Source organism: Ruegeria sp. HKCCA4633 (assembly GCF_013034605.1).
GTDB lineage: Bacteria > Pseudomonadota > Alphaproteobacteria > Rhodobacterales > Rhodobacteraceae > Ruegeria.
On sequence record NZ_WQGJ01000012.1, the window covers coordinates 1 to 57,671 of the forward strand.

Genomic DNA, 57,671 nt, shown 5'->3' on the forward strand with positions numbered 1-57,671 from the left:
TATAGTTGCTGCCCGACCCGGACAATGTCGCTGTAGCGTTGGTCAAAGCCAGATCACCCACCGAGAAATCGGTGCTGGGCTCGCTAAGAGTGATCGACGCTTGAAACGTACCGTTTCCGGTGGCTGTCAGTGCACCGATTGTGGCCGTCGGTTGGGTTGTGTCCACAAGCGTCCGTGTGTTGATAACCTGAGTGGTCGTGACACCCGACAGCGCGATCTCATAGCGGTACAGCGGTCCACCAACGGTTTCCTGAGCTGTGAAAACCACGCCAAGATACCCATCAATTGCGTAAGTCGAGTCCGCGCCGTTTTGGTTGATGTTGGTTGCGTTGAGGTACCCCAAAGTCGCCAAACCACCTGGTGTAATCGCGCTTGCCGGGATGGTACCGAAATTGAAATAGAAAGATCCTCCGGGAACTTCTGCCGAGCCACCCAAGGATATGAAGGCGGTTTCACTACCTTGGAGATTGCTTAGGAAAATCTGCCCACCATTTGGGGTCGTAATGATCTGAGCAGGAAATGAAGGTCCGCCAAGTGCATGGCTTTCCTTGGCGTTTGTGAGGATAAGCATCGAAACCAGAAGCACGAGGCTCAAAAACCTCAACATAGAAGACCTTACCATTTTACCTCCTACAGCATTCCTTGGGCGCCAAACAAAGAGTGGCTTGAGTCAAAACAGCAACCCAAGCGTGTCACCTCTTGTTCCAACAAGTAGAGACATCCCCAAAAAACCGGCCCCATAAGCCGATTATCAAAACGTTAAAACAATTCTTATAAGTTGTATAGAATTTGAAGTCGCTCGACTGAACACTTAGTGCAGCGAATGTGTTTTGCTTGTTTTGCAGTACACAAGCGCCACGCAATACAAATGGCCATAATTGAGTGATTTGGGCTTAAAACCACCGCGTAGCAACGTACACAGAAGCGGCTACAAAAGTACAATCGAACCCGCCAAAAACTAGCAAAATTGCAACAGTTGAAGGGATTGCGTCAGTCTTTGTCCGATCAGGAAACACGCGTGTTCATGCCAACTACTAGCTGAGAACCACGCGCTTCCTGGCTTTAGACGACTCAATCAAAAGAAGAGTTCCACAGTGCAGCTGCCCGGAAATGAAAAACCGTGGCAACATCTGCGGCTTTACTTTAGTCAGCAGTGCGGCCTTCGGTGTCTGACATGTCGAAGTTCAGATATTTTGCCACGGTCTGAACGTCCTTGTCGCCCCGCCCGCACATGTTCATGCAGATCAGGTGATCCTTGGGCAGATCGGGCGCAATCTTCATCACATGGGCCAGCGCGTGGCTGGGCTCCAGCGCGGGGATGATGCCTTCAGTCGCACAACACAGTTGGAACGCCTCAAGCGCCTCTTTGTCGGTGATCGAGACATAATTGGCGCGGCCAATGTCATTCAACCAGGAATGCTCGGGCCCGATTCCCGGATAATCCAGACCAGCTGAAATCGAATAGCCCTCAAGTATCTGACCATCATCATCCTGCAGCAGATAGGTGCGGTTACCGTGCAGCACGCCCGGACGGCCTCCGGTCAGCGAAGCGCAATGCTCCATCTTCTCGTTCACGCCTTTACCACCGGCCTCGACGCCGATGATGTTGACGTCCTTGTCGTCGAGGAAGGGGTAGAACAGGCCCATCGCATTCGACCCACCACCGATGGCAGCGATGATCGTATCGGGCAGACGGCCTTCGGCCTTCATCATCTGCTCTTTCGCTTCTTTACCGATGACCGACTGGAAATCGCGAACCATCGCCGGATAGGGATGCGGACCGGCCACGGTGCCGATGCAGTAGAACGTGTCACGCACATTGGTCACCCAATCGCGCAGCGCGTCGTTCATCGCATCTTTCAAAGTGCCCCGACCAGATGTGACCGGGATCACTTCGGCACCCAACAAGCGCATGCGGAACACGTTCGGGGCCTGACGCTGAACGTCATGCGCACCCATGTACACGATGCATTTCAGACCAAACTTGGCGCAAACGGTTGCAGTTGCCACGCCGTGCTGCCCTGCCCCAGTTTCAGCTATGATCCGGGTTTTGCCCATGCGCCGCGCCAGAATGATCTGGCCCAACACGTTGTTGATCTTGTGCGCGCCGGTATGGTTCAGCTCGTCACGCTTCAGGTAGATCTTTGCACCACCAAGATGCTCGGTCAGGCGTTCCGCAAAATACAGCGGCGAAGGGCGACCCACGTAATTCGCCCAAAGATCATCCATCTCGGCCCAGAAGGTGGGATCATCCTTGGCCTTGTTATATTCCTCTTCCAGCGACAGGATCAGCGGCATCAGCGTTTCGCTGACAAATCGCCCGCCGAAGATGCCAAAGCGGCCTTGCTCGTCAGGGCCGGACATGAAGGAATTGAAAAGATCGTTGGCCATGGGTGTCTCCACTCGTCGTACCCGTTGTTCATAGGTTGTGGCGACAAGATTTGCCATGGGCAAAACGCATCATTCCGCAACCCGTATGTTTTGTCGCCAGACCTGAATTGCCAGTTCCGCAGAGGGCACACCGATGCACGGAAAGTGGTAGAACCGGTTCACATCCGCCAGCCGATCGGCTGCCAGCATGACACGACGATGAGGACCCGATTGTGCAAACGTCAGCATCGCCTCGATATCGTGCCACACGCTGAGTGAAAAATAGAGCCCATCCTGCCGGAACACATCTGCGTGCAGACACAAGGGGTCGCCTTTTGCTTGCCTGTACGCCTGACCCGCGCGCCAGAAAAATTCGGGCGCGTTGTACCAGTGCCTCAGGGAAACACCACCTATTGCCGCCAACATACTGTCTTCCTCCCCAAACCGGGATACGCGGCAACTAAAGGATCAGATCACTGCAAAGCGGCTGCAAATTCGCCGATCAGGGTTGCGTCCTTTACACCCGGCGCGCTTTCCACGCCCGAAGAGACATCGACCTGCCGGGCGCCGGTCATCCTTGCAGCTTCAGCAACGTTCTGCGGCGTCAGACCACCGGCTAGCATCCAAGGACGCCGCCAGTATTTCCGACCGGCCAGCAAGCGCCAGTCAAACGCCAGCCCATTGCCTCCGGGCAGTTCCGCGCCCCGAGGCGGCTTTGCGTCGATCAACAATTGATCGGCCACTTCGGAATACAGATCTATTGCGTCCAGATCCTTGGCCTCGGCAACACCTATCGCCTTCATCACAGGCAAACCGAACCGGTCCCGGACCTCAGAAACCCGTTCAGGACTCTCTTTACCGTGTAACTGCAGCATATCCAGCGGAACCGCAGACACGATGCTGTCCAGCTCTTCGTCAGTGGCGTTTACCACCAATGCCACCTTGGCGACGCCGGGCGGAACCATTTGGGCCAGTTCCGCAGCCTGCGAAACGTCCAGATGGCGAGGTGATTTCGGAAAGAAAACAAAACCGACATAGCCTGCCCCGGCCTCAACGGCTGCACGCACGTGATCAGATGCGGTCAAGCCGCAGATTTTGAACCTAACATCGGACATGGGGCTTGGGCTCAGCTTGCCTCATCCAGAAGGGCCAGAACGTCATCCTTGCCCTCGTTTTGCTTTTTCTTGAGCTTATTGACCTCTCGCTCAAGCTTGCGCACTTCGCTTTTCTTCGCGGTCGCGTCACGGCGATGCTTGTGTTCACGCATCCATTCCCAAATGAAGCCAATGATCAGACCGGCCACAACACCACCCAGAACCACCAGGAACAACGGAAGCGAAGCGGTCAGATTGAATCTCAACAACTCAGCCAGCGGATCCGGCATCAGCTTGAGTTCAACCGACTCAACATTGGCCAGAGACACCGAAATCAGGATGATCCCAAGCGTCCCAAGAAAAGCATATCGAATGTAGCGCATCATACGGTCAGGCTTTACCGTTCAATCGGTCCCTAAGCAACTTACCAGTTTTGAAAAACGGTACACATTTTTCCTCGACCTGCACCGTCTCTCCTGTGCGTGGGTTACGCCCCACACGCGCATCGCGCTTTTTGACCGAAAACGCGCCGAAACCACGCAGTTCAACACGATCGCCGCGGGCCATGGCGTCGGTGACTTCTTCGAACACGGTATTCACAATCCGCTCGACATCACGCTGATAGAGATGTGGGTTTTCGTCAGCGATTTTCTGAATCAATTCTGAACGGATCATGCGTGATACCCTCCCAGGCAGCCGGTGTGTCAGGTCTACTGATTTGACAGTATAGGAAAAAATCCGGTTTGGGGGAACGCATACTCTGCGCGCTGAGGCTTTATTTTGCCATATTCTCACGCGAATTTTTGCCGGACAGGGGTTTTTCCGCACTTAAAGCGCAAACATTACCGAAATTAACACGGCCGATTGGAACACATTGATTCGCAACAAAAACGGCCCCGCGCTGAAGCGCGAGGCCGAAAAGCTTGTTTGGGATGTGTCCCGGAATTAGTCGCCCGACTTCAGCGCTGCACCCAGGATATCGCCCAGCGACGCGCCCGAATCGGAAGAACCGTACTGTTCCACGGCCTCTTTCTCTTCGGCGATCTCGCGTGCCTTGATCGACAGGCCCAGACGGCGGGTCTTGCTGTCAACGTTGGTGACGCGGACGTCGACCTTGTCACCGACCGAGAAACGCTCGGGGCGCTGTTCGGCACGGTCACGCGACAGGTCGGAACGACGGATGAACGACTTCATGCCTTCGTACTCGACCTCGATGCCGCCATCTTCGATTGCGGTCACTTCGACAGTGATAACCGAGCCACGTTTCACGCCGCCCACGGCTTCGGCGAACTTGTCACCGCCCAGGGCTTTGATCGACAGCGAAATACGCTCTTTCTCGACATCCACTTCCGAGACAACCGCCTGAACGACGTCGCCTTTGCGGTAGTTCTGGATCGCATCCTCGCCACGCTCGTCCCAGGACAGATCCGACAGGTGAACCATGCCGTCGATGTCGCCTTCGAGGCCAATGAACAGACCGAATTCGGTGATGTTCTTGACTTCGCCTTCGACCTCGGTGCCCTCGGGGTGAGTTTCTGCAAACACTTCCCATGGGTTGCGCTGAGTCTGCTTCAGGCCCAGAGACACGCGACGCTTGGCGCCGTCGATTTCCAGAACCATGACGTCGACTTCCTGGCTGGTCGAAACGATCTTGCCGGGGTGGACGTTTTTCTTGGTCCAGGACATCTCGGAGACGTGCACCAGACCTTCGACACCGGCTTCCAGCTCGACGAACGCTCCGTAGTCGGTGATGTTGGTGACGCGACCCTGATGAACAGAGCCCAGCGGGTATTTCGCAGCAACCAGATCCCACGGATCTTCCTGCAACTGCTTCATGCCCAGGCTGATGCGGTGGGTTTCTTTGTTGATCTTGATAACCTGAACCTTGATGGTTTCGCCGATCGTCAGGATCTCGGACGGGTGGTTCACACGACGCCATGCCATGTCGGTGACGTGCAGCAGGCCGTCAACGCCGCCCAGGTCAACGAATGCACCGTATTCGGTGATGTTCTTGACAACACCCTCGACGGTCTGACCTTCGGACAGGTTGCCGATGACTTCGGCGCGCTGTTCGGCACGCGATTCTTCCAGGATTGCGCGGCGCGAAACAACGATGTTGCCACGGCGGCGGTCCATTTTCAGAATCTGGAACGGCTGCTTCAGACCCATCAGCGGGCCAGCATCGCGCACAGGGCGAACGTCAACCTGCGAACCGGGCAGGAACGCAACTGCGCCACCCAGATCGACAGTGAAGCCACCTTTGACGCGGCCAAAGATCGCACCTTCGACGCGCTGGTCGTCGGCATATGCTTTTTCCAGACGGTCCCATGCCTCTTCACGGCGGGCCATCTCGCGCGAGATGACGGCTTCGCCACGGGCGTTTTCTGCGGCGCGCAGGTAGACTTCGACCTCGTCACCAACAGCGATTTCAGGGGCTTCGCCGGGATTTGCGAATTCTTTCAGATCAACGCGGCCTTCCATTTTGTAGCCTACGTCGATGATGGCCTGGCCGGCTTCGATCGCCAGAACCTTGCCTTTGACAACAGAACCCTCTTCGGGTGTGTCCATTTCGAAGCTTTCGTTAAGGAGGGCTTCGAATTCCTCCATGGATGCGTTAGCCATGTGGCGTTGTTTTCCTTTACACTACGTTTTTGCTGGCCGAGCGGTTGTCTCCGCCGGTCTTGTTTCATGATGCCGTCTGGCGTGACCCGGTGCGCCCCTGAGCAAACAAACACAAAGGGCCGAGGTAACCCGGCCCTGCTCAGAAACGTCATCCGGACGTTGACCGCCCTTGTATCGACAGCGCGCGTATAGGCGGATTCCTCGACATGTGCAAGGGTAAAGCCCATGTTTTCAAGGTTCGGCAGGTCTTTGCAGAGGGCTGTTTAGCGTTTGGCGCTCCAAACCCCGGCATCGCGCTGCAACATCGCCTGTTCTATCTCATCCAAGCGCATCAACGCGGCAGACGGATCGCGTGCACCTCCGGCCCGGTTCCATATTTTCTGAGCGGACACCGGGCTCCACGGCAAACTGGCAGCAGCCAACCATTGCCGCAAGCCCGGCGGCAGCGAGTCATAAACCTGCATCGGTGCAGTTTCTCTTTGCCGACGTTTGAGGCCGCTCCGCAGATTTCGGCGGAATTTGCAGCCGTGATCTGACTGTCTTTGCAATGCACATATCCTTCGCATCCATTATGTAATTACATAACGATAATAGGCTGCGCAAGTGCCTACTAGGCTGCTTTTTCGCCCACCCAAGACGAGCCTGAGGCAGGGGCGTTCACCCCAACCTTCATTTTTGCAAAAGTGGGTTCTGCCCCGAGCTCACAGGGCCTCTAGAACAACTGCAGATCTTTTGCACCGCTTTGGATTTCTGCAAAGTTCGGCATGTTCTGAATCCTAACAGGCGCTGGCGTGGTGCCGGGCATCGCAACAGTCGGTTGCGCTACCTTCGCCTTGCCAAAGGCAGGGCGCTCCAGCTCGCCGCGGATATCGCGCAGCAGCGTTTTGTGGTCAGGCATTGATCTGATGATCTGAGCAAGATCTTCCTTCGCGCGCTGCATACCCTGATACCAGATCACCTTCTTCAATGGTCGCACTCGATCCCGGATGCCTGGCCCATACCCCGTATCATAGACCTGCTTGCCCAACAGAACCGTCTGATACACGCGGTGGTCAAAAAGCGTGGCGAATTCCACATCGTGATCCATTGGCAGGCGGTGCTGCCATAGCTCCAAATTCTCGGCCAACCGGTCCGGCACCTTCATCTGTGTCCGCGCATCGATCCAATAGGGATCGTCCGTGCGATTGCCCAAACGGTAGTGCAGGCAGATAAACTCCAGCACCTCGTTGTACATCTTGTCCATCTGCCGATTGTATCTTGCCCGCAGCGATGGCTCGATGGCGCGCGTTGGCAAATGCTCGGCGAACCAGCGCACCGCATGATCAATCATGTGGATCGCGGTACTTTCCAGCGGTTCGATGAAGCCGCCAGACAGACCAATAGCGACACAGTTCTTGACCCAGGCATTGCGCACACGTCCAACGCGCATCGGAATGACACGCGGCGTCAAACCCTTGCCGCTGTCCCCAAGCCATTCGAGGTACTCATCCGCCGCCTGATCATCGGTTCGATGCGCCGATGAGAACACATACCCCGTGCCCACACGGTTGTAGAGCGGCACCCGCCATGTCCAGCCCGCGCCAAGTGCGGTGGATCGTGTCAGGCTCTCGATCTTTTTCGGATTCGGATGCTCGATCTGCAACGCCATGGCGCGATCATTGGGCAGGTAATCCGAGTAATCCAAAAACGGCTCGCCCAGCGCCTTGTTGATGATCAATCCGCGGAAACCGGTGCAGTCAATAACCATCTCGATGTCATGGCGACCCCTACGCTCGAGCGTCAGATGGCTGACATTGCCCTGTTCATCCAGTTCAACTGATTGCACCTCATCCCGGATATGTTCAACACCTCGATCTGTGCAGACCTTGGTCAGCATCCCGGCAAATTTCACTGCATCCAGATGGTAAGCGTAACCAAACCGCTGCTCAAACTCAGGCTGGCCCAACTGTCGTGCGCCCTTGCACAGCCGACCCAGATCGTCATGCGGCGAGATTGACTGGGTAAAGTCCCGATCCCCATTGCCGAACCGCAGGAAATACTCGGCAGCATCCAAACCTTCCAACATCTGGCCGTGTGCAAAGGGATTCACATAGTCGATACGATTACCCTTGCGGTCCTTATTCCAATTACAGAACTTCACGCCCAGTTTGAAGGATGCGTTGGTTTCGCGGAAAAAATCCCGCTCTGTAATGCCTGCCTGGCGCAGCGTAACCGGCATGCGGGGCACCGTGGCCTCGCCCACCCCGACGGTCGATATATTGGGGCTTTCAATCAGGCAGATCCGTGGGCGATCTTTTTGCGACGACGTTCGGGAAAACACCATGTCCAGGATCAGCGCGGTCATCCATCCCGCCGTGCCGCCGCCCACGATGGTGATTTGGTTCAGACGATTATTCATGTGGTTTTGTCCCTGTTGGCTCGGGGGATTTTGCAGCTGCTTCCCCCTTTTTTGGGGTTATTTGGCAGCTTTCCCTTTTTTGCTTGAGGGAAACTATAACAGCTTTCCAGCGTCCATCTAGGGCTTATCGCGGCATATTGCGCACGCATATGCGACCGGCTTGAACCGTATCTGCGGGTAAGCGACTTTTCTTGGCGGGCACGACGCGATCTGTGGCATGTGGAATCTTTCCTGGCCGCGCAAATAACGCAGCAGAGCGGTACGAATGAAGCGGATTAAGATAAGGACATGCGCTGGGTTCAGGCGCCGGTTAGATTTCTTCACCCTTCTTCAAAAGCTCTTCGATCAGGGCACGTTGCAGATCCGTACTGTCACCCCCACCAAATTCCGCAGCCCCGCCGGAATAAAGCGTGCCATACGTCTTCGCGATATTCACCGTCTGCGCCAACCCCGAGATTAGCTGATCCTTTTCCAGCAACGACAAAGGGTGGATAAACGCAGCCCACAATATGCCATTTGCAATCGCATAACGCGCGTCCAGAGTGCTGTCGAAATTGGCCTGCATCACCCGGATCAAGTCTTCTTCGGACAGATCTGCGGCATTGCCGACCGCAACCATGGCTCGCATCCGATCTGCATTGATGTCAGTGATGACCAAAACCTGAACACCGGCCACTGTCATCTGAAATCCAGGCCCATGGGGCTGTGCTTCGGGGTCCAGTGCAAAAAGGATATTACCCAGCCGCTCGTATGTCATTGGAGGCTCGGCATTTAGGCCATCAGGCGAGGCTTCGGGCGCGACCTCCTGCGCAGCAAGGCTTCCGGCGGCGAAAATCAGAAAGATGGCTATGCGAAACATGAGGTCACTCCTGCAGACATGCTTTGACAATAAGTAGTGAAGCTCAAACTGGCCAAACAAAGCTTAGTGATCTGCGAAGCCCAATAATTCTGTCAATTGTACGATCTGCAAAATAACGCGTTCTTTCTGAGATTACACGTTCAGAAGCTTAACCTTAACTGTTTTTCATCGGTCGACACACCGGTCGGTCCGAAACTGAAATCAAAAGGAAAACCACTATGAAATCGCTCATCCTGCCCGTTCTTGCGGCTGCTGTCGCCCTATCCACACCGGCCTTTGCCGCTGACGAGATCAACGTCTCCAACGGCATCTCGGCCGCAGGTGCGCCGCTGGCCGCGCACGGCGTTGATCTGGTTGCACTGGTCAATGACGGCAATCCCGTGGAAGGCTTCGCAACCCACTCAGCAACTTATGACGGTGCTTCTTACTACTTCACGACCGCAGCTAACCGGGAAGCGTTTGAGGCGAACCCGGCGGCTTTCTTGCCGCAGCATGGCGGCTTCTGCTCGTTCGGCGTATCAGTTGGTAAGAAATTTGACGGCGATCCGGATCAGTACCTGGTGGCAGACGGCAAACTGTACCTTTTCCTGAATGCTGAAACCCGCGCAGCCTTTCTGAAAGACGTTGTCAATACGGCAAAAACTGCTGACGATCAGTGGGCAAACATCAAAAGCGTTGCCGTGGGCGAGCTGTAAGCTCTGTCCCCTTTGCCTGCGGTGTTAACGCGCCGCAGGCAGTTTAGCGTTGATGACCTCAAGCGCTTTTGCCAATGCCGCGTCGATGCTCAGTTCGGTTGTGTCCAAGTGAACCGCATCTTCCGCAGGTTTCATCGGAGCAGTGCTGCGCTCAGCATCGCGCGCGTCGCGTTCTTTGACATCTGCCAGAACCCGTCCGCGCGTCACGTCAGCACCCTTGGCGCTGAGCTCAAGATACCGGCGTTCGGCACGCACTTCGGCGCTGGCCGTCACAAACAACTTCACCTCGGCATTAGGACAAATCACCGTCCCGATATCACGCCCATCCAAAACAGCCCCCCCAGCCCTACGGGCAAAGGCGCGTTGAAAATCCACCAACGCGGCGCGGACCTCGGGAATGACTGCCACTTTGGACGCGGCTTGTGCGATTTCGGCAGTGCGAAGATCGCCTTGCGACAATTCTTCGGCGGTCAAAGCCTTTGCCGCGTCGACAGGATCGACACCCTTCAAAACGCGTCGACCCACCGCACGATAGAGCAGCCCTGTGTCCAGATGGGCAAACCCAAAATGCGCTGCAACGGCCTTTGAGATTGTGCCCTTGCCCGCTGCCGCAGGCCCGTCAATCGCGACTGTGAAGCTCACGAGCGTTCGACCTTAGCACCCAGCGATGCCATCAACGGTTCAAAAATCGGGAAAGACGTTGCAATCGGGCCGCCATCGTCCACGCTAACTGGCTTCTGCGCGCCCATGCCCATCACCATGAAAGACATGGCAATGCGGTGATCCAGAAAGCTTTCGCAGGTGCCGGCCCCGGGAACGTTGCCGATACCCAGCCCTTCGACCGACCACCAATCGTCACCCTCATTGACCGTCACACCGTTTGCGCGCAGGCCACGCGCCATGGCGTCGATGCGGTCGCTTTCCTTGACGCGCAGCTCTTTTACACCGCCCATCATCGTGGTGCCGGTTGCGTTGGCCGCAACCACGGAAAGAACCGGGTATTCATCGATCATCGAAGCCGCGCGTTCCGGCGGCACGGTGATCCCCTTCATGTTCGGCGAATATTTTGCACGCAGATCGGCAACAGGCTCGCCACCCTCCTCGCGCTCATTCTCGTAAGTCAGGTCTGCACCCATCTCACGCAATGTGGTGAACAAACCAGCGCGGGTCGGGTTCAGGCCAATGCCGGGCACCAGCACATCCGAGCCGGGTGTGATCAGCGCAGCGCACACTGGGAAGGCCGCGCTGGACGGATCACGCGGCACGGCGATAACCTGCGGCTTCAATTCAGGACGTCCTGTCAGGGTAATGACACGACCTTCATCGGTATCTTCAACCGTGATCTCAGCGCCGAAGCCAGCCAGCATACGCTCAGAATGGTCGCGGGTCGCTTCTTTCTCGATCACAACGGTTTTGCCGGGGGCATTCAATCCCGCCAGCAACACAGCAGATTTGACCTGGGCCGAGGGTACGGGCACTTCGTAGCGAACCGGCACGGGGTCTGCCGCGCCCACGATGGTCATTGGCAGACGCCCCCCGGACCGACCAACCGATTGCGCACCAAACAGGGCCAGAGGGTCAGTCACCCGCGCCATTGGGCGTTTGTTCAGGCTGGCATCGCCCGTAAAGGTCGCCGTGATCGGAGAGGTTGCCATAGCGCCCATGATCAGTCGCACGCCGGTGCCTGAGTTGCCGCAATCGATCACCTGATCCGGTTCGGCAAATCCGCCAACGCCCACGCCATGCACGGTCCATTCCCCGCCACCGTGATCCGTAACCTCAGCCCCAAAGGCCCGCATCGCCTTGGCCGTGTCCAAAACGTCTTCGCCCTCCAGCAGGCCCGAGATCCTGGTCTCACCCACAGCCATCGCGCCAAGGATCAGCGACCGGTGCGAGATCGACTTGTCACCCGGCACCTCGGCCGTGCCGGTCAGCGGGCCGCAGGGATGCGAAGTCATCGGGATGGGCGTGCCGTGTCCGGACATGGGGGCTCCTTTTGCGCTATCAGTTCAAGGCGGATTAGCGAATTGGAGCGGCTTGGTCCAGCGGCAATGAGCGCAAAGCGGTCTCTCAGGCTTCACCCAGCCATTTCGCTGGGTTTTCTTCGGCGATCTGCCGGAAAATCTCCTCGCCCAAGATGTTGCGCAGCCGGAAACAGACCGCCTTTTCTGACAGCGCTTCTTGCCGGGTCATGTAGTAATCTGATCCAAACAGGACACGCGACCTGAGGCGCTCACCTTCTTCATCCTCGCCGGTTAGAAAAATGCGCAAGAAGGGGGCGTAATCCTCGAACTGGAACAATGTGTAAGAGATATCCGTCCAGAGGCCCGGGTAATTTCCGCTGCCGATCATCTGCCGGATCGCCACTTGCCAGTTCCTGTTGAAGGCGTCGTCCAGCGGGTTCTTGCGATCTGGATTGACATAGGCGTCCCAGTCCCGCTGCCCGCCAAAATGCGCCAGGCAAATCCGTAGCTTGGGATGAGCACGCATTACGGGAATAAACGCCTCTGGCTCGGTATAGCGGTCGGCCCAATAGTTCGAAAGATAGCGCCCCTGAACGCCGCCGCGTGAGCAATGCGACATGACCGGCAGGTTCAACTCTTCTAACCGTGGGTAAACATGCTGCATTAGAACCGGATCGTCCGGTGCGAATCCAAGACGCGGATAGAGTTTTAGGCCGCGAAACTTCAAACCATCGATGGCCCGCCAGAGTTCTGTGGCCTGTGGGTCCGCCCGCGGGTCAATCGTTGCAAAGGGTATCACTGATCGGCCGACCTCGGGGTCGCCAGACAGCTTCGCCAACTCGTCATGTTGCGCGCTCAAGGAAACCTCTGGCGTCCCAAAGCCAAAGGCTGACATCTCCATTGGCAGGACGACAAAGCGGGTATCGCTCGGATAGTGTCGCCTCAGGTTGTCCAGAATATCTCGCTGGCTGCCCGCGTCCGTTTCCTGCTGAAAGCGATAGAGCCTGTCCAGTTTCTCGGCGGCTGTATGCTGACCAACCACACGGGCACCAAATGCCAGGGCTTTGATCAGCCAAGGCATCTTCTTGAATGGCCTGAGCGCCGGATAAGGGTAATCCTCGGGCACATGGCGCGTGTGAAACAGGTGCGTGTGGCAGTTCGTGATCCGTATGTCAGACATGGCAATCCTGGAAAAAACAATGCTGAAATGCGTGCTCCGCACACAGACTAACATAGTGTTCAGGATTACAGAAATTTGAAACTGATCAGGGTTCAATCCGACGGAAGGTCAGGTAATGTGGCACCCGCCCTTCCCGCAGGGCTTTTTGTTCGTATCGGGTTGAAATCCAGTCATTCCAGGGCTGACGCCAATCCGCTGGGCGTTCCGCCAGCCATTCGAATTCCGCGCGTGGAACTTCTTCCAGCGTTTGGCGCACATAGTCGGGAATGTCGGTGGCAACGCGAAAGATCGCACCCGGCTTCAACACCTTTGCCAATGGCTCCAGATGTTCAGGCGTCACAAAACGGCGGCGATGATGGCGGGTCTTTGGCCAAGGGTCCGGATAGAGCAGGAAGGCGCGCGAGATGCTGGCTTCGGGCAACACATCGAACAGATCGCGCGCATCGCCGGGATGTACAGCCAGGTTCTCGACCCCCGCTTGCCGGATTTTACCCAGCAGCATCGCAACACCGTTGATATAAGGTTCTGCCCCGATGATGCCGATATCCGGGTTGCTTTGCGCCTGATGCACCAGATGTTCACCGCCGCCAAAGCCAATTTCAAGCCAAACAGGCTTGCCTCCGAACAGCCCATCCAAGTCCAATGGGTTGCGTTCGGGGTTGGTTTCCCAATCCACGGCACCTGGCGACAGCGCGGCCAAGTCTTCATTCAGATAAGTCTTTTGGCTGGGCTTCAGGGTCTTACCCTTGAAGCGGCCATAGAAATTTCTGCGCGGGCGTTGTGGGGTCTCGGTGCTCATGGCGGTGGCCATACTGCGCGGGCCTTGGCGTTGCAAGTGCGCGACGTGCCCGCAACAAAAAAGCGCGCCCGACAGGCGCGCTTTCTTTCTGTTTGGATCAGACTGCGGCTTTCAGCGCGTCAACCAGATCAGTGCGTTCCCAGCTAAAGCCGCCATCTGCATCAGGTTCACGCCCAAAATGGCCGTAAGCTGCAGTGCGTTGATAGATCGGCTTGTTCATTTGCAGATGCTCACGAATGCCGCGCGGTGTCAGATCCATGACCTGCCCAACGGCCTTTTCGATAACTTCATCTGAAACGTGACCTGTTCCATACGTGTCAGCATAAATCGATAGCGGCTTGGAAACGCCAATCGCATAGCTCAGCTGGATCGTGCAACGCTCTGCCATGCCAGCAGCGACAACGTTCTTAGCCAGGTAACGTGCGGCATAAGCAGCGGAACGGTCCACCTTGGTCGGGTCTTTGCCCGAGAACGCGCCGCCGCCATGCGGGGCCGCGCCACCATATGTGTCAACAATGATCTTGCGACCGGTCAAACCTGCGTCGCCATCCGGGCCACCAATCACGAACTTGCCCGTCGGATTCACATGCCATTCAGTATCAGCAGACAACCAGCCTTCGGGCAGAGTTTCGCGAATATAGGGTTCAACGATTTCGCGGATGTCATCGGATGTCAGCGCTTCATCCAGATGCTGCGTCGACAAAACGACCGAGCTTACGCCGACCGGCTTGCCATCATTATAGATGACGGACAATTGTGACTTGGCATCGGGGCCCAGCGCAGGTTCGGCACCGCTTTTGCGCACTTCGGCCAGACGACGCAGGATAGCGTGCGAGTACTGGATCGGTGCGGGCATAAGCGCGGGGGTTTCGGTTGTGGCGTAACCAAACATGATGCCCTGGTCGCCTGCACCTTCGTCTTTGTTATCCGCAGCATCAACACCTTGTGCAATGTGAGCGGATTGTTCGTGCAGCAGGTTTGTTACCTCGACGGTTTCGTGGTGAAACTTGTCCTGCTCATAGCCAATGTCTTTGATACAATCGCGGGCAATCTCTTCAATACGACCCATGTAGTCGTGCAGCTTGTCTTTATCCGACAGGCCGACTTCGCCGCCAATAACGACACGGTTGGTCGTGGCAAAGGTCTCGCAGGCCACACGTGCTTCGGGTTCTTCATTCAGAAATGCGTCAAGGACGGCATCCGAAATGCGGTCACAGACCTTGTCAGGGTGCCCTTCGGAAACGGACTCCGAAGTAAAAGTATAGTTCTGTCGGGACATAAATGTGCTCCATTAGGGTTTCTCTGCCACGCCAGGAAGCCGTTGTGACAGGTCAAAGACGCATACGCCCACGTGCAGGTGCGGTCAATCTCTAATAGTTCTCGCGCAAGCGAGCACTGAATAGGATGATGGCGCCAAGAAACAAAAGGATCACAAGAACGGCACTGTCTCCTGTCCGCGAATAAATAGTCGACTGTTGCGGCAATGGAAGGACGGCATCGAGATATCCGGCCTCGCCCAAAGACAAAGAGGCCGTGACACGGCCCAGAGGGTCGATCATGGCCGATATACCAGTATTCGCTGAACGGATCATCGGCAGGCCCTGTTCGATCGCCCTCATCCGAGCTTGAACCATATGCTGATACGGGCCAGATCGGGTTCCGAACCAGGCATCATTGGTGATCTGCAAAAGGAAATCCGCCCGCCCCGATGCACCGTTTACATCTTGTGGAAAAACGGCTTCGTAGCAGATCAGCGGCAGAGCATTCCCCAGCTCTCCCATATCCATCAATTCGGGGCCAGGGCCCGCGCTGAATCCATGGCCTGTCGTTGCTGCCATTCCGTGAATGCCAAAACGCCCCAACAGGTCGCCGAAAGGAACATATTCTCCGAAAGGGGCCAGATGGTGTTTGTCATAAAGCCCTGCCTGCTGCCCGTTGGCATCAAGTTGGATCATCGAGTTGAAAATCCTCGGCCCGTCTCCGCGCTGTATGCCCAGTACAACCGGGGTTCCCTGCGCGGCATCTGCAATCGCGGCTAAAAACGGTTGTGCACTGCCAAGCCAAGCGGGCACAGCAGTTTCAGGCCAAACGATCAGATCAGGCTCTGGTCGGGCGGCGGTGTACTCAATCTGCCTTGAAAAGAACAAAGGGGCGTATGCCGGATCCCATTTTTGATGCTGAGGCGCATTTGGTTGCACCACCCGAACGACGTGCGGTCCGTCGTGAACCGTTGGCCGTATCGCGGCATAGCTTAACGCGACGACGGCCAATCCGGCTGTAAATACCAGTGACTGCACCAGCCCTCGAAAAGGTCTGGGGTGCATCATTGCCGAACCGATTGGGAAGGTCGCGGCGAACGTCAGGGCGTTTAACCCAAACGGCCCGAACAAAGACAACAATTGCGCTACTGGTGTATCGATCCAGACCTGCGAAACCCCTGCCCAAGGGAAACCGGTTAGCACGTAGCCTCGGGCCAGTTCAGCCAAGGACAGGGTAACGATCAAGAGCAAGCTTTGGTGAAAAGGTGACGCGCCCGGGCGGCGAGACATCCAAAAAGAAACGGCCCAGAACAGGGCGAGGCCCCCTGCCATAAACAACAGCGCAAACGGTGCCATCCAGGCGTGGCGTTCCGCGTCCACCTGAAACGGCTCGATGATCCAACTAAGCGCATGCGCGAAATAGCCCGTCGCAAAGACCCAACCTATCCAGCCAGCCCGCGCGCGGGTTTCACTAGCCAGAAAAATCGGTACGATCAGGATCAGAGACAGGATAGTAAGTGCCCAATAGCCATAAGGCGCCAAACCAAACCCCGCCACTCCGCCCAGCATGGCGACGGCCAGTAACCTCAGCGGGAAAGGCCAGCCCCGCGTGGGGGTCATGCAGCGATATCCGGCAGCATGACGCGAAGCCTTTTTATACGTCGCGGATCGGCGTCGATGACTTCAAATTCCGGTCCTTCAGGGTGGATCACAACCTCTCCCCGTGCGGGCACACGGCCCGACAGCATGAACACCAAGCCGCCCAGAGTATCGATTTCTTCTTCATCCACGTCTTCATGGCTGGTCAACGAGCGGCCAATCTCGGCCTCGAAATCCTCAAGAGGGACACGGGCCTGAACGACATAACAACCGGGCTTCTCTTGCACCCAAAGCTGATCTTCATCTGCATCATGTTCGTCTGCGATTTCACCTACGACCTGCTCGATCAGGTCCTCGATGGTCAACAGGCCATCAACGCCACCGTACTCATCGATCACCAACGCCATATGGCGTCGCTCCGTCTGCATTTTGGTCAGCAGGACGCCGATCGGCATTGAAGGCGGCACGAAAAGCAGCGTGCGCAGCATCGAAACGAGATCAAAGTTGCTACCTCCGCCATTGAACCCATGAGTCAAGGCAAAGTCTTTGAGGTGGACGAACCCCAGCGGCGTATCCAGGGTACCTTCATAGACCGGGATTCTGGAAAGCCCGCTTTCGCGAAAGACATCCGCCAGCTCGTCCTTGGAGATCGTCGAAGGGACGGAAATGATTTCTGCCGTAGGAATGGCGACATCTTCCACGCGCATCCGACGCAGGTTAATCATCCCTCGGGATTGGGGTACCGTTGCATCCTGCCCGTTCAACACCGGTTGCGGTTGGGACTCATCACCCGAAAACGCATCTATGATCCTTGAAAAGAAACCGCTTTTCTCTTCGGTCGCATTGCTGCTGTCCTGTGGTTGCGCGCTGTGCGCCGCCCTAGAACTGCCGTCTGTCTCGCCCATTATCCTGTTCCAACTGATCGGGTCATCTGACCCCTTCATACCTTATATGGGTCATCGATACCTAATTTGCCAAGTATCTCGACCTCAATCCCTTCCATCAGGGTGGCATCAGGATCACGAATGTGATCATACCCCAGTAAATGCAACGTTCCGTGAACAAGCAAATGGATCACGTGATCGTCCATCGCCTTCCCAGCCTCCGCCGCCTCACGCGCGCAGGTGTCGAAAGAAATCGCGATATCACCTAAGGGGATTTCACCTGTAAAGTCCGGCTCCGGTGAAACCGGCTCCTGACCCGGCTCTTCCGGGGCCAGATCCTCGGCTGGCCAACTCAGAACATTGGTGGCACTTGGCTTGCCGCGAAACTCTGTATTCAGGTCTGCGATCCGCGCATCGTCGCAGCCCAGAACGCTAACTTCACAGACCTCAGAGTCCAGCTCGACAAACGTCAAAACAGCAGAAATCGCCTTATGCGACAAAGCCTCAAGACCTTGCCACCGATTGTCTTCGACAGTGAGTTCCAGCTTCATCTTACCGCACATCAGCCCTTGCAAAGGGCCTTGCACTCAACTGGTATCGCGGCCCGCATCGGCCTCATACGCTTCGATGATGGCGGCGACAAGCGGGTGACGAACGACGTCTTTTGAGGTGAAGTAGTTGAAGCTGATATTTGGTATCGTTTTCAACAACCTTTCAGCATCCGCCAAGCCTGACTGCACCCCGCGCGGCAGATCAACTTGCGACCTGTCGCCGGTAATCACCATACGACTACCCTCACCCAAACGGGTCAGGAACATCTTCATCTGCATGGTCGTCGCATTCTGCGCCTCGTCCAGAACCACAAAGGCGTTCGCCAGCGTTCGACCGCGCATGAATGCCAGCGGAGCGATTTCGATTCGTTTTTCCTCAATCAGCTTGGCCAGTTGCTTGCCCGGCAAGAAGTCGTTCAGCGCATCATAGAGCGGCTGCATATACGGATCGACCTTGTCCTTCATGTCACCGGGCAAGTAGCCCAGCTTTTCACCCGCTTCGACGGCTGGGCGGCTCAGGATGATTCGATCCACGTGGCCGCCGATGAACATCGAAACACCCACAGCCACCGCCAGATACGTTTTCCCCGTTCCCGCAGGACCAATGCCAAAGGCCAACTCGTTCTGGAAGAGCGACTGAACATAGGCCTTTTGGGCATCCGTGCGCGGTTCAACCAGTTTCTTGCGGGTCTTGATCTCGACCGATCCGCCCTTGAACATTTCAAGCTGATCGCCGTCGCGGGAGCCAGTGCCTTGTTCCGAGGCCCCCATGCGGAGCTCGCGATCTACATCCGCAGCCTCTACCTCGCGCCCACCTTCCAGGCGAGTATAGAGCGACTGCAGAACCTCCACGGCGTGTTTCTGAGCATCTTCATCCCCCATGACAACAAGCTGATTGCCACGACGTACAATCTGGACGGAAAGCTTGCTTTCAATATCCGTCAGATTGCGGTCATATTCACCACACAGGTCAATCAACAATCGGTTGTCGGGAAATTCTACAAACGCCTCGCGCTGGGGCATTTCATCTTGCGGTGGGGTCAGGGCACCGATGGCCAATCCGTTCTCCTGTCTTGGCTGTTCACCCTGAGCGTAGACAACAAAACTCGGTGGGCGCAAGCCACAGTTTCAAAAATTAGTGCTTGGATGACAAAACAGCCGAAATATGCCGTTCGGGTCTACATCAAAAGGTGTAGTTCAGCCCAAATCTCAGGCCGCCATATTTAGGTGTCGACTTAGTGGAAAACCCCGAGCTGAACGCAATGGTTTTCGAGTCGAATTGGACGTATTCGTATTCACCGGTAATCGACCAGCTGTCGCTCAGTTTATGTTCGGCCCCGATGCTGGCCGAGTATCCGTTCCGCCGATCAGTAACCGCGAAATTCTGCGTCGAACTGCCTGATGTGATGCTGTTGGTCGTGTCAACGTCACCCCACAAATAGCCGATGCTGACAAAGTACAGGATTCGTCCGCTGCGGTTGGTCAGACCATTTCTAAACCGGATCGCCAGCACATCTGACACCTCGGTCCCACCCTGAACATCGAAACCTCCAATCCGGGCACCGACACTGTCATCGAAGGATCCGAGCTGATACCCGATTTCAAAGCCATATACGTAATCACGGCCACCTCTGGCGGGCAGGATGCCGCGCCAGCCTCCACGAATCTCTCCGTAAGAGCCGGACAAATCCTGTTCGCCGATATCGAACAATCCGGCGGGTGTCCTGAGGCCGAAACGATCATCGCCACCCGCGCCATACCCACCGGCCAAACCCAGATAGAATGCGCTGACGTCGCTGCCGAATCTGGACGGGCTGATCACTTCGGGTTCCGTCACAGTTTCCTTCAGATCACCTGCTATTGTCGCACTGGCAAGAAGAGTGGCAACCGATGCCGCAGGCAATGTTCTGCCAAGTTTTGAAATCCTGAAGTTCGTAAGGGTCGTCACTCGTGCCTCCATAACTCCGGCCGCAAGATTGGCCTAAAACCGTTTTTTGCACGCAAAACTTCACGCCCGGAAAAACTTGGCCCTTCTCCGAACATAGTTCACAGCGATAAATCAAGGGTAAATTTTGGAAACAAACACCAATTATGGTGGCTGGTTGGTGGATATTTGACGATCTACAGCAACTCACCTGCCAGTGAATTTGCACCCGACTTGGTGATCCGAACTTCTTTCAAATCTCCAATCGCGATCTCGGGACCTTTTACGTGAACCGAATGAAGATACTCGGATTTTCCGACCATCTGTCCGGGCAGGCGGCCCGGCTTTTCGAACAGAACACGCACAGTACGGCCCACCATGGCATCCTGAATTTCCCGCTGATGCCGAGTGATCAGTGCTTGAAGCCTTTGCAACCGTTCATCCGCCGCCGCGGGGTCCACTTGCGACCGTTCGGCCGCTGGCGTTCCGGGGCGGGTCGAGTATTTGAACGAATATGCGTAGCCGTATTTGACCGCTTCGACCAAATCCATAGTCGCCTGGAAGTCCTCTTCCGTCTCTTCGGGGAAACCGACGATAAAGTCGCCGGACATCACAATATCCGGGCGCGCCGCGCGAATTCTTTCGATCAGACGCAGATAGCTTTCGGCTGTATGGCTGCGATTCATCCGCTTGAGAATGCGGTCCGAGCCCGACTGCACCGGCAAGTGCAGGTAAGGCATCAGCTTGTCGCAGGTGCCATGTGCCTCGATCAGATCATCGGCCATGTCGTTGGGGTGTGAGGTAGTAAAGCGAATCCTCTCTAACCCGTCGACCTTGTTCAACTCCCAGATCAGACCGGCCAAAGTCATGTCCCCGTTCGGGCCCGCGCCGTGATAGGCATTCACATTCTGCCCCAGCAGAGTGATCTCGCGCACGCCGCGCTCGACCAGATCATGCGCTTCGCGAATAATGCGATCAGCCGGGCGGCTGACCTCAGCACCACGTGTATAGGGCACGACGCAGAAGGCGCAGAACTTGTCACAGCCTTCCTGAACAGTCAGAAACGCCGTCGGGCCTCGCTTGGCCTTGGGGCGGTTCTTTAGCTTCTCGAACTTGTCCTCTTCGGGAAAATCCGTATCCAGCGCCTTTTCGCCGGCGCGTGTCTTGGCCTCCATCTCTGGCAAGCGATGATAGCTTTGCGGGCCAACGACCAGATCGACCAGAGGCTGGCGGCGCAAGATCTCTTCACCCTCGGCCTGCGCGACACAACCCGCAACGCCGATTTTCAGATCCGGCTTCTCGGCCTTCAGACCCTTGAACCGACCCAGTTCGGAATACACCTTTTCCGCGGCCTTTTCGCGAATGTGGCAGGTATTCAGCAGGATCATGTCCGCATCATCGGGCGTTTTGGTTTCAACATAGCCCTGCCCGCCCAAAGCCTCGGACATGCGTTCGCTGTCATAGACATTCATCTGACAGCCATAGGTCTTGATAAACAGCTTCTTCGGTTCAGACATGGATCGGGCCTTTGCATTCGCGGGACCGGCGTCATCTATATGCTTCGAACGCCGCTTGCAATGCGGGCGCAATTACCCGAATTTGGCGGGACTTTCCAGCAAGGCAAAACCGAAAACACGCGATGAAGTACGAATCCCCGGACCATTTTCTGAAATCGGGTCAGACTGCATTGGCCATAGGGCCCATCGCATTGATTTTTGCCGAAGACGAAGTCGAGCTGGACAGCACCGTGCGGCATCACCTGAGGTTGGGGTTCAAGTCAGTGCTTGTGTTTATGCCTCAGAACCTCGCTCTCGACCCGGAACTGGCCGATCACGTGCATCGGATCACGCTGAAATGCACGCCCCGTACCGTGGTGTTTGACACCATAAACAGGATTATACAGGCCGCGCCCGGCCTTTGGATGTATTACTGTTACAACGCCGAATACTTATTCTTTCCCTTCTGCGAAACACGTAGCGTCGGCGAAATGCTGGTCTTTCACAGCGAAGAACGGCGCCATGCCATGCTCAGCTATGTCATCGACCTTTATGCTGATGATCTGAGCGCTTTTCCCAACGGAGTCGCTCCCGATCAGGCACTGTTCGACAGCACGGGCTATTATGCCCATACCCGCCACGACCCAAGCGGCCAACCGTTGGATCGCCAGGTGGATATCTCGGGCGGTTTGCGCTGGCGCTTTGAAGAGTACATTCCATACGAGCGCCGCCGTATCGATCGGATTGCCCTGTTCAAATCGAAAAAAGGTTTGGTGCTACAGCCTGACCACACGTTCAATGAACCGGAATACAACACCTATTCCTGCCCCTGGCATCACAACATGACTGCGGCCATATGCTCTTTTCGAGCGGCAAAAGCCTTGAAGAAAAATGCAGGCTCCACATTCGATATTCCCAGTTTTCGCTGGCGAAACTCGGTGCCGTTTAAATGGCAGTCCCGCCAGCTCCTGGATTTGGGTTTGATCGAATCAGGTCAGTGGTTCTGAGGCTCTTCAGCGTTGCAACAGCATAGGGAACCAATCCTCGCGCAGGCGCTGACCCGGCGTCATGTCGTGACCGGGGAACGGGGGCGAGGTCCGGCCCGGGCGTTCAACGTAACGCGCGTCATCCCCGACTAGGCGCAGCGAGAATGCACGGCGACGGCTGTCCGACTGGTTGCCTCGCGCGCCGTGCAACGTGCGATAGTTGAACGCCACGGCATCACCAGGCTCCATTTCGAATTCAACAACCCTCATGCCTTCGGCATCTGGGTCCGGGACGGGAATGTACTGGCCTTCATCCGGGAAGAACCCCTCCTCTGACACCCAACGGGTCGGTAGAACTTCTTTCTCCCATTGATGCGATCCGGCGACACAGCGCAGCGTTGCCTGCCGCACCGTGTCCAGTGGAGACCAGAAGCTGATGGTTTGCTGACCTTCGACGAAGTAATACGGCCCGTCCTGATGCCAGGGGGTGGCCATCGATGTGCCTGGCTCTTTGACCAGCACGTGATCGTGGAACATCTGAACGCTTTGCGATTGCATCAGATCAGCTGCGACCTCGGCGGCGGGCGACTTTTCGATGACCTCACGGAACTGGGGAATCCGGGTCCAATTGCAATAATCATCAAAGAAACGCCCTGTTTCGCCGGACTTCTTGTTTTCAGACGCATAAGGGCCGGGCTCAGCCATATTTGCCGCCACGCCGTCGCGCAGTTGATCGACATAATCAGCGAACAATCCCTTGATCAGGACAACGCCATCTTGCTGATAGGTATCGATCATCGCTTGAGAAACAAGTGGGTGAGGCATCCGGGTCTCCTTTGGCTATGTCCCGGTTTTGATCCGAACATGCATTCTGTTCAAATCATATCTTTCGAAGTTATAAATAACTTCATGTTATATATTTCACTTCGCCAATACGAATACGTCTGCGCTATCGGGCGCCATGGCAGCCTCTCGGCGGCGGCGCAGCACCTGAATGTGTCGCAACCCGCCCTGTCTACTGCGCTGACACGTGTTGAAGAACATATTGGCCATCCGCTGTTCTCCCGCCGCCGGGGTGCAGCCATGGCTCTGACCCCACAGGGGCGCAGGTTTATCGAACAGGCCGAGGCATTGTTGAATGACGCAGCCCGAATCGAAACGTCTGAAACCCCCACACCGGGGATGACTCAATTGCGGTTGGGGTGTTTCACGGATCTCGCCCCGTTTCTGCTGGCCCCAGCCCTGCATCAATTGCGCGTTGCTTTTCCAAATCTCGCGATCAGCTATGTCGCCGCGTCCTTCCAAGGGTTGTTGAATGGCATGATCGCCGGACAGATCGACATTTCGGTCACATATGATCTGACCATGGATGCCGGGTTCGCCCGTGCAAAACTATTTGACAGCAGACCAAAAGCTTTGATGTCCCCGGACTATCCGTTGGCATCAACGAATGGTGTTACCCTGGCAGACGTCGCGACCCACCCCTTGATCCTGTCAACCGAAGGGCTTTCGGCGCAACATATCCTCGGCCTGTTTCGTCGCAAAGGTCTGCGCCCAACAGTCGCGCACCGTGCAGCGTCACTTGAAATTCAGCGCAGCCTTGCTGCTCATGGAGAAGGAATCGGAATCAGCTATGCCAGCCCGCCTAGTCCTGTCAGCTATGACAACCGGCATCTAATCGGTATTCCAATCACCGACCCGGATGCCGCAGAGTCTGTTGTATTGGCGCGCCACGGCACAGGACCCGCCGACCCGGTTATTGATCAGGCCGAACACGTTCTAACAAATCGTTTGAAGCAGGATTGAAGCCCTATTTCTTGCGCAGTCGGATCACTACGTCGACTGACGCGATCTCGACCCCTTCGGGCGCCTCGGGCAAGCGATGAATCACCAGCTGATCCGAGGGCGCATCACTCAGACGGGCCTCGTCTTCCCAAAAAAAATGGGGGTGATCGTAGGTATTGGTGTCGAAATAGCTTTTCGATCCATCCACGGTAATTTCCTGCAGAACACCTGCATCGCAAAAGGCACGAAGGGTGTTGTAGACCGTTGCAAGGGAAACGGCATCACCGTTTGCTTTAGCGGATTCAAACAGGCTTTCTGCAGTCACATGGCGATGACGGCCATCGCCCACCAAAAGCTCAGCAAGCGCCACACGCTGACGCGTCGGCCGCAAGCCGGCATTCACCAGCCAACCCGTTGCTATTTCCTGGCTCTGAGGTGTCATCTGTCCGATACCCATAGTTGCTGCTTTTATATATAGGGGCGCATAGTTGGGAATTTCAAATGAAATTCATTCGCAAAGATGGGTATACGCACAATATGATGTGGCGCACCACTCTTGCAGGACCTTGCAAACGGGTGATAGACGAGGCCAGATATAAAGACAGACCCTCGGCAGGAAAGGCGGCAGAATGGCCCAGTTCCCTAGCAGTTTTGACAAAGATGATCTGCTGAAATGCGCCCGCGGCGAATTATTCGGCCCCGGCAACGCACAATTACCCGCCCCGCCGATGCTGATGATGGATCGGATCACCGACATCTCGGGCGATGGTGGCGCGCATGGCAAAGGCCATGTGGTGGCCGAGTTTGATATTACGCCGGATCTTTGGTTCTTTGACTGTCACTTCCCCGGCAACCCGATCATGCCGGGCTGTCTGGGTCTGGACGGCCTGTGGCAGCTCACCGGTTTCAATCTGGGGTGGCGCGGCTGGCAAGGACGTGGGTATGCGCTGGGCGTAGGCGAAGTTAAATTGACCGGAATGGTCCGCCCCGACCGCAAAATGCTGACATATTACGTCGACTTCACCAAAGCCGTTCAGACCCGCCGTCTGACCATGGGTGTGGCGGATGGCCGGGTCGAAGCCGATGGCGAAGTGATTTATCAGGTTAAAGACATGAAGGTTGCACTGTCGGAAAGCTGACCCCAGCTCTCGGACACGTCACAGAAAACGAAATACAGGAGTACGCTTATGCGTCGCGTCGTCGTCACCGGTCTGGGGGTTGTCTCCTCCATCGGGAACAATGCCGAAGAGGTTCTGGCCTCGCTTAAATCAGGCAAATCCGGGATCGAGGCCAACGAGCAGATGGTCGAACATGGTTTTCGCAGCCAGATCGCCGGGACGCTCAAAATCGACGTGGCCGAGCATGTAGACAAACGCACCCTGCGCTTTATGGGCCCCGGCGCGGCCTATGCCCATATCGCCATGAGCCAGGCGATTGCTGATTCCGGCCTGGGTGAAGATCAGGTGGTGAACCCACGCACCGGTCTGGTGGCGGGCTCTGGCGGGCCATCCACCAGCGCCATGCTGACGGCACATCAGACGGTTCTGAAAAACGGCGCGACCAAGAGGATCGGGCCGTTTGCCGTGCCGAAATGCATGTGCTCGACAATATCAGCAAACTTGGCAACGGCGTTCAAGATCAAGGGCATCAACTACTCGATCACATCCGCCTGCTCGACCTCGCTGCATTGCATCGGCAACGCTGCAGAACAAATCATGCTTGGCAAACAAGACGTGATGTTTGCAGGCGGCGGCGAGGAACTGGACTGGACGCTCTCCTGCCTGTTCGACGCCATGGGCGCAATGTCCTCGAAATACAATGACACGCCCGAGAAAGCCTCGCGCGCGTTTGACGAAAACCGCGACGGTTTCGTGATTTCCGGCGGCGGCGGCATCGTTGTTCTGGAAGAGCTGGAGCATGCACTGGCACGCGGCGCAAAGATCTATGCCGAAGTCACCGGATACGCGGCCACTTCGGATGGCCATGACATGGTGGCTCCGTCCGGCGAAGGCGGCGAACGCGCCATGCGACTGGCTCTGGGCACCCTTCCCGAGGGCCGCAAAGTGGACTACATCAACGCCCATGGCACCTCGACCCCAGTTGGTGATGTGGGTGAGGTTGAGGCCGTGCGCCGTATCTTTGGCGAAGGCAACGTGCCACCGATTTCGTCGACCAAGTCGATGACCGGGCACGCCCAAGGTGCAGCAGGCGCTCTTGAAGCGATCTTCTGCCTGCTGATGCTGGACAATGATTTCATAACGCCGTCGATCAACGTCGACACGCTTGCCGAGGGCATCCTGCCCGGTGAAATTGCGACCGAAGTGGTTGAAAACGCAGGATTGGACAGTGTCATGACCAACAGCTTCGGCTTTGGCGGCACCAACGGGTCCATGATTCTGTCAAAGTATAATGGGTGAAAGTGATGTCGGATCTTCTAAAAGGTAAACGCGGCCTGATCATGGGCGTGGCCAATGACCGCTCAATCGCGTGGGGCATTGCCAAAGCCATGCACGAGGCTGGTGCCGAACTGGCATTCACCTACCAGGGCGAAGCGTTCGGCAAGCGGCTGGAGCCCTTAGCCCAAAGCCTCGGCAGCGATTTTATGGTCGATGCGGATGTTACCGATGACGAATCGCTGGACCGCGCATTTGATGAACTGGCCCAGCGCTGGCCAACCATCGACTTTGTCGTCCACGCCATCGCCTATTCGGACAAATCCGAACTGACGGGCCGTTTCCTGAACACCACGCGGGCAAATTTCAAACACTCAATGGATGTGTCGGCCTATTCCTTCATCGAAGTGGCGCGGCGCGCCTACCCGCTGATGAAGGACAATGGCGGTTCACTTTTGACCCTGACCTATCAGGGATCAAACCGTGTTGTTCCGAATTACAACGTCATGGGTGTAGCCAAGGCGGCTCTGGAATCAGCAACCCGCTATCTGGCCAATGACCTTGGGCCAGACGGCATTCGCGTGAACGCGATTTCACCTGGGCCGATGAAAACCCTCGCCGGTGCGGCCATCGGCGGCGCGCGCAAGACCTACAAGTTCTGCGACCAAAACGCTCCGATGCGGGCAAATGCAACGCTTGAGGCTGTGGGTGGAACCGCTGTCTACCTGACTTCGGATGCAGGGTCCTGCACCTCGGGCGAGATTATCCGCGTTGATGGTGGCTTCCACGTTCTGGGCATGCCGCAGCCTGACTTTATGTGACTATATCTTTCCCTGCCGCCGCCAAGTTTTCACCATCTTTGGGCGGCAGGAAACTGATATGAGCAAGCTAGATCAAATCATTGCGAACAATGCGCGCACAACAGCCGGTCGAAGAAAGCCCGGTTTCCTCAGCCAAAGGGCCCGAGTCCTTTTGTTGACGCTGACATGTATGCTGTTGGCGTTTATCTTCTTTACTCAACCGCAAGTCCGTACGGCGATCGAAACGTTGATCGGGTAAATCCCGGGCCGGAAAACCAGCCCGAACTGAACATCAGTTGATCGAGACGACCTCAATTTCAAAAACCAGATCCTGACCCGCCAATGGATGGTTAGCGTCCAACGTCACGGTCGCCTCGTCTGCGCCCACCACTGTCACCTGCACGGCCTGGCCATCCGGAGCCTGCATTTGCAACTGCGTTCCGGGCTCAAGCGGGATGTCATCGGGAATGCCTTCGCGCGGAATTTCCTGACGCATCGCCGGATTAATGGGGCCATAGGCATCCACGCAAGCAATCTCGACCCGTTTTTTGTCCCCTAAGGACAGGCCGGGCATGGCGCTGTCCAAGCCGGGAATTATCTGGCCAGATCCGACCACAAACTCCAACGGATCGCGCCCCTCTGAGCTGTCAAAGGTTTGGCCGTCCAGCAGCGTCCCGGTGTAGTGGATGCGAACCGTGTCGCCTTTTTTGATTTCGGTCATCGTGGCCTCCGGCCGTTTTACAGGATTGAGCGGCCAACCCTAGGGCCTGATACGATCTTGTAAACCCTTGGCTCTTTCACCCCCCTCATTGTTGTGCCAACCTGCGCGCGATCAGAGGAGGATCATATGCCGATCACCACCTGTGTCTTCGACGCTTACGGAACACTTTTTGACGTTGCAGCAGCAGCCCGCCAAGCTGCGGACGAACCGGGATTTGAGGCCCTCAAAGACAAATGGCCCACGGTTGCGGGTCATTGGCGTCTCAAGCAATTGCAGTACACATGGCTGCGCGCCGTAGCCAATGCACATGCCGATTTCTGGGACGTGACACAGGACGGGTTGGATTGGGCGTTAGACGCCACTGACCTGCAAGGCGACCCAAGGCTGCGCCAACGCCTGCTTGATTTGTATTGGGAGTTACAGGCCTATCCCGAAGTGCCCGACATGTTGAAGGCCCTCAAGGAGGGCGGGATGCAAACGGCAATCCTGTCAAACGGATCGCCGCCAATGCTGAATGGCGCGGTGCAATCTGCCGGAATCGGCGATGTGCTGGACGATGTTCTGTCGGTAGAAAGCGTTGGTGTTTTCAAACCTCATGCCCGGGTCTACGATCTGGTACCGGAACGGTTCAACTGCGCGCCTGATGAGGTGTTGTTCGTCAGTTCAAACGGTTGGGACGCCGCCGGCGCCAGCGGGTACGGCTTTGTCACCGCCTGGGTCAATCGGGCTGGCGAACCGATGGACCGCCTGCCGTGGACACCTGCGCATGTGCTGTCCGATTTGACTTCGATCCCAAAACTGGCGGGGCTTTGATGTCAGACTTCACAACCACTGACGGCATGCGCATCTATTTCGAAGACACCGGCACGGGCACGCCGCTTTTGTGTTTGGCTGGCCTGACCCGAAATAGCCGCGACTTTTCGTTTTTTGCGCCCCATGCGGCTGACTTGCGCATGATCGCAATGGATTACAGGGGGCGTGGTCGTTCGGACTATGATCCCGACTTCATGAACTACAACATCTTTCGTGAATCGCATGACGCGATCGAACTGCTGGATGTACTGGGGATCGAGAAGACTTTTGTTCTGGGCACCTCGCGGGGCGGTCTGATCGCCATGGCCCTGGCCGCAAGCCATCCCGAGCGGCTAGCCGGGGTGATCCTGAATGATGTTGGACCTGTCGTTGAAACGTCTGGTATCGCCAAGATCATGGCCTATGTGGGGGCACAGCCGACTGCGCAAACCTATGATGAGGCCGCTTTGACTCTGCAAAAGGTAATGGAACCTCAATTCCCCGGCGTTTCCCTGGAAACCTGGCGCATGCAGGCCGAAATTCAGTACGAAAAACGCGACGATGGGTTGGCGCTACGCTACGATCCCGCACTACGCAAGGCGCTGATCGAACAGGCTGCAAGCGGCGCCACACCTGATCTGTGGATGTTCTTTGAAGCCCTGCGCGAGATTCCGACAGGTGTAATACGGGGGGCAAATTCCGACGTTCTGAGTGCCGACACAGTTGCCGAAATGCACGACCGCCATCCGGGCCTAATCTCAACCGAAGTTCCTGATCGTGGGCATGTTCCGTTTCTGAACGAACCCCAATCCTTGGATCTCATACAAAAGGTATTGAAGAGCGCCGCATGAGCACAATTGAGATGATCGAGGCCGCAGCAGAACGGCTAAACGGACACATCCGAAAAACACCGATCCTGTCTTCGCCCTTTCTCGACAAGCTTGCCGGTCGTCGGGTTTTGGTCAAACCAGAATGTTTGCAACATACCGGCAGCTTCAAGTTTCGCGGGGCTTGGTCGGCCATTTCGGCACTGAAAGAGGCCGAACGCCAGCGCGGTGTGATTGCGTATTCCTCGGGCAACCACGCACAAGGCGTTGCAATGGCGGCATCAAAGCACGGCATTTCTTCGGTTATCGTTATGCCGTCGGACGCCCCACAGTTGAAGATCGAAAACACCCGCGCGCTTGGGGCCGAAGTTGTTCTTTATGACCGTGCGAATGAAAAGCGAGAAGAAATTGGCGAAGCCATCGCGGCGGAGCGCGGACTGACCCTGATCCGACCTTATGACGAACCGCTGGTTATCGCAGGCCAAGGCACCACCGGCCTTGAAATCGCCGGTCAGGCCGCGGATTTAGGTATCACTCAGGCAGACGTACTGGTCTGTTGCGGCGGGGGCGGCCTGACCTCGGGCATCGCCCTGGCCCTAGAGAAACATGCGCCGAACCTGCGCGCGCGCCCTTGTGAGCCAGAGGGGTTCGATGACGTCAAACGCTCGCTGGCCTCAGGACGGATTGAAAAAAACAACGCAGCTTCGGGTAACATCTGCGACGCCATTCTGACGCCACAACCCGGAGACATCACGTTTCCGATTCTCAACCGCCTGTGCGGTCCGGGCCTATCCGTCACCGAAGAAGAAGCTTTGCGCGCCATGGCCCTGGCCTTTCTGCGCCTCAAGATCGTTCTGGAACCCGGCGGCGCGGTGGCTCTGGCCTCGGCCCTGTTCCGAGGCGACCAGATCGAAGGCGATGACGTGATCGTTGTTGCATCTGGCGGCAATGTCGATCCGGCAGTATTTTCCAGGGCGTTGGAATTCCTGACCTGACAGGGCTGCACAAGATGTGCATGTTGCACCCCAAAAGGTCATGGCGACAAGGAAGCCAGTCATGAAGATCGCTGATCTGGGCGACGTGAAATTGAATTACCGCATCGACGGCCCAACAGACGGTGCGCCGTTAGTCTTTGCCAATTCCCTAGGAACCAACCTGCACTTGTGGTACGCTGTACTGCCACATCTGCCAGCAGAGCTGCGCATCATCCGATACGACAAACGTGGTCACGGGCGGTCCTCGGTGCCGCCTGCGCCGTATTCGATGGGCGCATTGATACGCGATGCAGAGGCATTGCTGGATCACCTGCAGGTCCGCGATTGCGTCTTCGTTGGTCTGTCCATTGGCGGGATGATTGCACAAGGGCTTGCCGTCAAACGCATGGACCAGATTCGTGGTCTGGTTCTATCAAACACTGCCGCCAAAATTGCCACCCCTTCGGTCTGGCAGGATCGGATCAAGGCCGTGCGCAAGGACGGGATCGAAGCATTGGCCGACGCAACGATGGAACGTTGGTTTTCGCGTGATTTCCGCGCCGCACAAAACCACCTGCCTTGGCGCGACATGATGGTGGGCCAACCGGCTGAAGGGTATCTGGGCTGCTGCTCGGCCATTGCAGGCACCGATTTCTATACCCCAACGAGTGGGCTGCGCCTCCCGACCTTGGGCATTGCAGGCAGCGAAGACGGATCGACGCCCCCCGATCTGGTGCGAGAGACCGTCGATCTGATCCCGGGATCCCGGTTCCGGCTGATCCGCCGGGCAGGGCATTTGCCCTGCGTTGAAAAGCCAGCGGAATATGCAGAGATCCTGACTGATTTTCTGACCGAAATCGGACATATCTGAAGGAGAACGGCAATGGCGTCTTTCCTGTTGGTCCACGGCTCTTGCCACGGTGCATGGTGCTGGCGCGACCTGATACCCGCGCTTGAAACTCTGGGGCATTCTGCCAAAGCCATCGACATGCCCAGCCATGGTGCGGACCCCACGCCCGTAGCCGAGGTCACGCTGGACAGTTGCCGCGACGCCGTGCTGCATGCCAGCACATCAGATACAATCCTCGTTGGCCATTCCTGGGGCGGCTACCCGATCAGCGCCGCCGCCGAAGCGCAACCCGATGCCATGCGCGCGCTGATCTATCTGTGCGCCTATGTGCCCAAAGACGGCCTGACCATGGCAGATATGCGCAGGCTTGGCCCAAGGCAGACCATCGCCCATGCGGTCGAAAAATCCACCGACGGGCTGTCATACACTGTATCTGCCGAGGCTATTCCCCAGCTGTTCTACCATGATTGCCCCGACGACATCCTGCCTTACGCCTATGCGCGCCTTTGCCCTCAGGCCATTCGTCCACAAGAAACGCCCCTTCCGACCGGTGCGAATTTCGACAATGTGCCCAAGGCGTATATCCGCACCACGGACGATCACACTATACCACCCGAATACCAAGCAACTATGAGCGCCCTTATCCCCGAAGATATGCGCCGCACCATCGACAGTTCGCATTCCCCGTTCTTCTCGCACCCGCGCGAGCTTGCGCAAATCCTGTCAGAACTGGCAGACAAACTGCCCTGACCTGTCGCAACGGCAATTCGACCCGCAATCAACTCTCGCTTTTCTCGGTTATCATCTGTGCTTAGGGTGCGTTGAACAGATCACTTGCCGGGTCCTATGCGTCTGCCGTTTTTCTTCATCCTCAGCATTGTCATGATCGACGCCATGGGCATCGGTCTGGTGATGCCGATCATGCCGGAACTGATCGTCGAGGTTCAGGGCGGCTCGCTCGCCAATGCAGCGATCTGGGGCGGCGTGCTGAGCACAGCCTTTGCCGCGATGCAGTTTATCTTTGGGCCCATACTTGGAAACCTGTCAGACGCGTACGGACGCAGAACCGTCCTTCTGGTGTCCCTGTTTGTTATGGCGCTGGACTATGTCGTGATGGCTGTTGCGGGCAGCATTTGGCTGTTGCTGATCGGTCGGATCGTAGGCGGTATAACTGCTGCCACGCATGCCACCGCTGCGGCGTTTATGGCGGATGTGTCCGAGCCCAAGGATAAGGCTGCAAACTTTGGCCTGCTGGGTGCCGCTTTTGGCATGGGCTTCGTCCTTGGGCCCGTCATTGGCGGATTGCTCAGTGAATACGGCACGCGCGCGCCGTTTTGGGCCGCTGCCGGTTTGGCGGCGTTGACCTTTTGCATCGGTTTCTTCGTGATGCCCGAGACCGTAACCGACAAGACCCGACGCGCCTTCAGCCTGAAACGCGCAAACCCTCTCAATTCGCTGAACGCCATCGCTTCTTTGCCCGGTATCCGGCCGCTGCTTTGGGTGTATTTCCTGTATTCAGTATCCATCTACGTCTACCCCGCTATCTGGTCCTATTTCACGACCGAGCGATTCGGATGGTCGCCACAGATGATTGGCCTGTCCCTGGGTGTCTACGGTATAGGCATGGCCATTGTGCAGGGCGGATTGATCCGGCCTGCCATCCGGTTTCTGGGCGAGAGGGGCACAATCATCTACGGAATGGGTTTTGAGATCATTAGCTTCGCATTTCTGGCCTTCCTCACCAACGGCCTCATCGCGCTGCTTCTCATTCCAATAACTGCCATCGGGGCGGTCATCACACCTGCTCTTCAGGCCATGATGTCCAAGGCCACGCCCGATTCGCAGCAAGGCGAATTGCAGGGCGTTCTGACGGCGCTGCACGCGCTGTCGATGGTGATCTCGCCTTTGCTTATGACTTCGATTTTCGCGCAGTTCATCCGGCCCGACACGCCACTCTACCTGCCCGGCGCACCGTTTCTATTAGCGCTGGTACTAATGCTGGCAGGTTTCTTGTTGTTTCGCCGGTCCCGCCCTGTCGTTGCGTAACAACGACATCCTAATGGCGGTTTCCGCCTTGCGAGACGTCATTTCCCGCGCCACCGTGAACCCAACGGGAGAGAGTGACAACATGCAAACAATCAAAGCCGCAGTCTGCCGAGCTTTTGGCGAACCCTTGGTGATCGAAGAAGTTCAACTTGCGCCCCCCGGCACGGGCGAAGTCGAGGTAACACTAGACGCCGTGGCCATCTGCCATTCGGACATATCCTACGCCGAAGGGGCATGGGGTGGGTTCCTGCCAGCCGTTTATGGCCACGAAGCCGCAGGCGTTATCAGCGCCGTTGGTGAAGCCGCCGGGGATTTCAAAATCGGCGACCCTGTGGTTGTAACGCTGATCCGTGCCTGTGGAACGTGCCCCAGCTGTGCGGGCGGAAAACCGACAATCTGCGAAACACCATACGATACGGTCAAAGGTCCGTTGAAGACCGGTGATGGCGGTCCACTCGAACAGGCCATGGCCTGTGGTGCCTTTGCCGAAAAGGTTGTGGTGAGCCACCGTCAGATCGTCAAAATTCCAGAAACTCTGCCCAAGGATCTGGCCAGCCTGCTCTCATGCGGGGTCATCACCGGGGTTGGAGCTGCTGTGAACGCAGCTGATTTGCGCCCCGGTCGGGATGTCGTGGTGATCGGCGCAGGCGGCGTTGGTCTGAACGCCATTCAGGGCGCGCGGATTGCAGGCGCGCGGCGAATCGTGGCCGTGGATATGACCGAAGAAAAGCTTGAGATCGCCAAGGAATTCGGCGCAACCCACGGCGTGTTGGCCAGTTTGGACCAGCCGTGGAAGGCCGCTTACAAGGCGTTAGGCGGGCGTGGTGCGGATGCGGTTCTGATCACGGTTGGTGCGATTCCCGCCTATGATCAGGCACCGCGCTATCTTGGACGTGGTGGCAAGGCGATCATGATCGGAATGCCGCATTCGGGTGACATGGCCAGTTATGAGCCCGTCGTTCTGGCGGCTCTGGGTCAGGGCGTTGTTGGGTCGAAGATGGGCGACGTGGTGATCCAGCGCGATATTCCGTGGATGGTGGATCTGTACGAACAAGGGCGGCTGAAGCTGGACGAGTTGATCTCGGGTCGTTGGTCCCTTGATCAGATCAACGAAGCCATCGCCGACACCAAAACCGGATCAGCCAAGCGCAATGTGATCCTGTTCGACAGGACCTGACCCACCGAGAGGATTTGGGATGAAACTGCAGGATCTCGACATTATCGTCACCGCCCCACCGGCGCCGGGTTGGGGTGGGCGATATTGGGTATTGGTTAAGGTGACGACCGATACTGGCATCACCGGCTGGGGCGAATGCTATGCCTCCTCCGTCGGGCCAGAGGCGATGCGCCATGTCATTCAGGACGTGTTCGAACGGCATATGCAGGGTGAAAACCCCGAAAACATCGAGCTGATGTTCCGCCGTGCATATTCCAGCGGCTTCACCCAGCGACCAGACCTGACCGTAATGGGCGCGTTTTCAGGGTTGGAGATCGCCTGCTGGGATATTCTGGGCAAGGATCGCGACCGCCCCGTCTATGCTTTGCTGGGTGGAAAAATGAACGCCCGAATCCGTGCCTATACGTATCTTTATCCCCTGCCCCAGCATAATCTGACTGATTTCTGGACTTCTCCTGAACAGGCCGGCGAAACGGCTGCTGCAATGGTGCAGCGTGGCTATACTGCCGTCAAATTCGACCCGGCAGGCCCTTATACGATCCGGGGAGGCCACATGCCCGCCATGAGCGACATTTCCATGTCGGTCGCTTTCTGCAAGGCGATCCGCGAAGCCGTGGGCGACAAGGCCGATCTGCTATTCGGCACGCATGGTCAATTCAACACCGCCGGGGCCATTCGGCTGGGGCAAGCGTTGGAACCTTATCATCCGCTTTGGTTCGAAGAACCCACGCCGCCGGACATGATCGAAGACATGGCTCGCGTCGCCCGCAATGTCCGCATACCCGTCGCCACCGGAGAACGCATGACAACCAAGGCCGAATTCGGTGCCGTTTTGCGCGCCGGGGCCGCGGAAATCCTGCAACCGGCGTTGGGACGCGCGGGCGGGATCTGGGAGATGAAGAAAGTTGCCGCAATGGCTGAGGTCTTCAACGCTCAGATGGCACCGCATCTCTATGCAGGGCCGGTGGAATGGGCGGCTAATATCCATCTGGCTGCGTCGATCCCTAATTTGCTGTTGCTGGAAAGCATCGAAACACCGTTCCATGACCAACTGATCAAAGGGTCTGTTCGGGTCGAGGACGGGTTCGTAACCGCGCCAACAGCGCCTGGCCTTGGGATCGACGTTGACGAAGCCCTGGCCCGCGCGCATCCCTATGAGGGCCGCGACCTGCACTTGCAAATGCAGGAGGACCCCTGCGATTACGCCAACGGCAACGCTTTTCAAGGCGGCGCACCGGCAACCGAGGGGTGACAACACCAGTGTGTTTAGGGCATATTGTTCCGATAAAAAGCGGAACAACGGTCACAACGTGGAACTCAAAGAAACCGATCCTCAGGCGCGCAGCACGGACACTCTGCCGGACATGAAAGACAATGCCGCCCGCGCGGCTGCCTACCTTAAAACACTGGCCCATGAGGGACGGCTGATGATCCTGTGCCACCTTGGGGACGGAGAGAAATCCGTGGGTCAGCTTGAGAATCTGCTTGAGCTGCGTCAAGCCGCTGTTAGCCAGATGCTGGCCCGCCTGCGTGAAGAAGGGCTTGTCTCAACCCGCAGAGAGGGCAAGACGGTCTACTATTCCTTGCGTGATGGGAACACGGAACAAGTGATCGGCCTGCTCTACAAACTGTTCTGCGCAGAAGACACCTGATCCCCTAGCTTGAAACGTAGCCTGCAATCACCTGAAGCAGCTTGAAGGCGGTTGCAGCGTCATTCTCGACGACGGCAAGGAATTCCTCTTCGCCAATCCGCAGACAAGACAGCTGAGTTTCTGCCACCATACTCAACGCGCGCGGCTCTTTGCGGATCAGGCCCAGCTCTCCGACCAAAGCGCCCGGTCCAACGGTGGTGATCAACTGATCCGGCCCTTGATCCTGCGGCAGGTACAATCCGGCCTCACCCTCAAGCACAACATAGGCACCATCGGTTGGCTGGTCGTCTTTTAGGAAAACCACTTGCCCGGGCTCGGCGTCAAACCAGCGAGCACCAAAGGCCAACAGGCGCAACTGACGTCGGTCCAGACCAGAGAACAACGGGGTCTGTTCCAGAGCACGCAATTTCCGCGCCAGATCTGCCGATGCTGCGCTGTCTTCCTCCACGTCTACCGGCCCTCCGTCCGAGACCACACGACCTTGCCTGATTTCAACGAACATGTCGAATACATCGGGGTTTTCAAACTGATCGTTCAAGTAGATGACAGTAGTCTCCGGCAGCAACTCACGCAGCTTTTTGTAGACGGCCACCTGCGTTTTCATGTCGTAACTGGCCAAGGCGTTTTCCAAGATCAGGACGTCCGGTTTCTTGATCGTTGCGCGCGTAAACGCAAGTGGCTCTGCAAACACCGCGGGCAGGTTCTGACCACCCAAGGCCACCGGCACGTCATAAATCAGTTCCGTCACCAATGGCCGCGCACCGTTTTCGGCCAACACATCGACAATCAGCTTGCGCGCCTCATCGGAACGGGCCCCGCCAATCTGACTGACTTTACCAAAAAGCGCGTTTTCCATGACTGTCAGACCGGGTGCGTATACCTCCGGGTCCAGCGGAACAAAAACATCCTTCAGACGTTCCATCAGCTTCTCAGAGTGGCTGTGTCGAAGTTCGAGAATCCGGTCCTTCAGCTCATCGGTGAAAGCTGGGCCGATCTGTTCCGCCGAAATAACAAACGGCACAGCCAGCATATTTGCCAACTGTGCATCGTCCAACCCGGCCGAGCCTTCTTTGCGGGTCTGCTCAACCAGTTCGACCGCAGCCTCATAGGTCTTTGCATCCAACCCGAGCTTGCGGAACAACGGGTGATCCGTACCGTCCAAACCAAAAATCTGGCGCAACATCTCGATCACGTCGCGGGTCAATGCGATCAGCGTTTCATCCAGCCCCAACTCTCGCAGCTGGCCCAGAAAGACCGTCTGTTCTACCAGCAAAGCGTGTGTCACCGGAACGCAGGGCGTGGCAAACAGAAGATTCTCGGCAACAGGCAGGGCGGGGTTGTACAGATTGCGGTCGAAGATCAACGCCTGTTGTTCCAGACCCGCGTCCTGAACGGCTTTGCGCACAATTGGACGCAACTCGACCAGTTTCTGAGCCAGTTCGCAATGCTCAGCGGCGTTAAAGCTTTGTTCTGCACCACGCTGGAACAGGGCCGCACCAGACCCCATCCCGTCGATCAGCTGCAACCACCAATCGCGCAAGGCCGCCGCGTCCGGAAGCCCTGCCAAAGACGGATCAAGCCAATCCACCTTGAACGGGTCGGAACTGTTTCCTGCCCGCAGGGTTTCGCGAAAATCGGGGTCATCTGCGCTCTCTGACAACGGTCTGAACCGCATAGGCATCATTACGTTGTCGCCCAAAGTGCCCTGAAACATCACAGGGCGGGACGTAGCATAACCTATACGTGAGGCCACAACGCCCTGATGCAGTTCGGCCAGGTTCACATCCCCGATACGCACCTTGCCACCACTGGGCAAGATTTCACGCGTCAAAAGTTCGGCGATGGCACGGCGGTCTTCCTCGCTGGGGGCGGAAATGCCGATCGTCTTGCCGCCCGGAAAGCTGAGGTTCAGATCGTCCAACACCTGATTGCCGTCCATGTCCCGAACCGAAACATGATCCAGCACAATATCATCGTTCAGATTGGGGCGTGCGTCAGCTTCGCCCTCAAACAAGGCTTCGTCCTGCATTCCGCTGGGCGCAAAGCGGTCAATCACCACGTCCCAACGCAAAGACATGTCCTGTGTCTGGTTGTAGTAGGTCAAAAGCTCTTTCCAAGGTGAGCTCAGATCTTTGTAGGCCGCAAGCGCTGCAACCAGCGCCCCCAGCGAGACCGAGCCTTGCAGCACCAGCAGACCGCCGATCAGATAGAACATGAATGGCGTCAATTGAGAGATGAAGTTGTTTATGAATTTCATAAAAAACTTCTTCTGGTAGATCTCGAACCGGATGCCGAACAACCGCCCCAACTGATCAGAGATCATCGCCCGGCGATAACGCCAGCCACCATTGGCGCGCAGCGTCGAAGCCCCTGCAGCGTTTTCACCGATTTGGGCCGCAAGCACCCGCACTTCTTGAATACGCTTTTTGTTCAGCAGGTTGATTTGGCGTTGCAGTTTGGGGATCAGCCAGGCTTGTACCGGAATCAGTGCCACCGCGGCCAAGCCGAACCAAAAGCTTTGCAGGAACAAAAAGGCAAGGATCGTGATCATCTGACCCGCCTGCAATACAGGCTGGCTGATCGCATCCCCCATCAACCCGCCCATCGGCTCGCTTTCGGCGGTGATCATCGACACCATCTCGCCCTGGCTGACGCGTTCGAAATAGGGTTGTGGAAATCGCAACGCACGGCTGATCAACTGATACCGAAAGCGCCGCAGCATCCGCTCGCTCAGCACACCTTTCATGGTGTTGATGCGCATTTTCATCAGGCCATGCCCCAATACGGCCGCTAAAAACGCAAAGCATAGAATAACCAGAAAATTCGTCTGCGACATCGTATAGCCCCAGATGGTTACTTCTGGGTTGGGTGCACCAATCGCATCATTGATAATGCGCTTAGGCAGTTCCAACGTTAGGTAAAGCAGCGGGAACAATGTCGCTGTCACAGCCAACAAGATCAGCTGGTCGCGTTTGGAGTACTTCCAGATAAAGCGGAAAATCGTGCGTTCTATGGAACCTGCCCCTGCTGCTGACCGACGACGCGGTTCAGATGTTATCCACGCAAATTCAACAGCATGACTCTAATGCCATCCAGACATAATTGGCAATTTTTTTCCCGATTGTGCGAATTCTTAAGCTTATGTGAACTAGTTCATTTACGTATGCCCATCTAATTGCCTAGAGTGGTCAGCAGGACGAGATCGGGAGGGTTCTTTTGGCTGCCAGTTTTGGCGCAGTGTTCGCTATGCTTTGCTTATTGCTTGTAAAGCACATGTTCGCTGACTTTTACCTCCAGACACCGAAAATGCTCTCTGGACGCGGTGAGTATTTTCATTGGGGACGTGCACAGCATGCAGCAGTACATGTTGCAGGCTCTATTATTGTGTTCTTGGTTTTTGGCGCACCTTTGGCGTTTATTCTGATTGTCGCAGCGCTTGAATGGATAATCCACTTCAACATCGATTTCGTCAAAGCCAGCTATTCTGACAAAAACCAGCTGGAACCTTCGCAAGCCGCCTTTTGGCGCGCGGCCGGGTTGGATCAGTTGATGCACAACCTGACATATGTGGCGATGGTCTGGGCGTGGGTTAGCTTTGCAGCAGCCTGAATAGGTTACGCCGCCTCTTTCAACGCACCCATTCTGTACGCCCGAAGCCACATTCGATCCAATGCGTCGATCTTTTCGGGATCGAATCTTTCTTCGACCTCCCAATACCGACCTGAGTCGACGTAATAGCCCAGATCGTGTTCTATTTGGCGTGCTGGACCCATTCCTAATGTGTCAATAAGTGGTGACGCGGACAGATTAGACCGGCTGGTTGAGGAAAAGACCAATCGGCTGGGCCCGTTGGACAACCGAACTGCTCTGCACCCCTGTTTGGCTGCAAAAAGAGCCAGACGCGCAGATTTAGCTTCGAGCGATCGCAGAGTCACATCGTCCCGCAACGGGTCCGCGGCCCCGGTTCCGTAAAAATGGGTCTTGCCAGAACCCGAATACATCATGTCGCATCCAAAAAACGCCAATACATCCGGATTCAGAGCCGCCAGCGCCCAATACCCGGCTGTAAAAGCCATCGTGCCGCCCGCGTAGACGAACCCGCCATATTCGTTCTGCTTGGGCACATAGTCTTGCGCAGTGACGATGCTTTGCGCTTTGGTAACGTCCTTCGGACATCTGTCAGTCGGAAAATCTTCGGGATGGATTAAGTAGTCCCAGTCCTCTCGAATGCGCCACGCGTTGTTGATGGCGACAATATGCGTGAAGGGCTGGCGCGACCAAGCCCTCGCTTCTAAGGCCGAAGGAGCACTGCCCAGAATCAGAACTTTGGTTTGTCGGTCGGTCATAGCGGGGCCACCCTCTTTGCCAGCCCCGCAAGACGTAGATCGTTTACAGGCCGTGACTAGCCCAGCACCGAGAAACTACTTTCTTCGTTGATCGGACGTTTGCGCGAATAAAAGCCGACATCGATGCTCCGCTTGATATAGGGCAGTTCGAACTGCAACGGTTCTGCGTCATGGTCGGCACCACCCTCGCAATACGAGATCAGAGCCGTCATCATCTTACCCGCAATCGGCGCGTTTTTGTATTGGTTCCCGCTGGAACCGCAGGCCATGTAGAACCCCGGCAGGCTGGATTTGTCATAGATCGGAATCCAGTCGGTGGACGCATCATACAGGTCAACAACGCCCCGCGTTTTCGACGGGATGCCAAGACTGGGGACACGTTGCGCATAGCGCATCGCCTGCGTGGTCCATTGGTCAGTGAACTCACGGTTATAGTTCACATCGTCCTCGCACCACTGATGCGGATCACATTCCGGGTCTTCTGATCCGACAAGGATATGGTTTCCATGTTCCGGGCGACAATAACAGGCGATGTCGCTGTCCGAGACGATGGTTCCGTCATTTTCAAAGTCGAACCCTTCTGGTGCCGGAACATGTACCACCTCTTGCCGCAAGGGTCGGGTTTTGATGGTCATGTCGTCCAGAACACCGGCCATCTCGTTGATGATCGCCGAACCCGGCCCCGCAACGTTGACGACGACCTTGGCGTGGATTTCCTCGCCCGAGGCCAGTTTGACGCCGGAAACGCGCCCGCCCTCGGTCAGGATTTCAGCAACTTCAGCGCCGGTGCGCATCTCGGCCCCATGCTGCTTCGCGGCATCCATCAGGTTCTGCGCAGACAAGGCCGGGTCGGTGACATACCCCGCTTGCGGCCAATATACACCCCCGGTCATCTTCCGCCCGTTGGACTGGCCAAACTCGGGATCATCCATACGGCGCGCCGGGGCAAAACTGTCCAGCGAATAAACCGGCAGGCGCTCCACCACTTTCTCAGCCGACCATTCCTCGAAGGGGCAGTCCAAATCCGACGAATTGCGCATGTGCTTTTCCAACATACCGTTCGCCTCGGTCTTCATGACCAGACAACCGGTTTCCCGGAACTGGGCCAGATTGGCATCTTCGGGCAGACCCAAATAGTCGGCCCAGTCGCGCCAGTAATGGTAGCCTTCCCAGGCAAAGGCCGTTCCGTCAAAGGTCGAATAATGCATTCGGATTATTGCACAAGACCCGGCGGTTGAGCCGTGACCAACCTGAGAATTGCGGTCTAAAGACAGGGTTTTCCACCCCGCCTTCGACATCTCGAACGCAATGGCCGCGCCGATCACACCCGTGCCAATGATGATTGCGTCTGGTTGACTCATTTCAAGTCTCCTTTCCAATAACGCATTGTATATGCGCTGAATTCTTCAACTTCTTCTGGCTTTGGCTCAACGCCGGTAAACGTGTAGAGGTAGTGCGCCAATAGCGAGATCCGCATCTCAATTGGTTCGTTCATTTGTGCCAGGTCATAGCCAATCTGCATGTAATACAGTACCCGCGCTCGAGTTTCGGCCTCGATCTCGGAATAGCCGTAGCGGGCAAACATTGCGTGCAGTGCCGCAAGGCGACGCGCGTCGGATTGGTCCAGCGCACGCCGCACCTTGCCGGATTTACGCGCCCAGTCACGTACAGCAAAGTCCAGCGCAGTGTCGAACAACTCGCTGTTTACCACACAACGATGCACGTTGCAGACAGCTGCTGTGATTGTCTCAGCCGGGGCCTCCGCCTGCTTGATCAATGCTGCCGTATTGGTGGCTTGCCAGCGGGCAAGCAGCGCATCCATCAGTTCTTGCCGAGATTTGAAGTACCAATAAAAGGATGAGCGCGATACAGCCATCCGCTCAGCAAGATTCAGAACCTTAATTTGATCTATCCCGTCCGAAATCAGCACGTCCATTGCCACATTCAACCAATCGTCACGCGTGACCTTGACGTTGCCGATCAAGGGTTCAGCCTTGGGATCATCGCGGTGAAGGACAGGTTTTGTATTCATTCAACTCTCCGGCGGCGCGCCGCCCTCGGCAGTCCGACGCGCAATAAAGTCGTGCATGGCACCCAAACGGTCACTGTCAGTACTTGGTGCTTTGAAGTCGCTCAGGATGCCTTTCCAAACGTCAGTAGCCCGATTATTCGCATCAACCGCCCCACGTTCGGTCCAGGTGCCAAAGTTGGCATAGTCATGAAGATGAGGTTGATAGAACTCGGTATTGTACCGCTCCATCGTCTGGCTTGAGGCAAAGAAATGTCCACTGGGTTCGACCTCACGCAAGGCCGTATCATATCCGATCTCTGCCGCGCCTGCCTGTGCACCCGCGCAAAGTTCGGCCACCATGTTCAGGACCTCGGCATCGCAGACCAGTTTTTCGAAGGATACGGTCAGGCCACCCTCCAGCCAACCTGCGGAATGGATGATCACGGTTGCCCCGGCCATCAGGCAGCCCCAAAGGCCAAACTGGTTCTCGTTCGCGGCCTGCACATCGTTGATGTTTGACGCTGATCCTGCTGCCGACCGCCAAGGCAACCCCAGGTGCCGCGCCAATTGACCCGCAGCCAGAGACGCCTGGAAATGCGAAGGCGTCCCGAATGCAGGGGCACCAGATTTCATATCCACGTTGCTTGTAAACGTTCCATAACAGACCGGAGCACCGGGCTTGGCAAGCTGGGTCAGGGTCAAAGCGGCAAGCGCTTCGGCATGGGACAAGGTGATCGCCCCGGCCACAGTAATCGGAGCCATCGCGCCCATCAGGGTAAACGGCGTGATGATCGACATCTGACCATGCCGCGCGAAGTCGATCAGACCTTGCGCCATCGGAATATCCAAAGTGCGCGGGCTATTGGTGTTGATGATCGTGTAACAATGCGCATTGCCCTGGAATTCATCACTCGAAAGGCCACGGGCCGTGGACAGCATCTCAAAGCAATCCATCACCTGCGGCGTGCCGCGCGAGAAAAAGAACGGGAACTTGTCTGTAAGCTCCATCTGCGCTTGCGTGGTAAAATAGTGGCGCAAATGGGTTGGTACGTCCTGCGGCTCGACCTGAGGCGAGATCATCTGGAATACATCGAAATGGTGCGTGAGCTTCAGAAACTCCAGATAATCCTGCCCTGTCGCGGGGCGACGTCCACGTTCAAGGTCGGTCGCATTCGGAGCCCCGGCACCGGGTTGAAAGACCAAAGTGCCCAGTTCAAGCGTGAAATCCCGCCGCCGCGCTCCGGCTCGGCAATCAATAGATTTGGGGGCCGAGGCCACAGCGGCCCCAACCATCTCGCGCCCGATGAAGACCATTTCACTGTCTTCGTCCACGCGCGCACCACCTTGTTTGAAAAGCTTGCGCGCCTCGGGTAGCAGACATTTTACGCCCAATTCTTCCAACGTACGCAACGCAGTCTCATGCATGTCGGCGATCTGATCCGCCGGAAACACCTCCATTTGCGGGAAAGGGTTCTTGAGCTGGCGATAGTTCACATCGCGACTGGGTTGCGGGGCGGCTTCGGCCCCCCGCCCGCGCCGCCTGCGTCCTCGGTCCTGAGCGGTCATGACCAGCCTCGCATCGCTTTGCCTTGCGGGTCATAAGGCGACGGCGCAACCACGCGTGCCGACCGTTCCACGCCAACCACATGGACGGACAGTTCAGTACCCGGTTCAGCTTTGTCGCGGTCAATCAGCGCCATCGCTAGCGATTTGCCGGTGTAATGCCCATAGCCACCCGAGGTTACGAAACCAACGCGTTCACCATTGGCCCAGATCGGCTCGTACCCGCTGGCATCCGCGTCCACAGCATCGATTTCCAACGTCGCCTGTACCTGTGCCGGACCATTGCCATTGCGTTCGGCAAGCGCGGCCTCTTTGCCGACAAACTCTTTTTCCCAATCGATCCAGCGATCCATGCCAGTCATGCCGGGTGTATAGGCTTGCGTGAACTCCGCTGACCAAATGCCAAAGCTCTTTTCCAACCGGGTCGACCCCATGGCGTTGAAACCAACCTCGCGAAGGCCTTCTTCGGCACCGGCCTCCAACAAGATACGGCGCAGTTTGATGTGGTCGCCATAGCGGCAGTTGATCTCGTACCCCTTTTCGCCGGTCACGGACATGCGCGCCACGCGAGCACGAACAAGGCCGATGTCGAAATCGCCGCAGCCCATGAATTTCAAGCCCGAGATATCCTGCTCCGCCAGCTTTTCGACCACAGCCTGCGATTTCGGCCCAACCACGGCAAAGCCGCAATATTCCTCACCCAGATCACGCAGTTCGACACCGTCAATCATATGATCGTCAAACCAGCGCTTGTGCCAGGCACGCAGATAGTAGCTGCCCATGATCCACCAGGTGCCGTCGCCCCAGTTCAAAACGGTCAAATCGCCCTTAAGCCGCCCATCCTTGCCCAGCATCGGGGCCAGTTTCGCGCGCCCCGGGGCAGGCAGTTTCGAGGCCATCACCCTGTCGAGCCACGCTTCGGCATTCGGACCGGTCACTTCAAACCGAGAAAAGCCCGAGATATCCATCAGGCCCACGCCTTCACGGATGGCCTTGCATTCTTCAGTCACGATGTCATGTGCATTGGACCGCTTAAGCGTTGGTGTTTCCTCGAAACCCTTTGGTGCGAAATACAGCGGCACCTCCAGATCCCAGCTGACGCCCCATTTGCAGCCAGCCTCGGTCATCGCGTCATGCGCAGGAGCCATCTTCAGCGGACGGCCTGCAGGCAGTTGTTCGTTTGGATAGGTCATCACAAAACGGCGGGAATAGAACTGACCCGTGGTCTCGCGGATGTAGCGCTTGTTCTGCGCATAGTCGCCGTAGCGGGCCACATCCATTGACCAGGCATCAGCCTCGGGCTCGCCATGGATCATCCATTCGGCCAAGGTCTTACCCACGCCTCCACCTTGAAGGAAGCCCGCCATCACCGCACAGGCAGACCAATAGCCACGTTTGCCCGGCACCGGACCGACCAAAGGGTTACCGTCGGGCGAAAAGGTAAATGCGCCGTTCACCCATGTCTTGATGCCGACATTCTGAATCGAAGGATAACGTTCAAAGCCCAGCGTCAATTCGTTCTCGATCCGGTCAAGCTGTTCCTGAAACAGCTCTTCGCCATAGTTCCACGGCGCGCCGTCCATGGCCCAATGCTCGTGATCTACTTCATAAATGCCGACCAGAACGCCCTTTTGGTCCTGCCGCATATAGGTGAATCCTTCCAGGTCCACGGTCATCGGCATCTCAAAATCGGCGGCTGCGACTTCGGGCACTGTGTCAGTGATCAGATAGTGGTGCTTAAGCGGTGATACCGGCAATTCGACGCCAGCCATGCGCCCGACCTGCTTGGCCCACAGGCCCGCCGCATTGACCACATGTTCGCAAGTAATCGTGCCCTTGTCGGTCACAACCTTCCAACCTTCATCGCTTTGAATCAGTTCCTCGACTTTGGTTTCTTCGTAATACTCAGCACCGCGTTTTCGGGCCGCTGTTGCATAAGCCTGCACTGTTCCGGTTGTGTCGATATACCCTTCACGATCCGCCCACATAGCACCCAGCACGCCCTCGGTGGACATGATCGGACAACGTTTCTGGGCCTCTTGCTGGGTCAGCAACTCGCAATCGTCAATCCCGATGGACTGGAAAATTCGGTAGTTGGCCTGCAACCACTCCCACCGTTCGGGCGTTCCGGCAAGAGTCAGACCGCCGGTCATGTGCAAACCGATATTCTGACCCGATTCCTTTTCGATTTCACTGAGCAGGTCGATGGTATACGCCTGCAGTGACGCCATATTCGGGTCGGCATTCAACGCGTGGATACCGCCAGCCGCGTGCCACGAAGAGCCCGACGCAAGCCGCCGCCGTTCAAGCATCACGACATCCGACCAGCCAAACTTGGCCAGATGATACAGAACCGAGGCCCCGACGACCCCGCCCCCAATGACAACAACGCGATACTGAGATTTCATCTGAACCTCCCCAAAACAAAATCTGGGAAAACGCTAGTGGCACTGTTCATTTCTGTCTAGACATTTCTGTACAGTGCAGGCCAGCAGGGATGGGCGCCTTGGAACGGTGGTCGCTAAAGCTTGGCGCTAGGACGCGACTGGATGCTTTCAAACCATGCGATCGTCGCAGTATTGCCTTCAGGGATTCGCGTTTTAATCACACGCGCGAAATCGACAAAAACAAAGGTCGAGATGTCAGCTAGAGTGAAGTCGTCACCCGCGATGAATGCGCTTTCGGTCAACCGCGCCTCGAGCAGATCAAAAAACTGAATCACACGGTCTTTTCCGCGCTGCGCCAGTTCCGGGATTTGGGCATAGTTGGACGGACCAGGAATAGCGCGGTCTCGAAAAGCCGGATGACTGTTGCGCAGCGTTTCGGCGATGGGCAAACCACCCTGCTGTTCGGCGATCGCATTCCACATCAGAACCAGACCTTTTTCATCGGGGGTCCGACCCATCAAAGGCGGTTCGGGAAAACGTGCCTCAAGATAAGCGGCAATACCCATGTTCTCGGTGAGAACTGTACCATCATCGGTTACCAGGACAGGCACGGTGGCGCGCGGATTGACGGCGCGGAATTTATCGCTCAGTTGCGCGCCTTCGGCGATCGAGACTTCTCGGGTCTCGATCTCAAGCCCTTTTTCCGCAATGAACATGCGGGCTCGCCTGGGGTTGGGGGCTGTTGAGCAGTCGTAGAAAATCATGCTGGTGCCCCTTTCAGATCAACGGCGGTAAATGAAACAGCGCCCTTCAACGGCACCTTCGGGCAGCGGCATTTCTGTCAGCCCGTCGAAATACATGCGATCACTGGACACCATCAGACCGCCCTGCGCCAGCAAAGGTTCAATCAGCGGCGAGACGAACCGAGCAAATTTATCGTTCTTCTCACGGTTATGCCCGCCCAAGTCTGCGTGGATAAGGCTCGCTGTTGCGCCAAACCGGTCAACGGATGCAGGCAACGTATCGCGCACATCCCCCAGAATCACCCGATCCTCGGGTGGGGTTGAGTCTGGGTGAGAAGCCACCGCGCGTTCGAACACATAAACCGGGCGGTCATCCATATGCTGCACAAGATGGTGATAGGTACGGCCATTGCCCAAACCCAACTCGAAAACCGGGCCTTTCATGCCCGCCGTATGCGCAATCGCAAAATCCAGACACGCGCGTTGCGACACCATGCGGTCGATGAACAGATCCAGGCGGCTTTGATTCTCGGACACCAGCACATATCTCCTTGATACTATTCGGAAGCATAGATGCGCCCGATGCGGCCCTAGATGACAAATTCTCAAGACTTTGTGTAGCGATGAAGCCCAAAGTTTCACAATTCCGCGACATTTCAGCCCAAGAACGGGTTTGACTAGTCGGGCGGAACCGCGCGACACTAAGCAAAAAATCACGGGGAGTTGAATTAACCGATGTCACCTTTTGGTCAAACGGGTAGAAAACCCGCATGAACGCGTTGTTGTCCGTCAGAAACCTGAGCATTGGCTTTGGTACGGGCAATTCCGTGGTCACGGATGTGAACTTCGACGTCGAGGCCGGTCAGACGCTTGCACTAGTGGGTGAATCCGGATCGGGCAAAACAATCACATGTCGGGCCGCTTTGCGTATTCTACCCCGCTCTGCACAGATCCGCAGCGGCACAATTACGCTGAACGATTCCAAAGGTACGTGCGAGCTTACATCGGTCTCGGAACGCGAGATGCGCAACATACGCGGCAACCGGGTTTCGATGATCTTTCAAGAACCTATGCGTTCACTGTCGCCCCTGCACAAGATCGGCAATCAAGTCAGCGAAGTCTTGTGGCTGCATCGTGGTCTTTCAGAAGCCGAGGCCCGCAAAGAAGTTCTGAGGCAGTTTGATCGCGTGGGTTTCCCCGACCCCCAGCGCGCTTATGACTCGTACCCGTTTGAATTGTCCGGCGGGATGCGTCAGCGCGCTATGATCGCAATGGCGATGGTATCCAAGCCCGAACTGCTGATAGCGGACGAACCAACCACTGCGCTGGATGTGACCACACAGGCGCAGGTGCTGGGGCTGATCAAGGAATTGCAGCGCGAGACCGGCATGGCGTTGATCCTTGTCACCCATGACCTGGGTGTCGTCGCCAATATGGCCGAACAGGTCGTGGTCATGCACAAGGGTCGCATCATGGAGTCGGGCCCGGCCGCGCCAATCCTGACCGCTCCGGCTCATCCTTATACGAAACAGTTGTTCGATGCCGCGCCGGAAATTCCGGATCAGGATGCCGTAGGTATTCCGATGCCAGACGAAGATCTGATTCTTCAGATGAAGGACGTGTCCAAGACCTACACCATGCGGTCCAGCAAGGGGTGGCAAGCCGACACCGCAATCTATGCCTGTCGCGGCGTCGACCTGAACCTTGCACGCGGCAAAACGCTGGCCATTGTTGGCGAAAGCGGATCGGGAAAGACGACAGCAGCCCGGATCGCATTGGGTGCCGAATTGCCCGACCCTGGTGGCGAAGTTCTGTTCCGCACTGCACCTGACGTCGACCCAATCACGGTGCACAGCATGACGCGCGCCCAGCGCACGGCGTTTCAGCGAAAGGCACAAATGGTCTTTCAGGACCCCTATAGCTCGCTCAGTCCGCGTATGCGCATTCAGGACGCGATGACCGAACCGTTGGAAATCCACAAGATCGGCACCGCAGCGGAACAGCGCGACAAAGCAGCCGAGATGCTGCAACGTGTCGGTTTGACAGAAGACATGCTGAAACGCTATCCCCACGCTTTCTCCGGCGGGCAGCGGCAGCGCCTTTCTGTGGCCCGTGCCATGATGTTGGACCCGCAACTGATTGTCTGTGACGAACCCACATCGGCTCTGGATGTCTCGGTTCAGGAACAAATCCTGACCTTGCTGGAGAACCTTCAGGACAGCCTGAACCTGTCCTATCTGTTTATCTCGCACGATCTGGCCGTTGTCGCCCGGATTGCCGACGAAGTTGCCGTTATGCGGCGCGGCCTGATTGTCGAACAGGCACCGCCCGAAACGCTTTTCTACAATCCGCGTCACCCTTACACCAAGGCGCTGATTGCCGCTCAACCCGAACCCGACATCAACCGTCCAATTGACCTGCAAATGGTTTCATTGGGCGCCGGCGCACCGGACAGTTGGGAAGAAGCCTTCCGTTTCTCGGACACCGTGATACCTTCATTGGTGGAATTGGAACCGGGCCATAAGGTACGTTGCCATGTTTAAGACCACTCGCCCCCTGATCCTGGCCGCAATGCTGGCCCTGACGGGGATGCTGCCCGCCACGGCAGAAACCTTTCCTACTCCTCAGGAAAGCGCCTTCTGGAGCGCTGAAGTAGAAGCAGGCAACCTTCCGCCGATCGAAGAACGTCTTCCCAAGGAACCGCTGGTTGTTGATCTGACCGCCAAAGGCCGCGAATTCGGAACCCAAGGCGGTACGCTGCGTACGATGGTGACACGGTCGAAAGATATCCGCCAAATGGTCGTCTACGGCTATGCCCGCCTTGTTGGGTTTAACCAGGACTATGAAATTGTGCCCGATCTGCTGGCCTCGTTCGAGAACGAAGACAATCGCAAGTTCACGCTGAAACTGCGGGAAGGGCACAAATGGTCAGACGGCTCGCCCTTCACCTCGGAAGATTTCCGCTATTGGTGGGAAGAGGTTGCCAATAACGAACTGCTCAGCCCTTCAGGTCCGCTTGAGTTTCTGATCGTCGAAGGCAAATCACCAACGGTTACATTTCCTGATGAAACCACGGTGATCTTCGAATGGGAGGATCCAAACCCGGACTTCCTGCAAACGCTTGCCAATGCGCGACCGCCATTTATTTACCGTCCGTCCGCCTTCCTCAAACAGTATCACGAAAAATACGCCGATCCCGAGGAGCTGGCCTTTCTTGTTGAAGATGCAAGGGTCAAAAGCTGGGCCGCGTTGCACAACAAGCTGGACAACCTTTACAAGTTCGACAACCACGAACTGCCGACTTTGCAACCTTGGCTAAACGCAAGCTCGGGCAAGAAGATCAGGCATAACTTTGTGCGCAACCCCTACTACCACCGTATCGACAGCAACGGGGTACAGTTGCCCTATATCGACGTGGTTGAGATGGAGATTGTTGCCCCCGGCCTTGTCGCCGCCAAGACCAACGCAGGTGAAAGCGATCTGCAAGGTCGCGGATTGGCCTTCCGGGACGCGTCGATCCTTAAAAAAGGTGAGGCCCAAGGCGGCTACAAAACGCTGCTGTGGAAAACCGGCGTAGCGTCCCAGGTTGCGATCTATCCGAACCTTAACTTTGCGGATGACGTCTGGCGCGACGTGTTGCGCGACGTTCGTGTGCGACGTGCCTTGTCGCTGAGTATCGACCGCAAGACCATCAATCAGGCTCTGTATTTCAAACTGGCGCGCCCCGCAGCGATGTCAGTGCTGCCCGCTTCGCCGTTCTACAATGAAGAGAACGCCGAGGCCTGGGCGCAATACGATATTGATCAGGCCAATGCCCTGCTGGACGAAGCCGGTCTGACGCAGCGCGATAAAAACGGCATCCGTTTGCTGCCCGATGGCCGCCCGATGGAGTTGATCATCGAAACCGCAGGTGAACGGCAAGAGGTCGAGAATGCCCTGCAAATCGTCACCGACAACTGGCGCGAGATCGGGGTCAAACTGGTGATGCGTCCACTGGACCGCGACATTCTGCGCAACCGGGTGTTTGCGGGCAACTCGATGGCTTCAGTTTGGTTTGGATGGGATGACGGAATCCCGCAGGCTCACACTTCACCAGCTTATCTGGCACCCACTGATCAAGTGTTCCTCGCTTGGCCCAAATGGGGTCAATATTACCAGACAAAGGGTGAAGTTGGAGAAGCCCCTGACATGCCCGAAGCCGAACGTCTGATGGAACTGGCCCATGATTGGGAAATCGCCACAAGCGATGAAGAACGCACGGCAGCCTGGACAGAAATGCTGAAAATTCATGCGGACCAACTGTATGCAATTGGCATCCTGAACGGCGCGCCGCAGCCGGTGGTTGTCTCGAATCGTCTGCGCAACGTACCGGAACAGGCTATGTGGGCATGGGAACCAGGCGCGCATTTCGGCATCCATCGCCCGGATGAGTTCTTTTTCGCTGACTGAGCAGGAGCAGCAAAATGGTCATGCTGCGCTATGCGGTCTATCGGTTCTTTACGATGCTGCTGACTTTGTTGGTAGTTTCGGTCCTGATTTTCACAATCATCAACCTGCCGCCCGGTGATTACCTGAGCAACCAGATCGCCGAGCTTCAGGCCTCGGGGCAATCTGCCGGTGTCGCCAAGGCCGAGTTTCTGCGCACGGAATACGCTTTGGATCGTCCCATCTGGGAGCAATACCTGATCTGGATGGGGTTCTGGCCCGGACCGCACGGGTTTTCCGGTCTAATTCAAGGAAACTATGGCTGGTCTTTTGAATTTGACCGTCCCGTATCAGAAATTGTTGGCGATACGCTTTGGTTGACTGTGGTCGTCAATCTGGCTGCGATCTTGTTTGTCTATGCCGTAGCTTTGCCCCTTGGTGTTATCGCCGCGGCGCGGTCGCGAACGTGGATCGACTATACCTCGGCTTTTGTTGGATATTTGGGCCTGGCCACACCGAACTTCCTTTTGGCTCTGATCTTGTTCTACTACGGACACCAGTATTTCAACCTGCCCATTGGTGGCCTTATGGATCCCAAGTTCGAAGGCGAGCCGATGAGTTGGGACAAGCTGAAATCCATCCTCATTCATTTGATCGTGCCAACCTTCGTGATCGGCACCTCTGGGGCCTCGGCCATGATGCAGCGCCTGCGGGCAAATATGCTGGATGAGCTTGGCAAGCCTTATGTCGAAACTGCGATTGCCAAAGGTATGGCCCCGTCGCGGATGCTGACCAAATACCCACTGCGTGTGGCCTTTAACCCTTTCGTGGCCGATATCGGCAACCTGCTTCCGTCAATGGTATCAGGCTCAGTTCTGGTTTCCGTCGTTCTGGGCCTGCAAACAATTGGCCCGACCCTGCTGACGGCTTTGAAAACGCAGGATCAGTTTCTGTCGGCCTTCATCCTGATGTTCGTCGCTTTGCTCACGCTGATCGGAACGATGATCTCGGATATTCTGCTGGTGATGCTGGATCCGCGCATCCGTTATGAGGGGCGCGAAGCATGACTGATCGTCCCGATGACCGCTTTGTCGATGACGCGCCATTTGATCCGCAAGCGTCTGTTCAGCAGCTCGAACGCGCCGATCTGGACGCGCCAAATTGGGTGCTGGTCTGGCGCAAGTTCCGCACTCACAAGCTTGGCCTGATCTCTGGCATTTTCTTGCTGTTTTGTTATCTGATGTTGCCCTTTGCCGGGTTTATCGCACCCTATGGGCCGAACGAGCGAAATGGCGAACACCTCTATGCCCCGCCGCAATCTGTAAATTGGTTCCATGAGGGTGAGTTCATCGGGCCCCATGTGTATCCGATCGTCGCCGAAGCGGATCTTGAGACATTCCAGTGGAAATTTGTGCCCGACACAGACGACCCTCGTCCCATCAGGTTCTTTTGCGAAGGGTCAGAGTACCGTTTGGCCGGGTTCATACCGTCCGACACTCATCTGTTCTGCGCCCCCGAAGGCGCCACCCTGTTCCTGTGGGGATCTGATCGACTGGGGCGCGACATCTTCAGTCGTATCCTTTATGGCGCTCAGCTTTCGTTGACGGTGGGCCTGATCGGTATCTCTGTGTCGTTCTTTCTGGGCATCTTGTTCGGCTCGATGGCGGGCTATTTCGGCGGGCGCATCGACTGGACGATCAACCGAGTCATCGAAATTCTGCGCTCGTTGCCGGAACTGCCACTCTGGCTGGCGCTGTCCGCCGCCGTACCATCGAACTGGAGCCCTGTGGCGGTTTTCTTCATCATTTCGATTATCCTGGGCATACTCGACTGGCCTGGCCTTGCGCGTTCAGTTAGGGCCAAGTTCCTGTCACTGCGTGAGGAAGAATATGTGCGCGCGGCTGAAATGATGGGCGCGAGCTCGGGCCGGGTGATCCGCAAACACCTGCTACCCAACTTCATGTCGCACCTGATCGCATCAGCCACCTTGTCGATACCGGCCATGATCCTGGGGGAAACAGCGCTTAGTTTCCTTGGGTTGGGTCTGCGGGCACCTGCGGTCAGTTGGGGTGTCATGCTGAATGATGCACAGAACCTCGCCTCGATCGAAATCTACCCGTGGACGGCCATCCCGATGCTACCGATCATCGTGGTCGTGCTGGCGTTCAACTTCCTCGGTGATGGGCTGCGCGACAGCCTGGACCCCTATCAGCAATGAGCCTTCTGGCCACCCTTCCTGCTGCGGACAGCTATCGCAAAACGGGTGAAGGCGCGCTGCCCAGCGCTTTTGCCGTTTCTGAATTGGCCACAGCCAGCTTTGCGGCGGTAGGTCACGAAATGGCCCGGTTGATGCAAGCGCTCAACCTGCTCTCCGTTAAACCTGAGATCACGGTCGATCACCGGCTGGCGTCCCTTTGGTTCGGCTATTCTTTCAAACCAGACGGTTGGGACATGCCAAGCCTGTGGGATGCGGTCGCAGGCGACTATAAAGCCTCGGACGGCTGGATCAGGTTGCACACCAACTTAACTCGCCACCGAGCGGCTGCGCTGAAGGTTCTTGGTACTCCGCCTGATCGCGAGGCCGTGGCAACTGCCGTTAAGTCATGGTCCATAGCGGATCTGGAAACTGCCGTCGTGGCGGAAGGCGGCGTTGCCGCTGCGATGCGCAGTCGAGCCGAGTGGCTGGAACATCCGCAAGGCCGCGCCGTGTCACGCGATCCGCTGATCGGTTGGCAGGGGCCGCGTTATGTCAAGCTGCGCGACAGGCCGCACGCGACCGCCAAACGGCCCCTGGCGGGATTACGCGTGCTTGACCTGACACGTGTTCTGGCCGGTCCGGTCTCGACCCGCACGCTGGCCGGTTTCGGCGCCGAGGTTCTGCGCATCGACCCGCCTGATTGGGATGAACCGGGGGTGATCCCTGACATCTCACTGGGAAAGCACTGCGCCTATCTGGACCTGAAAACAAACGATGGCATGAAGCGGCTGCAAGAGCTGCTGTCACAAGCGGATGTGTTTGTGCACGGGTATCGACCGGGCGCATTGGATGTTTTGGGCCTGACGCGCGCCAAACGTGACGAATTGGCTCCGAACCGGATCGAGGTCACTCTGGATGCCTATGGCTGGCAGGGGCCATGGTCCACCCGGCGCGGTTTTGACAGCCTTGTGCAGATGAGCGCGGGCATCGCCCATACCGGAATGGGCTGGGCGCAGGCGGACAAACCTACCCCCCTGCCGGTTCAGGCCCTTGATCACGCAACAGGGTATTTGATGGCGGCCGCTGTTCTGTCCGCCCTGTCAGAGGCCGCATCGGGCAGTTCCATCATGCACGCCCACCTGTCCCTTGCCCGCACAGCTGAACTTCTGGCTGTCCTTGGCAAGGACGATACCGAAGCAGCACCGATCAATCCGACACCCAAAGACTACAACACGGAAACCGAAGCATCTGGCTGGGGGCCCGGTCATCGGCTCAAACCTGCGCTTAAAGTCGGCGAGGCATCAATGCACTGGGATTTGCCTGCATCGAAATTGGGCACATCACAGCCCATTTGGCCCTTGAACGCCAATTGACCCAACCGCCACGCGGAACGCGCGGCTGGGCCCAACATATTGACGGGATCTCGTCAGAGATGTCCCTCAAAATGGCGGGAGCACGCCCTAGCGGTCGTCGCCTCCGGGGCCGATATCGTCCAGGTATTCTTCGTCAATTGCGGCCTGAACTGCACCAGTTACAGCCTCACGCTGTTTCGGGGTCAGATCCTCGGCTTCTTTTCCATCCGCCAGCCTCACCGTGACCTCGCGGTGGGCAAACTTGATACCCTCACGCGCAAAGAGTTCGCGAATTTCCTGATAAACCTTCTTTCGTACCAGCCACTGGTCACCCGGTTTGGTCATGAACTTAACCCGGATGATCATCGCGGAATCCTGCATCTCGATCACACCCTGAGATTTCAGCGGCTGGATGAAATTGTCGCCAATCACAGGATCGGTCAACAGCTGTTGGCCTAGTTTCTTGATCAGCTTGCGCACTTTCTCGACATCTGTGTCATAGGTCACGCGCAAGGGCAGTTTCATGATAACCCAATCGCGCGAATAGTTGGTCAGCACCTTGATCTCACCAAAGGGAATGGTGTTCAGCGCACCTAGGTGATGACGCAGTTGCATGGACCGGACCGAGATCTTCTCGACCGTGCCCTTTACATCCCCGATGTCGATATATTCGCCTTTGCGGAACGCATCATCCAACAGGAAAAAGGCGCCCGAAAAGATATCACGCACAAGTGTTTGCGACCCAAAACCAACTGCCAAACCTACTACACCAGCGCCAGCAAACAGCGGGCTGACATTGATGCCCAACTCCATCAGAACAATCAGAACAATCGTGACGACGACGACAGCCAGAATTGCACCCCGGAACAGGGGCAGCAATGTTGCCAGACGGCTTTGCCCACCCTCGCCGCCTTCATCGCCCAGCTCCGCTTCTGTGCCGTCATCGACCTCTTCGGCAATCTTGCTGTCTATCCAGATGCGGAAGAAGTGGAACAGGATATAGCCAATGAAGATGATGACCATCACATCCAGCGCACGTTCGACTGGCAGGTCCTGGCTCCAGTCCGCGTCCGGGTACCAGATGACCACTAGCGCATAAGCTCCGATCACAAAGGCCAGAATTCCGGCCACCCGACGGGCCAGATCTTCGTAGGTGAGAAGGTATTGCTTTCTTTGCTCGGCCTCAGGTGTTTCCAACGGCACGATGTCGTCTTCGCCAGCCGCGGCTTCTTCGTTTATTTCGTCGATCTTGCGGGTTCGATCAAAGTACCGTTCCAGCAGATAGTTCATCGCGCCATAGGCGATGACGACGGACATGAAGATCAGGTAACTGCTTGCAATCAGCGGAAGTGGCGTCGGATTCTCGAGCGCCAAATCAACGGCCAAACGGAACCAACTGAACACGACATAAACGATAAGAGCAGGCGCCCAGCCAAAGGACACGAAACGCAAGAGAAACGATACCTGATCTGATGCGCGCCCTCCCCGGATCGCATTCGAAATGGCCCGGGCATTGAACAAGATCATCAGAACATTGCCCAACGCACCAAGCATCGTGAGCCCGCCATAAACCATAGCATAAACGTTATAATTCAGGCCAAAATCCGCGACCCATGTTGCAAACAAAACAACCGAGATGTCGTAGGTCGCCAAAGCCGACGCCCAGATGTACAGCCTGCGCGCGTTCTTGTCGGAAAACGGCGGCAGGCGGTATTGGCTCAGATAGGGAGACAGAACCATCCGCCACAGATCGGATACAGTACGCGCCAAGAAGAACGCGGTGAAAATGGCTGTAACCGTAAACTGGATCGAGATGTCCTCGGCCTCGCCGAAGAACAGATACCCAACAATCAGCGCCATAAGCATGGCAAAGATCGTGCCACCAATCCCCATCAAAAAGCGGAAGACAAGGAACGGCATCTTTTCGCGGTATCCAACAGGGTCATCTTT

The 57,671-nt window shown here is 56.6% G+C and carries 55 protein-coding genes and 1 riboswitch (1 of these 56 running past the window's edge); of the genes, 22 read left to right on the plus strand and 33 right to left on the minus strand.

The genetic code is table 11. The annotated features are described in order from the left end of the window. The 10 genes from GOV85_RS19710 to GOV85_RS19755 form a co-directional block, all read right to left on the minus strand. A partial coding sequence (locus GOV85_RS19710; RefSeq protein WP_171181417.1) for an Ig-like domain-containing protein occupies nt 1–622 on the minus strand: 622 nt, incomplete at its 3' end. A gap of 521 nt (nt 623–1,143) precedes the next feature. Further along, nucleotides 1,144–2,391 carry a tryptophan synthase subunit beta gene (trpB, locus tag GOV85_RS19715; protein WP_171181420.1) on the minus strand — a complete coding sequence of 416 codons (1,248 nt, stop codon included), beginning with the start codon at nt 2,389–2,391 and terminating at the stop codon, nt 1,144–1,146. A 69-nt stretch (nt 2,392–2,460) separates the two neighbouring features. After that, on the minus strand, nt 2,461–2,796 hold the full coding sequence (locus GOV85_RS19720; RefSeq protein WP_171181422.1) for a hypothetical protein: 336 nt from the start codon (nt 2,794–2,796) through the stop codon (nt 2,461–2,463). A gap of 47 nt (nt 2,797–2,843) precedes the next feature. Next, nucleotides 2,844–3,485, minus strand: coding sequence for a phosphoribosylanthranilate isomerase (locus GOV85_RS19725; RefSeq protein WP_171181423.1), 642 nt, complete (start codon nt 3,483–3,485; stop codon nt 2,844–2,846). A gap of 11 nt (nt 3,486–3,496) precedes the next feature. After that, complete coding sequence (locus GOV85_RS19730) at nt 3,497–3,847, minus strand: lipopolysaccharide assembly protein LapA domain-containing protein (protein ID WP_171181568.1); 351 nt, start codon at nt 3,845–3,847, stop codon at nt 3,497–3,499. 7 nt (nt 3,848–3,854) lie between these two features. Beyond that, nucleotides 3,855–4,139, minus strand: a complete 285-nt coding sequence (gene ihfB / locus GOV85_RS19735; RefSeq protein ID WP_050603110.1) for an integration host factor subunit beta — start codon at nt 4,137–4,139, stop codon at nt 3,855–3,857. Between the two features lie 270 nt (nt 4,140–4,409). Next, on the minus strand, nt 4,410–6,086 hold the full coding sequence (gene rpsA / locus GOV85_RS19740; RefSeq protein WP_068337749.1) for a 30S ribosomal protein S1: 1,677 nt from the start codon (nt 6,084–6,086) through the stop codon (nt 4,410–4,412). A gap of 263 nt (nt 6,087–6,349) precedes the next feature. Continuing rightward, nucleotides 6,350–6,652: a DUF6525 family protein gene (locus tag GOV85_RS19745; RefSeq protein ID WP_256368693.1), complete on the minus strand. Its 303-nt coding sequence runs from the start codon at nt 6,650–6,652 to the stop codon at nt 6,350–6,352. A 146-nt stretch (nt 6,653–6,798) separates the two neighbouring features. Beyond that, the gene (locus GOV85_RS19750) at nt 6,799–8,484 is read right to left on the minus strand and encodes a tryptophan halogenase family protein (RefSeq protein WP_171181428.1); all 1,686 of its coding nucleotides are present in this window, start codon (nt 8,482–8,484) and stop codon (nt 6,799–6,801) included. Between the two features lie 310 nt (nt 8,485–8,794). After that, nucleotides 8,795–9,343 carry a hypothetical protein gene (locus GOV85_RS19755; RefSeq protein ID WP_171181430.1) on the minus strand — a complete coding sequence of 183 codons (549 nt, stop codon included), beginning with the start codon at nt 9,341–9,343 and terminating at the stop codon, nt 8,795–8,797. 218 nt (nt 9,344–9,561) lie between these two features. Between GOV85_RS19755 and GOV85_RS19760 the strand changes: the two genes are divergently transcribed. Further along, entirely contained in the window at nt 9,562–10,038 is a 477-nt protein-coding gene (locus GOV85_RS19760) for a YHS domain-containing (seleno)protein (RefSeq protein ID WP_171181432.1), read from the plus strand. Nucleotides 10,039–10,062: 24 nt separating this feature from the next. On the opposite strand, the gene cmk is transcribed toward GOV85_RS19760, so the two are convergent. The 11 genes from cmk to miaB form a co-directional block, all read right to left on the minus strand. Continuing rightward, on the minus strand, nt 10,063–10,680 hold the full coding sequence (gene cmk / locus GOV85_RS19765; RefSeq protein ID WP_171181433.1) for a (d)CMP kinase: 618 nt from the start codon (nt 10,678–10,680) through the stop codon (nt 10,063–10,065). Further along, nucleotides 10,677–12,023, minus strand: a complete 1,347-nt coding sequence (aroA, locus tag GOV85_RS19770) for a 3-phosphoshikimate 1-carboxyvinyltransferase (RefSeq protein ID WP_171181435.1) — start codon at nt 12,021–12,023, stop codon at nt 10,677–10,679. The genes cmk and aroA overlap by 4 nt, the downstream gene beginning before the upstream one ends. Before the next feature lie 85 nt (nt 12,024–12,108). Continuing rightward, on the minus strand, nt 12,109–13,182 hold the full coding sequence (locus GOV85_RS19775) for an amidohydrolase family protein (protein ID WP_171181438.1): 1,074 nt from the start codon (nt 13,180–13,182) through the stop codon (nt 12,109–12,111). A gap of 85 nt (nt 13,183–13,267) precedes the next feature. Continuing rightward, nucleotides 13,268–13,981 (minus strand): tRNA (guanosine(46)-N7)-methyltransferase TrmB, encoded by a 714-nt coding sequence (gene trmB / locus GOV85_RS19780; protein WP_171181440.1) that lies wholly within the window; start codon nt 13,979–13,981, stop codon nt 13,268–13,270. A gap of 97 nt (nt 13,982–14,078) precedes the next feature. Continuing rightward, nucleotides 14,079–15,260 (minus strand): methionine adenosyltransferase, encoded by a 1,182-nt coding sequence (gene metK, locus GOV85_RS19785; protein WP_171181442.1) that lies wholly within the window; start codon nt 15,258–15,260, stop codon nt 14,079–14,081. 5 nt (nt 15,261–15,265) lie between these two features. Continuing rightward, nucleotides 15,266–15,314, minus strand: a riboswitch (SAM-SAH riboswitch). A gap of 37 nt (nt 15,315–15,351) precedes the next feature. Then, a complete protein-coding gene (gene lnt / locus GOV85_RS19790) occupies nt 15,352–16,860 on the minus strand; it encodes an apolipoprotein N-acyltransferase (RefSeq protein WP_171181445.1) in 1,509 nt (502 codons plus the stop codon). Further along, entirely contained in the window at nt 16,857–17,744 is an 888-nt protein-coding gene (locus tag GOV85_RS19795) for a hemolysin family protein (protein WP_171181446.1), read from the minus strand. Before GOV85_RS19795 ends, lnt begins: the two co-directional genes overlap by 4 nt. A gap of 35 nt (nt 17,745–17,779) precedes the next feature. Further along, a complete protein-coding gene (ybeY, locus tag GOV85_RS19800; RefSeq protein ID WP_171181455.1) occupies nt 17,780–18,274 on the minus strand; it encodes an rRNA maturation RNase YbeY in 495 nt (164 codons plus the stop codon). Between the two features lie 36 nt (nt 18,275–18,310). Continuing rightward, a complete protein-coding gene (locus tag GOV85_RS19805; RefSeq protein ID WP_171181457.1) occupies nt 18,311–19,333 on the minus strand; it encodes a PhoH family protein in 1,023 nt (340 codons plus the stop codon). A 124-nt stretch (nt 19,334–19,457) separates the two neighbouring features. Next, nucleotides 19,458–20,222, minus strand: coding sequence for an outer membrane beta-barrel protein (locus GOV85_RS19810; protein WP_348540065.1), 765 nt, complete (start codon nt 20,220–20,222; stop codon nt 19,458–19,460). Nucleotides 20,223–20,395: 173 nt separating this feature from the next. Beyond that, nucleotides 20,396–21,715 (minus strand): tRNA (N6-isopentenyl adenosine(37)-C2)-methylthiotransferase MiaB, encoded by a 1,320-nt coding sequence (gene miaB, locus GOV85_RS19815; RefSeq protein WP_171181461.1) that lies wholly within the window; start codon nt 21,713–21,715, stop codon nt 20,396–20,398. A gap of 122 nt (nt 21,716–21,837) precedes the next feature. Between miaB and GOV85_RS19820 the strand changes: the two genes are divergently transcribed. Beyond that, nucleotides 21,838–22,701, plus strand: coding sequence for a glycosyltransferase family 2 protein (locus GOV85_RS19820; RefSeq protein WP_171181463.1), 864 nt, complete (start codon nt 21,838–21,840; stop codon nt 22,699–22,701). Nucleotides 22,702–22,707: 6 nt separating this feature from the next. On the opposite strand, the gene GOV85_RS19825 is transcribed toward GOV85_RS19820, so the two are convergent. Next, nucleotides 22,708–23,505: a phytanoyl-CoA dioxygenase family protein gene (locus GOV85_RS19825; protein WP_171181465.1), complete on the minus strand. Its 798-nt coding sequence runs from the start codon at nt 23,503–23,505 to the stop codon at nt 22,708–22,710. Nucleotides 23,506–23,589: 84 nt separating this feature from the next. Here GOV85_RS19825 and GOV85_RS19830 point away from each other — a divergent pair, with 84 nt between their 5' ends. Continuing rightward, complete coding sequence (locus GOV85_RS19830; RefSeq protein WP_171181467.1) at nt 23,590–24,486, plus strand: LysR family transcriptional regulator; 897 nt, start codon at nt 23,590–23,592, stop codon at nt 24,484–24,486. Between the two features lie 4 nt (nt 24,487–24,490). On the opposite strand, the gene irrA is transcribed toward GOV85_RS19830, so the two are convergent. Continuing rightward, the gene (irrA, locus tag GOV85_RS19835; RefSeq protein ID WP_171181570.1) at nt 24,491–24,907 is read right to left on the minus strand and encodes an iron response transcriptional regulator IrrA; all 417 of its coding nucleotides are present in this window, start codon (nt 24,905–24,907) and stop codon (nt 24,491–24,493) included. Between the two features lie 187 nt (nt 24,908–25,094). Between irrA and fabA the strand changes: the two genes are divergently transcribed. Genes fabA through GOV85_RS19855 form a run of 4 tightly spaced genes read left to right on the plus strand, consistent with a single transcriptional unit; the run spans nt 25,095 to nt 27,917 of the window. Then, nucleotides 25,095–25,604, plus strand: coding sequence for a bifunctional 3-hydroxydecanoyl-ACP dehydratase/trans-2-decenoyl-ACP isomerase (gene fabA / locus GOV85_RS19840; RefSeq protein WP_093964585.1), 510 nt, complete (start codon nt 25,095–25,097; stop codon nt 25,602–25,604). Between the two features lie 48 nt (nt 25,605–25,652). Next, the gene (fabB, locus tag GOV85_RS19845; protein WP_171181469.1) at nt 25,653–26,882 is read left to right on the plus strand and encodes a beta-ketoacyl-ACP synthase I; all 1,230 of its coding nucleotides are present in this window, start codon (nt 25,653–25,655) and stop codon (nt 26,880–26,882) included. Between the two features lie 5 nt (nt 26,883–26,887). After that, the gene (locus GOV85_RS19850; RefSeq protein WP_171181471.1) at nt 26,888–27,679 is read left to right on the plus strand and encodes an enoyl-ACP reductase; all 792 of its coding nucleotides are present in this window, start codon (nt 26,888–26,890) and stop codon (nt 27,677–27,679) included. Between the two features lie 58 nt (nt 27,680–27,737). Continuing rightward, nucleotides 27,738–27,917: a hypothetical protein gene (locus tag GOV85_RS19855; protein WP_171181473.1), complete on the plus strand. Its 180-nt coding sequence runs from the start codon at nt 27,738–27,740 to the stop codon at nt 27,915–27,917. A gap of 33 nt (nt 27,918–27,950) precedes the next feature. On the opposite strand, the gene GOV85_RS19860 is transcribed toward GOV85_RS19855, so the two are convergent. Then, complete coding sequence (locus GOV85_RS19860) at nt 27,951–28,379, minus strand: peptidylprolyl isomerase (RefSeq protein WP_171181475.1); 429 nt, start codon at nt 28,377–28,379, stop codon at nt 27,951–27,953. 126 nt (nt 28,380–28,505) lie between these two features. Here GOV85_RS19860 and GOV85_RS19865 point away from each other — a divergent pair, with 126 nt between their 5' ends. From GOV85_RS19865 to GOV85_RS19905, 9 genes are all read left to right on the plus strand, one after another. Continuing rightward, complete coding sequence (locus GOV85_RS19865; RefSeq protein ID WP_171181477.1) at nt 28,506–29,192, plus strand: haloacid dehalogenase type II; 687 nt, start codon at nt 28,506–28,508, stop codon at nt 29,190–29,192. Beyond that, nucleotides 29,192–30,022 carry an alpha/beta fold hydrolase gene (locus GOV85_RS19870; protein WP_171181479.1) on the plus strand — a complete coding sequence of 277 codons (831 nt, stop codon included), beginning with the start codon at nt 29,192–29,194 and terminating at the stop codon, nt 30,020–30,022. Before GOV85_RS19865 ends, GOV85_RS19870 begins: the two co-directional genes overlap by 1 nt. Then, entirely contained in the window at nt 30,019–30,993 is a 975-nt protein-coding gene (locus GOV85_RS19875; protein WP_171181481.1) for a threonine/serine dehydratase, read from the plus strand. Before GOV85_RS19870 ends, GOV85_RS19875 begins: the two co-directional genes overlap by 4 nt. Nucleotides 30,994–31,054: 61 nt before the next feature. After that, entirely contained in the window at nt 31,055–31,843 is a 789-nt protein-coding gene (pcaD, locus tag GOV85_RS19880; protein ID WP_171181483.1) for a 3-oxoadipate enol-lactonase, read from the plus strand. A 12-nt stretch (nt 31,844–31,855) separates the two neighbouring features. Next, entirely contained in the window at nt 31,856–32,572 is a 717-nt protein-coding gene (locus GOV85_RS19885) for an alpha/beta fold hydrolase (RefSeq protein ID WP_171181485.1), read from the plus strand. Nucleotides 32,573–32,668: 96 nt separating this feature from the next. Next, a complete protein-coding gene (locus tag GOV85_RS19890; RefSeq protein WP_171181487.1) occupies nt 32,669–33,868 on the plus strand; it encodes a TCR/Tet family MFS transporter in 1,200 nt (399 codons plus the stop codon). 82 nt (nt 33,869–33,950) lie between these two features. Continuing rightward, entirely contained in the window at nt 33,951–35,045 is a 1,095-nt protein-coding gene (locus tag GOV85_RS19895; protein ID WP_171181489.1) for a Zn-dependent alcohol dehydrogenase, read from the plus strand. Nucleotides 35,046–35,064: 19 nt separating this feature from the next. Next, nucleotides 35,065–36,297, plus strand: coding sequence for a mandelate racemase/muconate lactonizing enzyme family protein (locus tag GOV85_RS19900; RefSeq protein WP_171181491.1), 1,233 nt, complete (start codon nt 35,065–35,067; stop codon nt 36,295–36,297). Between the two features lie 112 nt (nt 36,298–36,409). Beyond that, nucleotides 36,410–36,697: a helix-turn-helix transcriptional regulator gene (locus GOV85_RS19905; protein WP_171181572.1), complete on the plus strand. Its 288-nt coding sequence runs from the start codon at nt 36,410–36,412 to the stop codon at nt 36,695–36,697. 4 nt (nt 36,698–36,701) lie between these two features. Here the strand turns inward: GOV85_RS19905 and GOV85_RS19910 are convergent, their stop codons facing one another. After that, nucleotides 36,702–39,698, minus strand: a complete 2,997-nt coding sequence (locus GOV85_RS19910; RefSeq protein ID WP_171181574.1) for a cyclic nucleotide-binding domain-containing protein — start codon at nt 39,696–39,698, stop codon at nt 36,702–36,704. Nucleotides 39,699–39,943: 245 nt separating this feature from the next. Between GOV85_RS19910 and GOV85_RS19915 the strand changes: the two genes are divergently transcribed. Further along, nucleotides 39,944–40,306, plus strand: a complete 363-nt coding sequence (locus GOV85_RS19915) for a DUF3307 domain-containing protein (RefSeq protein WP_171181576.1) — start codon at nt 39,944–39,946, stop codon at nt 40,304–40,306. 5 nt (nt 40,307–40,311) lie between these two features. Here GOV85_RS19915 and GOV85_RS19920 read toward each other — a convergent pair whose 3' ends face one another. From GOV85_RS19920 to GOV85_RS19950, 7 genes are all read right to left on the minus strand, one after another. Beyond that, on the minus strand, nt 40,312–41,043 hold the full coding sequence (locus tag GOV85_RS19920) for a hypothetical protein (RefSeq protein ID WP_171181492.1): 732 nt from the start codon (nt 41,041–41,043) through the stop codon (nt 40,312–40,314). Between the two features lie 56 nt (nt 41,044–41,099). Beyond that, nucleotides 41,100–42,404 (minus strand): FAD-binding oxidoreductase, encoded by a 1,305-nt coding sequence (locus tag GOV85_RS19925; protein WP_171181495.1) that lies wholly within the window; start codon nt 42,402–42,404, stop codon nt 41,100–41,102. Further along, nucleotides 42,401–43,075, minus strand: a complete 675-nt coding sequence (locus GOV85_RS19930) for a TetR/AcrR family transcriptional regulator (RefSeq protein WP_171181497.1) — start codon at nt 43,073–43,075, stop codon at nt 42,401–42,403. Before GOV85_RS19930 ends, GOV85_RS19925 begins: the two co-directional genes overlap by 4 nt. Further along, entirely contained in the window at nt 43,076–44,620 is a 1,545-nt protein-coding gene (locus GOV85_RS19935) for a trimethylamine methyltransferase family protein (protein ID WP_171181500.1), read from the minus strand. Then, nucleotides 44,617–47,025, minus strand: coding sequence for an FAD-dependent oxidoreductase (locus tag GOV85_RS19940; RefSeq protein WP_171181502.1), 2,409 nt, complete (start codon nt 47,023–47,025; stop codon nt 44,617–44,619). Before GOV85_RS19940 ends, GOV85_RS19935 begins: the two co-directional genes overlap by 4 nt. 113 nt (nt 47,026–47,138) lie before the next feature. Then, on the minus strand, nt 47,139–47,768 hold the full coding sequence (locus GOV85_RS19945) for a glutathione S-transferase family protein (RefSeq protein ID WP_171181504.1): 630 nt from the start codon (nt 47,766–47,768) through the stop codon (nt 47,139–47,141). A gap of 18 nt (nt 47,769–47,786) precedes the next feature. Further along, a complete protein-coding gene (locus GOV85_RS19950) occupies nt 47,787–48,284 on the minus strand; it encodes a class I SAM-dependent methyltransferase (protein ID WP_348540064.1) in 498 nt (165 codons plus the stop codon). Between the two features lie 233 nt (nt 48,285–48,517). Between GOV85_RS19950 and GOV85_RS19955 the strand changes: the two genes are divergently transcribed. Genes GOV85_RS19955 through GOV85_RS19975 form a run of 5 tightly spaced genes read left to right on the plus strand, consistent with a single transcriptional unit; the run spans nt 48,518 to nt 55,742 of the window. Then, a complete protein-coding gene (locus GOV85_RS19955; protein WP_171181506.1) occupies nt 48,518–50,290 on the plus strand; it encodes an ABC transporter ATP-binding protein in 1,773 nt (590 codons plus the stop codon). After that, the gene (locus tag GOV85_RS19960) at nt 50,283–52,196 is read left to right on the plus strand and encodes an ABC transporter substrate-binding protein (protein ID WP_171181508.1); all 1,914 of its coding nucleotides are present in this window, start codon (nt 50,283–50,285) and stop codon (nt 52,194–52,196) included. Before GOV85_RS19955 ends, GOV85_RS19960 begins: the two co-directional genes overlap by 8 nt. A 14-nt stretch (nt 52,197–52,210) precedes the next feature. Continuing rightward, nucleotides 52,211–53,239, plus strand: coding sequence for an ABC transporter permease (locus GOV85_RS19965; RefSeq protein WP_171094404.1), 1,029 nt, complete (start codon nt 52,211–52,213; stop codon nt 53,237–53,239). Next, nucleotides 53,236–54,390 carry an ABC transporter permease gene (locus GOV85_RS19970; RefSeq protein ID WP_171181511.1) on the plus strand — a complete coding sequence of 385 codons (1,155 nt, stop codon included), beginning with the start codon at nt 53,236–53,238 and terminating at the stop codon, nt 54,388–54,390. Before GOV85_RS19965 ends, GOV85_RS19970 begins: the two co-directional genes overlap by 4 nt. Beyond that, nucleotides 54,387–55,742, plus strand: a complete 1,356-nt coding sequence (locus GOV85_RS19975) for a CoA transferase (protein WP_171181512.1) — start codon at nt 54,387–54,389, stop codon at nt 55,740–55,742. Before GOV85_RS19970 ends, GOV85_RS19975 begins: the two co-directional genes overlap by 4 nt. Nucleotides 55,743–55,829: 87 nt before the next feature. On the opposite strand, the gene GOV85_RS19980 is transcribed toward GOV85_RS19975, so the two are convergent. After that, on the minus strand, nt 55,830–57,671 hold the 3' portion of the coding sequence (locus GOV85_RS19980; RefSeq protein WP_171181514.1) for a mechanosensitive ion channel family protein. 540 nt of this gene lie beyond the right edge of the window; 1,842 of the gene's 2,382 nt are visible here — the last part of the coding sequence; the start codon falls outside the window, past its right edge; it ends in the stop codon at nt 55,830–55,832.

Coding starts and splice junctions, on each gene's coding strand:
- GOV85_RS19795 (WP_171181446.1), bottom strand. CDS start 17,744: ATGGGCGAGACAGACGGCAGTTCTAGGGCGGCGCACAGCGCGCAACCA.
- GOV85_RS19925 (WP_171181495.1), bottom strand. CDS start 42,404: ATGAGTCAACCAGACGCAATCATCATTGGCACGGGTGTGATCGGCGCG.
- aroA (WP_171181435.1), bottom strand. CDS start 12,023: ATGTCCGGACACGGCACGCCCATCCCGATGACTTCGCATCCCTGCGGC.
- GOV85_RS19750 (WP_171181428.1), bottom strand. CDS start 8,484: ATGAATAATCGTCTGAACCAAATCACCATCGTGGGCGGCGGCACGGCG.
- GOV85_RS19760 (WP_171181432.1), top strand. CDS start 9,562: ATGAAATCGCTCATCCTGCCCGTTCTTGCGGCTGCTGTCGCCCTATCC.
- pcaD (WP_171181483.1), top strand. CDS start 31,055: ATGAAGATCGCTGATCTGGGCGACGTGAAATTGAATTACCGCATCGAC.
- GOV85_RS19945 (WP_171181504.1), bottom strand. CDS start 47,768: ATGATTTTCTACGACTGCTCAACAGCCCCCAACCCCAGGCGAGCCCGC.
- GOV85_RS19885 (WP_171181485.1), top strand. CDS start 31,856: ATGGCGTCTTTCCTGTTGGTCCACGGCTCTTGCCACGGTGCATGGTGC.
- GOV85_RS19940 (WP_171181502.1), bottom strand. CDS start 47,025: ATGAAATCTCAGTATCGCGTTGTTGTCATTGGGGGCGGGGTCGTCGGG.
- GOV85_RS19825 (WP_171181465.1), bottom strand. CDS start 23,505: ATGCCTCACCCACTTGTTTCTCAAGCGATGATCGATACCTATCAGCAA.
- GOV85_RS19930 (WP_171181497.1), bottom strand. CDS start 43,075: ATGAATACAAAACCTGTCCTTCACCGCGATGATCCCAAGGCTGAACCC.
- GOV85_RS19920 (WP_171181492.1), bottom strand. CDS start 41,043: ATGACCGACCGACAAACCAAAGTTCTGATTCTGGGCAGTGCTCCTTCG.
- GOV85_RS19870 (WP_171181479.1), top strand. CDS start 29,192: ATGTCAGACTTCACAACCACTGACGGCATGCGCATCTATTTCGAAGAC.
- GOV85_RS19900 (WP_171181491.1), top strand. CDS start 35,065: ATGAAACTGCAGGATCTCGACATTATCGTCACCGCCCCACCGGCGCCG.
- GOV85_RS19875 (WP_171181481.1), top strand. CDS start 30,019: ATGAGCACAATTGAGATGATCGAGGCCGCAGCAGAACGGCTAAACGGA.
- GOV85_RS19955 (WP_171181506.1), top strand. CDS start 48,518: ATGAACGCGTTGTTGTCCGTCAGAAACCTGAGCATTGGCTTTGGTACG.
- GOV85_RS19775 (WP_171181438.1), bottom strand. CDS start 13,182: ATGTCTGACATACGGATCACGAACTGCCACACGCACCTGTTTCACACG.
- GOV85_RS19855 (WP_171181473.1), top strand. CDS start 27,738: ATGAGCAAGCTAGATCAAATCATTGCGAACAATGCGCGCACAACAGCC.
- GOV85_RS19865 (WP_171181477.1), top strand. CDS start 28,506: ATGCCGATCACCACCTGTGTCTTCGACGCTTACGGAACACTTTTTGAC.
- GOV85_RS19830 (WP_171181467.1), top strand. CDS start 23,590: ATGTTATATATTTCACTTCGCCAATACGAATACGTCTGCGCTATCGGG.
- GOV85_RS19755 (WP_171181430.1), bottom strand. CDS start 9,343: ATGTTTCGCATAGCCATCTTTCTGATTTTCGCCGCCGGAAGCCTTGCT.
- GOV85_RS19965 (WP_171094404.1), top strand. CDS start 52,211: ATGGTCATGCTGCGCTATGCGGTCTATCGGTTCTTTACGATGCTGCTG.
- GOV85_RS19915 (WP_171181576.1), top strand. CDS start 39,944: ATGCTTTGCTTATTGCTTGTAAAGCACATGTTCGCTGACTTTTACCTC.
- GOV85_RS19905 (WP_171181572.1), top strand. CDS start 36,410: ATGAAAGACAATGCCGCCCGCGCGGCTGCCTACCTTAAAACACTGGCC.
- GOV85_RS19960 (WP_171181508.1), top strand. CDS start 50,283: ATGTTTAAGACCACTCGCCCCCTGATCCTGGCCGCAATGCTGGCCCTG.
- GOV85_RS19730 (WP_171181568.1), bottom strand. CDS start 3,847: ATGCGCTACATTCGATATGCTTTTCTTGGGACGCTTGGGATCATCCTG.
- fabA (WP_093964585.1), top strand. CDS start 25,095: ATGGCCCAGTTCCCTAGCAGTTTTGACAAAGATGATCTGCTGAAATGC.
- miaB (WP_171181461.1), bottom strand. CDS start 21,715: ATGTCTGAACCGAAGAAGCTGTTTATCAAGACCTATGGCTGTCAGATG.
- metK (WP_171181442.1), bottom strand. CDS start 15,260: ATGTCCCGACAGAACTATACTTTTACTTCGGAGTCCGTTTCCGAAGGG.
- GOV85_RS19860 (WP_171181475.1), bottom strand. CDS start 28,379: ATGACCGAAATCAAAAAAGGCGACACGGTTCGCATCCACTACACCGGG.
- GOV85_RS19890 (WP_171181487.1), top strand. CDS start 32,669: ATGCGTCTGCCGTTTTTCTTCATCCTCAGCATTGTCATGATCGACGCC.
- trmB (WP_171181440.1), bottom strand. CDS start 13,981: ATGAGCACCGAGACCCCACAACGCCCGCGCAGAAATTTCTATGGCCGC.
- GOV85_RS19975 (WP_171181512.1), top strand. CDS start 54,387: ATGAGCCTTCTGGCCACCCTTCCTGCTGCGGACAGCTATCGCAAAACG.
- trpB (WP_171181420.1), bottom strand. CDS start 2,391: ATGGCCAACGATCTTTTCAATTCCTTCATGTCCGGCCCTGACGAGCAA.
- GOV85_RS19850 (WP_171181471.1), top strand. CDS start 26,888: ATGTCGGATCTTCTAAAAGGTAAACGCGGCCTGATCATGGGCGTGGCC.
- fabB (WP_171181469.1), top strand. CDS start 25,653: ATGCGTCGCGTCGTCGTCACCGGTCTGGGGGTTGTCTCCTCCATCGGG.
- GOV85_RS19935 (WP_171181500.1), bottom strand. CDS start 44,620: ATGACCGCTCAGGACCGAGGACGCAGGCGGCGCGGGCGGGGGGCCGAA.
- lnt (WP_171181445.1), bottom strand. CDS start 16,860: ATGACCCCCACGCGGGGCTGGCCTTTCCCGCTGAGGTTACTGGCCGTC.
- GOV85_RS19745 (WP_256368693.1), bottom strand. CDS start 6,652: ATGCGAAGGATATGTGCATTGCAAAGACAGTCAGATCACGGCTGCAAA.
- GOV85_RS19970 (WP_171181511.1), top strand. CDS start 53,236: ATGACTGATCGTCCCGATGACCGCTTTGTCGATGACGCGCCATTTGAT.
- ihfB (WP_050603110.1), bottom strand. CDS start 4,139: ATGATCCGTTCAGAATTGATTCAGAAAATCGCTGACGAAAACCCACAT.
- GOV85_RS19895 (WP_171181489.1), top strand. CDS start 33,951: ATGCAAACAATCAAAGCCGCAGTCTGCCGAGCTTTTGGCGAACCCTTG.
- GOV85_RS19820 (WP_171181463.1), top strand. CDS start 21,838: ATGAAGTACGAATCCCCGGACCATTTTCTGAAATCGGGTCAGACTGCA.
- rpsA (WP_068337749.1), bottom strand. CDS start 6,086: ATGGCTAACGCATCCATGGAGGAATTCGAAGCCCTCCTTAACGAAAGC.
- GOV85_RS19720 (WP_171181422.1), bottom strand. CDS start 2,796: ATGTTGGCGGCAATAGGTGGTGTTTCCCTGAGGCACTGGTACAACGCG.
- ybeY (WP_171181455.1), bottom strand. CDS start 18,274: ATGAAGCTGGAACTCACTGTCGAAGACAATCGGTGGCAAGGTCTTGAG.
- GOV85_RS19725 (WP_171181423.1), bottom strand. CDS start 3,485: ATGTCCGATGTTAGGTTCAAAATCTGCGGCTTGACCGCATCTGATCAC.
- irrA (WP_171181570.1), bottom strand. CDS start 24,907: ATGACACCTCAGAGCCAGGAAATAGCAACGGGTTGGCTGGTGAATGCC.